This is a genomic window from Pantoea sp. SJZ147 (assembly GCF_007828605.1).
Taxonomy (GTDB): domain Bacteria; phylum Pseudomonadota; class Gammaproteobacteria; order Enterobacterales; family Enterobacteriaceae; genus Pantoea; species Pantoea allii.
The window spans coordinates 1-57,671 of sequence record NZ_VIVB01000010.1; the positions used below are offsets into that span (position 1 = coordinate 1).

The 57,671-nt window shown below is 53.0% G+C and carries 51 protein-coding genes; 39 read left to right on the top strand and 12 right to left on the bottom strand.

Annotated features, from left to right (window positions below):
- Positions 1–341 precede the first annotated feature (341 nt).
- The gene (mdtD, locus tag FBY13_RS14960) at positions 342–1,742 is read left to right on the top strand and encodes a multidrug transporter subunit MdtD (RefSeq protein ID WP_096012541.1); all 1,401 of its coding nucleotides are present in this window, start codon (positions 342–344) and stop codon (positions 1,740–1,742) included.
- On the opposite strand, the gene rbsR is transcribed toward mdtD, so the two are convergent.
- From rbsR to FBY13_RS14995, 7 genes are all read right to left on the bottom strand, one after another.
- Positions 1,739–2,722 carry a ribose operon transcriptional repressor RbsR gene (gene rbsR, locus FBY13_RS14965; RefSeq protein ID WP_063877753.1) on the bottom strand — a complete coding sequence of 328 codons (984 nt, stop codon included), beginning with the start codon at positions 2,720–2,722 and terminating at the stop codon, positions 1,739–1,741. The two genes, mdtD and rbsR, sit on opposite strands and share 4 nt — an antisense overlap.
- 13 nt (positions 2,723–2,735) lie before the next feature.
- On the bottom strand, positions 2,736–3,665 hold the full coding sequence (rbsK, locus tag FBY13_RS14970; RefSeq protein WP_145394531.1) for a ribokinase: 930 nt from the start codon (positions 3,663–3,665) through the stop codon (positions 2,736–2,738).
- A 61-nt stretch (positions 3,666–3,726) separates the two neighbouring features.
- The gene (gene rbsB / locus FBY13_RS14975; protein ID WP_063877755.1) at positions 3,727–4,602 is read right to left on the bottom strand and encodes a ribose ABC transporter substrate-binding protein RbsB; all 876 of its coding nucleotides are present in this window, start codon (positions 4,600–4,602) and stop codon (positions 3,727–3,729) included.
- A gap of 26 nt (positions 4,603–4,628) precedes the next feature.
- Positions 4,629–5,600: a ribose ABC transporter permease gene (rbsC, locus tag FBY13_RS14980; RefSeq protein WP_063877756.1), complete on the bottom strand. Its 972-nt coding sequence runs from the start codon at positions 5,598–5,600 to the stop codon at positions 4,629–4,631.
- Positions 5,597–7,105: a ribose ABC transporter ATP-binding protein RbsA gene (gene rbsA, locus FBY13_RS14985; RefSeq protein ID WP_063877757.1), complete on the bottom strand. Its 1,509-nt coding sequence runs from the start codon at positions 7,103–7,105 to the stop codon at positions 5,597–5,599. Before rbsA ends, rbsC begins: the two co-directional genes overlap by 4 nt.
- 7 nt (positions 7,106–7,112) lie before the next feature.
- The gene (gene rbsD / locus FBY13_RS14990) at positions 7,113–7,532 is read right to left on the bottom strand and encodes a D-ribose pyranase (protein WP_109717959.1); all 420 of its coding nucleotides are present in this window, start codon (positions 7,530–7,532) and stop codon (positions 7,113–7,115) included.
- Positions 7,533–7,714: 182 nt separating this feature from the next.
- Positions 7,715–8,116, bottom strand: a complete 402-nt coding sequence (locus FBY13_RS14995) for a YgiW/YdeI family stress tolerance OB fold protein (RefSeq protein ID WP_063877759.1) — start codon at positions 8,114–8,116, stop codon at positions 7,715–7,717.
- 160 nt (positions 8,117–8,276) lie between these two features.
- On the opposite strand from FBY13_RS14995, the gene qseB reads away from it, so the two are divergent.
- Positions 8,277–8,948, top strand: a complete 672-nt coding sequence (gene qseB / locus FBY13_RS15000; protein ID WP_063877760.1) for a quorum sensing response regulator transcription factor QseB — start codon at positions 8,277–8,279, stop codon at positions 8,946–8,948.
- Positions 8,936–10,276, top strand: a complete 1,341-nt coding sequence (gene qseC, locus FBY13_RS15005; RefSeq protein ID WP_145394532.1) for a quorum sensing histidine kinase QseC — start codon at positions 8,936–8,938, stop codon at positions 10,274–10,276. Before qseB ends, qseC begins: the two co-directional genes overlap by 13 nt.
- Positions 10,277–10,310: 34 nt before the next feature.
- Here qseC and kup read toward each other — a convergent pair whose 3' ends face one another.
- Entirely contained in the window at positions 10,311–12,179 is a 1,869-nt protein-coding gene (gene kup / locus FBY13_RS15010) for a low affinity potassium transporter Kup (protein ID WP_145394533.1), read from the bottom strand.
- Between the two features lie 268 nt (positions 12,180–12,447).
- Between kup and ravA the strand changes: the two genes are divergently transcribed.
- The 18 genes from ravA (at position 12,448) to glmS (ending at position 32,923) form a co-directional block, all read left to right on the top strand.
- On the top strand, positions 12,448–13,944 hold the full coding sequence (gene ravA / locus FBY13_RS15015; protein WP_063881064.1) for an ATPase RavA: 1,497 nt from the start codon (positions 12,448–12,450) through the stop codon (positions 13,942–13,944).
- Positions 13,941–15,401, top strand: a complete 1,461-nt coding sequence (viaA, locus tag FBY13_RS15020; protein WP_145394534.1) for an ATPase RavA stimulator ViaA — start codon at positions 13,941–13,943, stop codon at positions 15,399–15,401. Before ravA ends, viaA begins: the two co-directional genes overlap by 4 nt.
- A 74-nt stretch (positions 15,402–15,475) precedes the next feature.
- Positions 15,476–17,614: a 5-histidylcysteine sulfoxide synthase gene (ovoA, locus tag FBY13_RS15025; protein WP_186440823.1), complete on the top strand. Its 2,139-nt coding sequence runs from the start codon at positions 15,476–15,478 to the stop codon at positions 17,612–17,614.
- A gap of 104 nt (positions 17,615–17,718) precedes the next feature.
- The gene (gene asnC / locus FBY13_RS15030) at positions 17,719–18,180 is read left to right on the top strand and encodes a transcriptional regulator AsnC (protein ID WP_063877764.1); all 462 of its coding nucleotides are present in this window, start codon (positions 17,719–17,721) and stop codon (positions 18,178–18,180) included.
- A gap of 155 nt (positions 18,181–18,335) precedes the next feature.
- On the top strand, positions 18,336–18,776 hold the full coding sequence (gene mioC / locus FBY13_RS15035) for an FMN-binding protein MioC (RefSeq protein WP_063877765.1): 441 nt from the start codon (positions 18,336–18,338) through the stop codon (positions 18,774–18,776).
- A 432-nt stretch (positions 18,777–19,208) separates the two neighbouring features.
- Positions 19,209–21,098 carry a tRNA uridine-5-carboxymethylaminomethyl(34) synthesis enzyme MnmG gene (mnmG, locus tag FBY13_RS15040; RefSeq protein WP_063877766.1) on the top strand — a complete coding sequence of 630 codons (1,890 nt, stop codon included), beginning with the start codon at positions 19,209–19,211 and terminating at the stop codon, positions 21,096–21,098.
- 47 nt (positions 21,099–21,145) lie between these two features.
- Complete coding sequence (rsmG, locus tag FBY13_RS15045) at positions 21,146–21,781, top strand: 16S rRNA (guanine(527)-N(7))-methyltransferase RsmG (RefSeq protein WP_145394535.1); 636 nt, start codon at positions 21,146–21,148, stop codon at positions 21,779–21,781.
- A gap of 672 nt (positions 21,782–22,453) precedes the next feature.
- Positions 22,454–22,834, top strand: a complete 381-nt coding sequence (atpI, locus tag FBY13_RS15050) for a F0F1 ATP synthase subunit I (protein WP_063877768.1) — start codon at positions 22,454–22,456, stop codon at positions 22,832–22,834.
- Positions 22,835–22,842: 8 nt separating this feature from the next.
- The gene (atpB, locus tag FBY13_RS15055; protein ID WP_145394536.1) at positions 22,843–23,661 is read left to right on the top strand and encodes a F0F1 ATP synthase subunit A; all 819 of its coding nucleotides are present in this window, start codon (positions 22,843–22,845) and stop codon (positions 23,659–23,661) included.
- 48 nt (positions 23,662–23,709) lie between these two features.
- Positions 23,710–23,949, top strand: coding sequence for a F0F1 ATP synthase subunit C (atpE, locus tag FBY13_RS15060; protein WP_003849523.1), 240 nt, complete (start codon positions 23,710–23,712; stop codon positions 23,947–23,949).
- Positions 23,950–24,052: 103 nt separating this feature from the next.
- Complete coding sequence (gene atpF, locus FBY13_RS15065; protein WP_013023933.1) at positions 24,053–24,523, top strand: F0F1 ATP synthase subunit B; 471 nt, start codon at positions 24,053–24,055, stop codon at positions 24,521–24,523.
- Between the two features lie 14 nt (positions 24,524–24,537).
- Positions 24,538–25,071 carry a F0F1 ATP synthase subunit delta gene (gene atpH, locus FBY13_RS15070; protein ID WP_006121199.1) on the top strand — a complete coding sequence of 178 codons (534 nt, stop codon included), beginning with the start codon at positions 24,538–24,540 and terminating at the stop codon, positions 25,069–25,071.
- A 14-nt stretch (positions 25,072–25,085) separates the two neighbouring features.
- Positions 25,086–26,627, top strand: coding sequence for a F0F1 ATP synthase subunit alpha (atpA, locus tag FBY13_RS15075; protein ID WP_013023934.1), 1,542 nt, complete (start codon positions 25,086–25,088; stop codon positions 26,625–26,627).
- Positions 26,628–26,679: 52 nt separating this feature from the next.
- Complete coding sequence (gene atpG, locus FBY13_RS15080; protein ID WP_063877770.1) at positions 26,680–27,546, top strand: F0F1 ATP synthase subunit gamma; 867 nt, start codon at positions 26,680–26,682, stop codon at positions 27,544–27,546.
- Between the two features lie 30 nt (positions 27,547–27,576).
- Positions 27,577–28,974: a F0F1 ATP synthase subunit beta gene (atpD, locus tag FBY13_RS15085; RefSeq protein WP_063877771.1), complete on the top strand. Its 1,398-nt coding sequence runs from the start codon at positions 27,577–27,579 to the stop codon at positions 28,972–28,974.
- A gap of 24 nt (positions 28,975–28,998) precedes the next feature.
- Positions 28,999–29,418, top strand: coding sequence for a F0F1 ATP synthase subunit epsilon (locus FBY13_RS15090; RefSeq protein ID WP_013023936.1), 420 nt, complete (start codon positions 28,999–29,001; stop codon positions 29,416–29,418).
- A 162-nt stretch (positions 29,419–29,580) separates the two neighbouring features.
- Complete coding sequence (gene glmU, locus FBY13_RS15095; protein WP_145394537.1) at positions 29,581–30,951, top strand: bifunctional UDP-N-acetylglucosamine diphosphorylase/glucosamine-1-phosphate N-acetyltransferase GlmU; 1,371 nt, start codon at positions 29,581–29,583, stop codon at positions 30,949–30,951.
- Positions 30,952–31,093: 142 nt separating this feature from the next.
- Positions 31,094–32,923, top strand: a complete 1,830-nt coding sequence (gene glmS / locus FBY13_RS15100) for a glutamine--fructose-6-phosphate transaminase (isomerizing) (protein WP_145394538.1) — start codon at positions 31,094–31,096, stop codon at positions 32,921–32,923.
- Positions 32,924–32,966: 43 nt separating this feature from the next.
- Here the strand turns inward: glmS and FBY13_RS15105 are convergent, their stop codons facing one another.
- Positions 32,967–33,350: a hypothetical protein gene (locus tag FBY13_RS15105; RefSeq protein ID WP_096012546.1), complete on the bottom strand. Its 384-nt coding sequence runs from the start codon at positions 33,348–33,350 to the stop codon at positions 32,967–32,969.
- A 176-nt stretch (positions 33,351–33,526) separates the two neighbouring features.
- Here FBY13_RS15105 and pstS point away from each other — a divergent pair, with 176 nt between their 5' ends.
- The 6 genes from pstS (at position 33,527) to FBY13_RS15135 (ending at position 39,426) form a co-directional block, all read left to right on the top strand.
- Positions 33,527–34,570 carry a phosphate ABC transporter substrate-binding protein PstS gene (gene pstS, locus FBY13_RS15110; protein ID WP_096012547.1) on the top strand — a complete coding sequence of 348 codons (1,044 nt, stop codon included), beginning with the start codon at positions 33,527–33,529 and terminating at the stop codon, positions 34,568–34,570.
- 86 nt (positions 34,571–34,656) lie between these two features.
- The gene (gene pstC, locus FBY13_RS15115) at positions 34,657–35,619 is read left to right on the top strand and encodes a phosphate ABC transporter permease PstC (protein ID WP_063877776.1); all 963 of its coding nucleotides are present in this window, start codon (positions 34,657–34,659) and stop codon (positions 35,617–35,619) included.
- On the top strand, positions 35,616–36,506 hold the full coding sequence (gene pstA / locus FBY13_RS15120) for a phosphate ABC transporter permease PstA (RefSeq protein WP_096012548.1): 891 nt from the start codon (positions 35,616–35,618) through the stop codon (positions 36,504–36,506). The genes pstC and pstA overlap by 4 nt, the downstream gene beginning before the upstream one ends.
- A gap of 44 nt (positions 36,507–36,550) precedes the next feature.
- Positions 36,551–37,324: a phosphate ABC transporter ATP-binding protein PstB gene (gene pstB / locus FBY13_RS15125; RefSeq protein WP_013023943.1), complete on the top strand. Its 774-nt coding sequence runs from the start codon at positions 36,551–36,553 to the stop codon at positions 37,322–37,324.
- A gap of 17 nt (positions 37,325–37,341) precedes the next feature.
- Positions 37,342–38,076 carry a phosphate signaling complex protein PhoU gene (phoU, locus tag FBY13_RS15130; RefSeq protein ID WP_063877777.1) on the top strand — a complete coding sequence of 245 codons (735 nt, stop codon included), beginning with the start codon at positions 37,342–37,344 and terminating at the stop codon, positions 38,074–38,076.
- Between the two features lie 111 nt (positions 38,077–38,187).
- Positions 38,188–39,426, top strand: a complete 1,239-nt coding sequence (locus FBY13_RS15135) for an MFS transporter (RefSeq protein WP_063877778.1) — start codon at positions 38,188–38,190, stop codon at positions 39,424–39,426.
- A 290-nt stretch (positions 39,427–39,716) separates the two neighbouring features.
- On the opposite strand, the gene xylB is transcribed toward FBY13_RS15135, so the two are convergent.
- Together xylB and xylA are read right to left on the bottom strand one after the other, a co-directional pair.
- Complete coding sequence (gene xylB / locus FBY13_RS15140) at positions 39,717–41,162, bottom strand: xylulokinase (RefSeq protein WP_145394539.1); 1,446 nt, start codon at positions 41,160–41,162, stop codon at positions 39,717–39,719.
- A 17-nt stretch (positions 41,163–41,179) separates the two neighbouring features.
- Positions 41,180–42,502, bottom strand: a complete 1,323-nt coding sequence (xylA, locus tag FBY13_RS15145) for a xylose isomerase (RefSeq protein WP_145394540.1) — start codon at positions 42,500–42,502, stop codon at positions 41,180–41,182.
- Positions 42,503–42,856: 354 nt separating this feature from the next.
- Here xylA and xylF point away from each other — a divergent pair, with 354 nt between their 5' ends.
- The 12 genes from xylF to FBY13_RS15205 all read left to right on the top strand — a co-directional run bounded on the left by xylF (position 42,857) and on the right by FBY13_RS15205 (position 56,486).
- Positions 42,857–43,849, top strand: coding sequence for a D-xylose ABC transporter substrate-binding protein (xylF, locus tag FBY13_RS15150; RefSeq protein ID WP_109717948.1), 993 nt, complete (start codon positions 42,857–42,859; stop codon positions 43,847–43,849).
- A 26-nt stretch (positions 43,850–43,875) separates the two neighbouring features.
- The gene (locus FBY13_RS15155) at positions 43,876–45,396 is read left to right on the top strand and encodes a xylose ABC transporter ATP-binding protein (RefSeq protein WP_145394541.1); all 1,521 of its coding nucleotides are present in this window, start codon (positions 43,876–43,878) and stop codon (positions 45,394–45,396) included.
- Positions 45,389–46,570 carry a xylose ABC transporter permease XylH gene (gene xylH, locus FBY13_RS15160; RefSeq protein WP_145394542.1) on the top strand — a complete coding sequence of 394 codons (1,182 nt, stop codon included), beginning with the start codon at positions 45,389–45,391 and terminating at the stop codon, positions 46,568–46,570. The genes FBY13_RS15155 and xylH overlap by 8 nt, the downstream gene beginning before the upstream one ends.
- 93 nt (positions 46,571–46,663) lie before the next feature.
- A complete protein-coding gene (gene xylR, locus FBY13_RS15165) occupies positions 46,664–47,839 on the top strand; it encodes a D-xylose utilization transcriptional activator XylR (protein WP_096012553.1) in 1,176 nt (391 codons plus the stop codon).
- Between the two features lie 385 nt (positions 47,840–48,224).
- A complete protein-coding gene (locus FBY13_RS15170) occupies positions 48,225–48,662 on the top strand; it encodes a GNAT family N-acetyltransferase (protein WP_145394543.1) in 438 nt (145 codons plus the stop codon).
- Positions 48,663–48,981: 319 nt separating this feature from the next.
- Entirely contained in the window at positions 48,982–50,079 is a 1,098-nt protein-coding gene (locus tag FBY13_RS15175) for an aldose 1-epimerase family protein (protein ID WP_145394544.1), read from the top strand.
- A gap of 315 nt (positions 50,080–50,394) precedes the next feature.
- Entirely contained in the window at positions 50,395–51,405 is a 1,011-nt protein-coding gene (locus FBY13_RS15180; RefSeq protein WP_109717946.1) for an autoinducer 2 ABC transporter substrate-binding protein, read from the top strand.
- 84 nt (positions 51,406–51,489) lie between these two features.
- Positions 51,490–52,974, top strand: a complete 1,485-nt coding sequence (locus tag FBY13_RS15185) for a sugar ABC transporter ATP-binding protein (RefSeq protein ID WP_145394545.1) — start codon at positions 51,490–51,492, stop codon at positions 52,972–52,974.
- A complete protein-coding gene (locus tag FBY13_RS15190; protein WP_109717944.1) occupies positions 52,967–53,968 on the top strand; it encodes an ABC transporter permease in 1,002 nt (333 codons plus the stop codon). Before FBY13_RS15185 ends, FBY13_RS15190 begins: the two co-directional genes overlap by 8 nt.
- Complete coding sequence (locus FBY13_RS15195; RefSeq protein WP_145394546.1) at positions 53,965–55,008, top strand: ABC transporter permease; 1,044 nt, start codon at positions 53,965–53,967, stop codon at positions 55,006–55,008. The genes FBY13_RS15190 and FBY13_RS15195 overlap by 4 nt, the downstream gene beginning before the upstream one ends.
- Positions 55,009–55,076: 68 nt before the next feature.
- Positions 55,077–55,976 carry a MurR/RpiR family transcriptional regulator gene (locus tag FBY13_RS15200; RefSeq protein ID WP_063877790.1) on the top strand — a complete coding sequence of 300 codons (900 nt, stop codon included), beginning with the start codon at positions 55,077–55,079 and terminating at the stop codon, positions 55,974–55,976.
- Between the two features lie 48 nt (positions 55,977–56,024).
- A complete protein-coding gene (locus FBY13_RS15205) occupies positions 56,025–56,486 on the top strand; it encodes an OsmC family protein (protein WP_145394547.1) in 462 nt (153 codons plus the stop codon).
- A gap of 98 nt (positions 56,487–56,584) precedes the next feature.
- Here the strand turns inward: FBY13_RS15205 and FBY13_RS15210 are convergent, their stop codons facing one another.
- The gene (locus FBY13_RS15210; protein ID WP_145394548.1) at positions 56,585–57,520 is read right to left on the bottom strand and encodes an omptin family outer membrane protease; all 936 of its coding nucleotides are present in this window, start codon (positions 57,518–57,520) and stop codon (positions 56,585–56,587) included.
- Positions 57,521–57,671: the final 151 nt, after the last annotated feature.

The window sequence follows — 57,671 nt, forward strand, 5'->3', positions numbered from 1 at the left end:
GAGGTGGCGTATATTACGCTTTCCTCCTTCAGAGTCAACCTCTTTTTCAGAAGTTTTTCTCCGGCGGCTCAGTTTCCTGAACCTCCCGACACCGCATTCCGTAAGCCGTTGTGCCGTGTCAGTGGAGGCGCATTATAGGGCGTTCTCTCTGAGTGACAAGCATTAATTACAAAAAAATGACTGAGCGGTTTATTTTTAAACGAACGCGCTAAAAACCAACACTTCCTGCCTAAAGAACGCACGGAAATCACCACACAGTCATGAAAAGAGGCGTATTGTGCATTTCTGCCAATGCTATTCTTCTTCATTATCTTTGCTGAAAACATTACGAAGGACGCTCAATGATCACATCCGCGCGCAGTATGGCCGGTCTGCCATGGATTGCCGCTATGGCATTCTTTATGCAATCACTGGATGCCACCATATTGAATACCGCTCTGCCCGCGATCGCCACCAGCCTTGAGCGTTCCCCCCTTGCCATGCAGTCCGCCGTGATCAGCTATACCTTAACTGTTGCCATGCTCATCCCGGTTAGCGGTTGGCTTGCAGATCGTTACGGCACACGCAAAATCTTCATGATTGCCGTCTCTCTCTTTACGCTGGGGTCGTTAGCCTGCGCCTTATCGCCCTCTTTATCGGTTCTGGTCACTTCACGCATCATTCAGGGAGTCGGTGGCGCAATGATGATGCCGGTGGCCCGCCTGGCACTTCTGCGTGCTTATCCGCGCAGTGAACTCCTGCCCATCCTTAACTTTGTGACGATGCCAGGTTTAGTGGGGCCAATCCTTGGGCCTCTGCTGGGCGGTGTTATGGTGACGTATGCCACCTGGCACTGGATATTCCTGATTAACATCCCTATTGGCATACTTGGCATATTCTATGCGCGAAAATATATGCCTGACTTCACCACGCCAAAACGCCGCTTCGACTTTCTGGGCTTTCTACTGTTCGGAATTGGATTGGTGATGCTCTCTACAGGTATCGAGCTATTTGGTGAGCGCATTGTCTCGCCCTGGATTGCGGCAGCGGTACTGTGCGGCGGTATTGTGTTATTGCTTCTCTATATAGCACATGCCCGGCGCCATCCTTCTCCCCTGATCAATCTGCCCATGTTTAAGACCCGCACCTTCTCGGTAGGTATCATTGGCAATATCGCTTCACGACTGGGTACAGGCTGTGTTCCATTTTTAATGCCGCTGATGCTTCAGGTGGGATTCGGTTATTCAGCGATTCTGGCAGGATGCATGATGGCACCAACGGCCGTTGGCTCTATTCTCGCGAAACAGAGCGTGACGCAGCTGCTGCGCTGGTTTGGTTATCGCCGCTTGCTGGTGAGCATTACGGTAATCATCGGGTTTATGATCGCCAGCTTCTCCCTGCAGTCGCCTTCTGAAAGCATCGCGTTATTGTTGATACCGCTCTTTCTGCTGGGCATGGCGATGTCCACCCAGTTTACAGCGATGAACACGATTACTCTGGCCGATTTAGATGACGACAACGCCAGCGGTGGAAATAGCGTCTTAGCCGTAACGCAACAACTGGCTATCAGTTTTGGCGTCGCGGTCAGTGCTGCCGTACTGCGTTTTTATCAGGAATTTGATGGCACGACGGTAGAACAGTTCCATTCTACCTTCCTGACGATGGGCATTGTTACCGTGCTGTCGGCGCTGACATTTATGATGCTGCGCAACGGTGACGGACGTAACCTGATTAGCAATCGGGACAAAAAGAAGAAAGCTTAGACCGAGCCTCGCGGTACTAACTCCGGCGTCAGCACCAGCGTTTGCTGACTGACGTCGGGATTGCTCAGACGATGAATCAGCGTATCTATCGCCAGTTCACCCAGTTCGTCTTTGGGTTGATGGATGGTACTGAGCGGGGGTGACATATAGCGCGCCAGTTCAATGTCGTCATATCCCATCACCGCCATATCTCGTGGAATCTGCAATCCGGCCTGATGCAACGCGTGATAAACCCCGACCGCCATCGCGTCATTGCTGGTAAAAACCGCATGCGGGGGCCTGTCCAGCGCCAGCAATTCAAACATTGCGTTGTAGCCGCCTGAAAACTCAAAATCGCCACTCACAACATATTCGGGCGGGACATCCAGACCGTTTTTCTGCATCGCCTGGTAATACCCTTCCAGTCGCATACGCGCCGGCGTTTTATCAAGCGGCCCTGAAATACAGGCGATACGTGAATAGCCACTATCAATAAGATGCTGTGTTGCCAGTTCACCGCCCAGAAGCGCATTGTCCTGAATAATATCGCCCCGGCCTTCAAAAGGTGCCCAGTCCATCATCACCATTGGGATAGAAGGATAACGATTAAGGATTTCAGCCGAGGGTAGATGGCTTTCAGTGCACATGATAAGTAAACCATCCACGCGTTTTTGCAGCAGCGTTTCCAGACTGCGGTTCATGCGCGCTTCATCGCCTGCGGTATTACACAGAATCAGGCTGTATCCACGCTCATAGCAACTGTCTTCTACGCCGCGCACGACTTCAGCATAAAAAGGGTTACTACTGGCGGTCAGTAACATACCGATGGTATTGGTTTGGTTAAGCTTAAGGCTACGTGCTAATGCCGACGGCGCATAATTGAGATCGCGGATCGCCTGTTCGATTTTTTCACGCACGCCATCACTGACAAAACGGTTCTTATTGATAACGTGTGAAACCGTTGAAGTTGACACTCCCGCCAGTCTGGCAACATCTTTCATCGTAGCCAAGCGCTTAACCCTGCTGCTGTAAAAAGTCGTCGATCTCCGCACGCCAGGGTACAGAAGGCTGGGCGCCAGAACGGGTTACCGCAATTGCCGCTGCGGCGTGGGCAAAGCGAACGGCATCATGCATGGCCTTACCTTCAAGACGAGCTGTGATAAATGCCCCGTTAAACGTATCGCCAGCCGCAATGGTGTCGACCGCGTTAACGTCAAAACCCGCAATGCGCTGCCCTTTACCATTTTCACTCAACCAGACGCCGCGGCGGCCAAGGGTGATCAAGACGGTCGCAATACCTTTGTCATGCAATGCGGCGGCGGCACGTGCGGCATCGTCATCATTATTAACCGCGATGCCGGTGAGAATTTCTGCTTCAGTTTCATTCGGCGTAATGATGTCGATAAGCGCTAACAAACTATCGGACAGTTTTGTCGCCGGGGCGGGATTCAAAATTACATGGGTCTGATGCTGTCTGGCTAAAGTCGCCGCAGCTAAAACACTGTCCAGCGGCGACTCAAGCTGCATCAGCAAGGCATCGGCCTGCGCAATCACCTGCTGGTGACGTTCGACATACTGCGGCGTTAACGCCGCGTTAGCACCGGAATAGATGCCAATATTATTCTCACCTTCGCCGTTGACGAAAATCATCGCGACACCGGTAGATTCACCTTCGACCGCTTCTACTGGATGGGTATCAATATTGTCCTGCGCTAACTGCTGGCAGATGCGTTCACCAATGTCATCGGCACCGACACAGGCTATAAAGGCAATATCGGCACCCGCACGGCCCGCGGCGACAGCCTGATTTGCGCCTTTACCGCCAAACGCAATCTGATATTTCTGCCCGATCACCGTTTCGCCGGGGCGGGGAAAGTGAGCCAGATTAAGGATATGGTCAGCATTGATGCTACCGAGAACGGCCAGTTTTGCGTTTTTGCTCATTGGGAGAGTCCGAAATAAGTGCGCCACCGACGGGTGACGCAGTGCCCTGCTTTTCTTCGATTTATTTGGTAACCAGTTTCAGGTCGACCGGATTGATCGCCTGCACTTTTTCACCTTTCAGCACTTTATCAGCAGTCTGAACGCCGATCATGCCAATTTTCTCTGGCATCTGAGCCACGGTCGCGGCCAGTTTTCCGCCTTCAACCGCTTTCACACCATCTGGCGTGCCATCAAAACCCACAACCATTACATCGGTTTTGCCCGCCGTTTGCAGCGCACGCAGTGCACCCAGCGCCATTTCATCGTTCTGAGCAAACACAGCCTGCACATCCGGATGCGCCTGCAGCAGGTTCTGCATAACGTTCAAACCTTTAGTACGATCAAAGTCAGCCGGCTGACTGGCCAGAATCTGGAATTTATGTGCATCAGCGGCCTGTTTAAAACCTTCGCCACGTTCACGTGCAGCCGAGGTACCCGCGATGCCTTCTAATTCGATAATTTTCGCGTTATCACCCAGTTTACGTGCGATGTAGTCACCCGCCATTTTACCGCCAAAGCGGTTATCAGATGCCACGTGACTGACCACGGTGCCCTGTGCAGCGACACGGTCCAGGGTGATCACCGGGATCTTCGCCTGGTTAGCCATTTTGATTGCGTTGCCGACAGCATCAGAATCGGTAGGGTTAATCAGCAGCACTTTCGTCCCGCGCACGGTTAAGTCCTGAACGTTGGCCAGTTCTTTTGCCGGGTTGTTCTGTGAATCCAGCACGACCAGGTTGTAGCCCAGTTTATCGGCTTCTTTCTGTGCACCCTCTTTCAGTGAAACGAAAAACGGGTTGTTCAGCGTAGAGATAACTAAGGCAATGGTATCTTTAGCCATTGCGCTGGCGCTGAGCGTTGCACCAAGGATCACAGCTAATGCAGTTAACTTTTTCATCATTTTATCCTGTATAAAGGTCTGAGTTATTTGCTGCTTTTATTGTCCACCAGCACCGCCAGCAGAATGACTACCGCTTTAACGATCATCTGGTAGTACGAAGATACACCCATCAAATTTAAACCATTGTTCAAAAAGCCGAGGATTAATGCGCCAATTAAGGTGCCAACAATCCGGCCCTTTCCGCCCGCCAGGCTGGTACCACCCAGAACAACGGCGGCAATGGCATCCAGTTCATAACCTGTTCCGGCCGTCGGCTGGGCGGAAGAAAGACGGGCGACTTCGATAGAACCCGCCAGCGCCGCCAGCATGCCGGACAGTGAGTAAACAATCACTTTTACCCGGTTAACATTAATGCCGGAAAGACGTGTTGCGGCTTCATTACCACCCAGCGCATAGATATAGCGGCCCAACCGCGTGTGGTGCAGCATGTACCAGGCTGCCACGAACACCACCGCCATCAGCCATACCGGTGTAGGAATGCCCAACGGACGACCGATACCAAACCAGCCAAACAGGTCGGCATTGTCATTAAAGCCGGTATTCACAGGGCTGCCGTTGGTGTACACCATGGTGACACCGCGCAGTAACAACATCATCACCAGCGTGGCAATAAAAGCCTGCACCTTACCGCGCGCCACAATGGTGCCGGTGACCGCACCAATAGCGGCCCCCAACGCCAGCGAAGCCGCTACGGCAACAAAGGCATTTACCTCCATCCCCACCAGCGATGCCGCCACCGCGCCCGTAAGCGCCAGCAGCGATCCCACAGACAGATCGATACCGGATGTCAGAATAACCAGCGTCATGCCCACCGCCATGATGGCGTTGACCGATGTCTGCTGCAGGATGTTGAACAGGTTTGCCACCGTAAAGAAATTTGGGCTCTGGCTCGCGACCACGGCAATCAACACAATTAACGCAATCAGCGACTTTTGCTCAAGCAACCAGGCTTTGCTGAACCAGCGGCGGTTAGACGGAACGGTTTGGGTGGTCATACAACTAAATCCTCACTGTGTTGCTTACCGACGGCTGCCGCCATCAGGCTTTCCTGAGTAGCGTCTTCACGGGTAAATTCGCCGCTTAAACGGCCTTCATGCATCACGACAATGCGATCACTCATGCCCAGAACTTCTGGCATTTCTGACGACACTAAAATAATGCTCAGCCCTTCGGCCTTGAACTGGTTAATAAGCTGATAAATCTCTTTTTTTGCCCCCACGTCGACACCGCGCGTCGGTTCATCAAGAATCAACACGTTGGGGCGCGTCATGAGCCCGCGGGCAATCGCGACTTTTTGCTGATTACCGCCTGACAGCAGGCCAATCGGCTGCTCCATTGACGGCGTTTTAACGTTAAATAAGCGGATAAAGTCGCTGACGGCGAGTTGTTCTTCAGCGTGCCTGAGTCTGCCGCCCATGTGGCTGAAGTAGCGCAGTGCGGTCAGAGACATGTTCTCTTTTACTGACATGCCCAGCACCAGGCCATCGCGCTTACGGTCTTCCGAGATATACACGATGCCATTGGCAAGGCCATCCTGTGGTGAGCGAGTCACCACTTCACGTCCACTCAGCCAGATCTGCCCGGCGCTGCGGGGCGCAGCACCGTAAAGAATTTTCATCAGTTCGGTACGTCCGGCGCCCATCAGGCCAGACACGCCCAGAATTTCACCTTTACGCAGGGTAAACGAGACGTTATCGACGCCAGGCCCGCTAAGGTTTTCCACTTTAAGACGCACTTCACCCGGAGCATCGTCAACATGGGGATACTGATCTTCCAGTTTACGGCCCACCATCATCTCAATGAGGCTCTCTTCACTCAGATCGCTGACGGCACGTTCAGCAATAAACTGGCCATCACGAAACACCGTGACGTCATCGCAAATCTCGAAAATCTCTTTCATGCGATGGGAGATATAAACGATACCGCAGCCTTGCGCTTTCAGCTCATTGATGACCCGGAACAACGACAGGGTTTCGGTATCCGTGAGCGCGTCAGTCGGCTCATCCATAATGATGACTTTCGACTCAAAACTCAGGACCTTGGCAATCTCGACCATTTGTTGATCGCCGATGGATAAATCGCCCACCAGCTTATGGCTGTTAAAACGCAGATTCAGACGTTTCAACAGCGCGTCGGCCTCGGCATACATCCGCTTCCAGTTAATACAGCCAAAACCATTGACGAATTCACGCCCCAGGAAAATGTTTTCCGCGACAGTTAACTGAGGGATCAGGTTAAGTTCCTGATGGATAATACCAATGCCCGCTTCCTGCGATGCTTTAGGTCCGCTAAACGTGGTTTCTTCACCAAGCCATAACAGCGAACCGGCGTCACGGCTGTAAATACCGGTGAGCACCTTCATCATGGTGGATTTGCCGGCGCCGTTTTCACCTACCAACGCCATTACGCGTCCCGGCCAGACTGACAATGACGCACCATTCAGCGCTTTAACGCCGGGAAATGATTTTTCGATGCCTTTAAGCTGCAGTAAGGGTTGCATAATGGCCTCAGAAGGTCACACCTGCGCTCAGGATGACATTCGCAAACGGAGAACACTCTCCGCTGCGAATGACCGCCTGGCTACGTTGTGTTTGTTGTTTGAACTGTTCATGACTGATGTAGCGGGTAGTGATGGTGTTTCCCTGGTGCTGTTGCAATGCGTCGAGCACGGCGATCAGTTCGCTGTGGAGCTGCGGATTGTGCTGCTTAATCTCTTCCGCAATAAAGGCGCTTTCCACCTGCATCTCAAGCGTAACGGCTTCTACCACCTGCATAAATCCCGGCGTACCCGGCGTCAGCGCCAGATCGATACGTTGTGGTCCTGCCGGAATCGGCAAGCCCGCATCGGCGATCGTTAACGTGTCCGTGTGGCCCAGGCGGGCGATAACGTGAGAGAGTTCAGCGTTTAACAAGCGACCTTTTTTCATTTTTACACTCCATAGCGAAACGTTTCGCTTTCTGGAGTGTATAAAAAACAGGTTACAACTCAACCACAGGATCAAAAATTTGTGATCGTTATCGAAACGTTTCGCTGTTGCAGAAAAGAATTTGAGTTAGGCACATGGCCCAAGCGGAAAATGGACCGCCGGGGCGGTCCATTTGGGGGGCGTTATGGCAGCTTCTTGACCTGTTTAACGTCCAGCTCAATGCTGTTGAAATCTTTATCCAGTTCACCCGTCAGTTCGACGCGATCTTTTGGCGAAACGGTCAGGCCGTTCCAGCGCTTGTGGTCAATTTCTACCTTCATCGTGCCGGTCTCGTCACGGAACAGGTAATCTTCGTCGCCAATCTGCTTTTCAAGCTGGCCACGAACGGTAATCCAGCTGTCATCTTTCATTTCTTCAGCCTGTTTCACCGTCACAACGCTGCTTTGACCGGCTTTAAAACCGCCTTGCTGATGATGTGCTGCCGGTGCTGACGCATTCGGGTCAACGAATCCGCCCTGTTGAGCGGCAAATACCGGCGCAGAAGCCAGCATAGTCACGGCTAATAGTGCAGCATACTTTTTCATTTTGTCACCTCTTGTCCATGAAGCTGTTATGTCAGTGGCTGTAGTAAAACATAGAGTTCTTAACAGGATCTTAAGGCGAAAATAACCTCAGTTTTTAGCCAAACTCGCTGTACAACGGCCACCCAGCTTCGTATAAATCGCTTATTAAAAGGGAGAGAGAATGCGAATTTTACTCATTGAAGACGATCGTCTGATTGGAGATGGCATTAAAGCAGGGCTCAGTAAGCTGGGGTTCAGCGTCGACTGGTTTGTCTCAGGTGAGGCGGGTTTTCAGGCATTAACGGCGGCACCGTGGGATGCGGTCGTACTTGATTTGTCCCTTCCGGAGCGTGACGGGCTGGACATATTGCGCCAGTGGCGTCAGCAGGGGCACGATGTGCCGGTCCTTATCCTCACCGCCCGCGATGCCCTGGATCAACGCGTTGAAGGATTACAGATGGGGGCTGACGATTATCTGTGCAAACCCTTTGCCCTTACAGAAGTTGCCGCACGGTTACAGGCATTGATTCGCCGCCGCCACGGGCAACTTCAGCCCGAACTGCGCCACGGGGATGTGGTATTGATTCCCGGCAATCTCAGCGTAGAAAGAAACGGCGAAAACATTGCGTTAAAAAGCCGTGAGCTGGCGCTGCTTGAGCTGTTTATGCGTAATCCGGGTCGGGTACTGACGCGTAGCCAGCTTGAAGAAAAGTTGTATACCTGGGATACCGAAGTGTCGAGTAACGCGGTGGAAGTGCATATTCATCATCTGCGTAAGAAGCTCGGCAATCGCTTTATCCGCACTATCCACGGCGTGGGTTATACGCTGGGAGACAGCGAATGCGATCGATGAGTTTGTTCCTGCGTCTTGGCATTGGCCTGGTGCTGATCCTGGGCATTTGCTGGGGAACAGCGACGCTCAGCGCTTGGTATAAAACGCGTGACACCATTAATGAGCTGTTTGATACGCAACAAATGTTGCTCGCTAAACGCCTGCTGACCCTGGACTTTACCTCGCTCAACGGCACGTCGCTGCCAAAAACGAAAACGCTGTTACACCATAACCGTGGCGAACAGGACGATGACGCGCTGGCCTTCGCGGTATTCGACCGCGCGGGGAAACAGATCCTCAACGATGGCGATAATGGCAAAGATCTGCCCTTTAATGCGGATCATCAAGGTTTCCAGAATGGCCAGCTTAACGGGGATGACGATCTCTGGCGCTTTGTCTGGCTGACCACGCCCGATCAACGTTACCGTGTCGTCGTCGGCCAGGAGTGGGAATACCGTGACGATATGGCAAAAGATCTGGTCAATGCCGGCATGATGCCCTGGCTGATTTCCTTGCCTTTTATGCTGCTGATGTTGACGGGCCTGGTCTGGTACGAACTTCGTCCACTAAAAAAACTGAGCCAGCAGCTTGCCGCGCGCGCGCCTGATGATGACGCGCCCTTGCAGGCCCAGCGCGTTCCTAAAGAAGTCCGCCCGTTGATTGATGCACTTAACGGCCTGTTCAGCCGCATTCATACCATGATGCAGCGGGAACGCCGCTTCACATCCGATGCGGCTCACGAATTACGCAGTCCGCTGGCCGCGCTGCAGGTGCAAAGCGAAGTCATTCAGTTGGCCGCCGATGACGAGGCGATGCGCACCCACGCGCTGCAGCAGTTAGATGCCGGTATCGTCCGGGCCACCCGCCTGGTCGATCAGTTGCTTACGCTGTCGCGCATTGAAGCCGATGATGTCCGCAAGGCGTTCCAGCCCGTTATGCTGAAAAAGGTGGCACAGGACACGCTGGCTTCACAGTTACCGCTGGCAGATAAGGCTGACATTAAGTTACGCCTTAACGCTACCGCCGATCCGCTTATCTCGGGACATGCGCTGCTGCTGTCTCTGCTGATCAGAAATCTGCTGGATAATGCTATCCGCTATACACCATCAGGCAGCCGCGTTGACCTTACCCTTAGCCAGAATACGTTAAAGGTGGAAGATAACGGCAACGGTTTATCGGCAGATGAACTGCAACGCCTGGGGGAACGTTTCTGGCGTCCGCCGGGGCAGGAAAAAAGCGGCAGTGGGCTGGGGTTATCGATAGTGCGCAATATTGCACAGCTGCATGGCATGACACTGCACTTTGCTCCGCATCCCGGCGGCGGATTATGCGTCACGCTATGTTGGTAACACACTGCGCCTGACTGGCAGGCGCAGTCGTCGTCTAAATCTCGACCTGCGTACCCAGTTCTATTACCCGGTTTGGCGGGATTTCAAACTGATCGGGCGCACGTAGCGCATTGCGTTGTAGCGTCATAAACAACTTGCCGCGCAGACGCAAATACCAGGGCCGTTTACCGATAATCAGCGACTCATGGGACATAAAGAAAGACGTCTCCATCATCCGGCAGTTAAGTCCTTCCAGACCGCAACGGTGGAAAATCTCTTCCACGTTCGGTGTTTCGCGCCAGCCGTAACTCGCCACCACGCGCCAGAAGGTGGGCGACAGCTGTTCGATGGTGACGCGCCGGACGTTATGCACGTAAGGTGCATCTTCAGTACGCAGGGTTAACAGCACGACGCGTTCATGCAGCACCTTGTTGTGCTTCAGGTTGTGCAGCATGGCAAAAGGAATAACGTTCAGTGCACGCGACATGTAAACCGCGGTGCCCGGCACGCGCACAGGCGGCGATTTTTCCAGAGACGCAATCATCGCCTCCAGGGAGTTACCGTGTTCATGCATGCGGCGCAGCAAACGAAAACGTTCGCTCTTCCACGTGGTCATCACGATAAACATCATCAGCGCCAGCGTCAGCGGCAGCCAGCCACCAGAGAAAATCTTGATCAGGTTGGCCGAGAACAGCGACACATCAATACACAGCATGACAATTAAAATCAGCCCCACCAGATAACGATTCCAGTGCCAGTTCAGTATCGCGACGGTCGCGCAAAGAATAGAGGTCAGTACCATTGTCCCCGTCACCGCAATACCGTAAGCCGCGGCCAGGTTACTGGAGTGCTCAAAGCCGATGATGACAATCACAACAGAGAAATAAAGCAGCCAGTTGATTACCGGAATATAGATCTGCCCAGACTCATTTTCTGATGTATGAACGATGCGCATAGGGGGTAAATAGCCCAGGCGCACGGCCTGGCGGGTTAACGAGAAAACCCCGGAAATCACCGCCTGTGAGGCGATGACGGTGGCTAACGTTGCCAGAATTAACATGGGAATCAGCGCCCAGTCGGGTGCCAGCAGGAAAAACGGGTTTTTGATCGCTTCAGGATGCTTCAGTAACAACGCACCCTGACCGAAATAGTTGAGCACCAGCGAAGGCAGCACCACCACAAACCATGCCAGCCGGATAGGGAATTTACCAAAATGCCCCATATCCGCATACAGCGCTTCGACGCCCGTAATCGCCAGTACCACTGCTCCGAGTGCAAAAAAGGAAACCGTCTTATATTCCACAAAGAAGTGCAGCGCCCAGTAGGGGTTTAATGCATGTAATACCTCAGGATTATTGAGAATGCTGCGCGCACCCAGTACGGCCAGGACGATAAACCACAGCAGCATGACGGGCGCGAACAGTTTACCCACGATACCGGTGCCATGTTTTTGAATGACAAACAGCAGGGTCAGCACGGCAATGGCCATCGGCACAATATAGCTGTCGAGGCTTGGCGCAGCGATTTCCAGACCTTCAATCGCCGACAATACGGATACGGCAGGGGTGATCACCACCTCACCATAGAAAAAACTGCCGCCAATGAGCCCCATAATCACCAGGATCGCAGTGGCACGTCCGCCCGTATTTCGCCCCGCCAGCGACATCAGCGTCAGAATACCGCCTTCTCCGGCATTGTCGGCACGCATCACGTAGCTGATATATTTCAGCGACACCACCAGCACCAGCAGCCAGAAAATCAGCGAAAGAAAGCCAAAGACCGCATCCCGTTCCACGCCAAAGCCAAACTGCCCCGAAAGACATTCGCGTAAGGTGTAAAGCGGGCTGGTGCCGATATCTCCGTAGACGACACCAATGGCAGCCAGCGTTAATCCGCCTAGTGAGTGCTTATTATCCGAGCTCATAAAATTATCTTTTGTTGGAGTCTGAGAGGCGCACAAGCCATCAAAAAGCGCACAGTATGCACGTATTCACAAAAATTCCTACCTCCGTCGTGGTAACAGACGGCCATCCCCTGTTTTTTCTGTTGCCTGCAATCTTTAAAGCCGTGTTGTCGAACCTTCTGAAACAAAAAAGCTGACATCGATTAACGCTTTCGCGCATCATACCCTATAGAGTATTGCGTTCGCTAAAACGCGGCGGCTCGACGATTGTAAGGACATTGATGTGATTATGGCTCAACCCCATCTTTTGGCAGAAAGAATTTCTCGTCTCAGCAATGCGTTAGAAAAAGGTTTGTATGAGCGTCATCATGCCATTCGCCTTTGCCTTCTCGCCGCCCTCAGCGGCGAAAGCGTGTTTCTGCTGGGGCCGCCGGGCATAGCAAAAAGCCTGATTGCCCGCCGCCTGAAGTGCGCCTTCCAGCATGCCCGCGCCTTTGAGTATCTGATGACCCGCTTTTCCACGCCGGAAGAAGTGTTTGGTCCACTGTCGATTCAGGCGTTAAAAGATGAAGGCCGCTATCAGCGGCTGACCAAAGGCTATCTACCGGATGCAGAAATCGTATTTCTGGATGAGATCTGGAAAGCAGGCCCGGCAATCCTCAACACGCTGCTCACCGCCATCAACGAACGCCGTTTCCGCAACGGTGATAGCGAAGAAAAAATCCCCATGCGCTTGCTGGTCACGGCCTCGAATGAGCTACCGGAAGCCGACAGCGGGCTCGAAGCCCTCTATGACCGTATGTTAATTCGTCTGTGGCTGGATAACGTGCATGAAAAGCAGAACTTCCGCAGCATGCTGACTCATCATCAGGATGAAAATGACAATCCGGTCGCCGAATCGCTGCGCATCAGCGACGAAGAGTATGTGCAATGGCAACAAGGTATCAGTCAGGTCACGCTGCCCGATAACGTGTTCGAACTGATCTATCAGCTACGTCAGCAGTTGGAAAAGTTGCCAGATGCGCCTTACATCTCCGATCGTCGCTGGAAAAAAGCCATACATCTGCTGCAGGCCAGCGCCTTTTACAGCGGGCGAAACACCATTGCTCCGCTGGATCTGATCTTGTTGAAAGACTGTTTGTGGCACGACGTCACTTCGATGCAACTTCTGGATCGCGAAATCGATCAGTTGATGACGCAACATGCCTGGCAACAGCAGGCCATGCTACTCAGGCTTCAGCAACTCAAGGCGCGACGTCTGGCACTGCAACAGCAGCAAAGCGTGGCCGTCGCCATTACGCTTGAGAAACACAGCGGCATGTTCAGCCGTAAACCGCATTACGATATGCCCGAAAGCTTTACCGATGCGCAGTTGACCCTGATGCTGCAAAAGCCGCTTACACTGCATGATATGCAGGTCACGCATCTGGTTATTGAGCGTGAAGCGCTGAATCACTGGCTACAGAAAGGTGGTGACGTTCGCGGCAAATTAAACGGCATTGGCTTTGCACAAACGCTGGATATGCTGGTGGATGCTCAACATTGTCTGGCCGTGCGTGATGTCAGTCTGCAAACGTCCAGGCTGACTCTGCCAGGCGCAAGCAGCAGTGATGCGCTGCCTGAGGAAATCCGCGAAGCGCTGGATGAACTCGACAGCCAGCTACGTCAGCAGCGCCATCAGTTCAGCCAGCAACAACGTTGCCTGTTTATCAGTGATGACTGGCTGGCTCGCGTCGAAACCAGCCTGCAGGACGTAGCGGAACAACTTAAACAGGCGCGTAAATGATCTCTCTGGAGACGCTGAGTACCCTGCTGTCAATCGGTGAAACCGAACTGATTGAAGAGTTAATTCTGGCACTCCTCGCGTCCCCACAGCTGGCCCTGTTCTTTGAAAAATTCCCCGGCATGAAAAAGGCGCTGTTACGCGACGTTCCTCGCTGGAAGGCGGAGATTGATGCCGAACTCAAAGCCACGCCCGTACCGGAAGCGCTGGCGGAAGAGTTTCAGTTATTCCAGCGTATTCAGTTACTCAGCGATCGTGAATTCAGCCAGCAGCTCGATGAAACCCTTTCTCACCTTGAACGTCTGACGTCCCCTTTTCTGGAAGAAGCACAACGCCTGCTGCTTCATAACGATCCCGGCAATCTTAGCAGCGCTCAGCATACGCTGTTCCTGCAACGCTGGCGGCTCAGCCTTACGCTGCAAACGCTCACGCTTAATGAGCAGCTTCTTGAGCAGCAGCGCGAACGTCTGATGGCCGAGTTACAGCGACGTATGGCATTGAGCGGTCAACTGGCGCCGGTTCTGGCAGACGATGACGAAGCCGCAGCCGGACGCTTATGGGATATGGGCAAAGCCCCGCTTCAGCACGGCGACTACCAGCTGATGTTGCAGTACGGTGAGTTTCTGGCGCAGCAGCCTGAATTAATGAAGCTGGCCCAGCAGTTAGGCCGCAGCCGTGAAGCAAAATCGGTTCCCTCGCAGGACGCACCGATGGAAGCCTTTCATCACCTGGTGCGCGAACCTGATGCCGTACCGGAAGAAGTCAGCGGCATTCATCAGAGTGATGATGTGCTGCGTTTGCTGCCGCCCGAGCTGGCGGCGTTAAGCGTCAGCGAGCTTGAACTTGAGTTCTACCGCAGGCTGGTAGAGAAGCGACTGCTTACTTACAAACTTCAGGGTGATGCCTGGCATGAAAAAATCACCCAACGTCCCGTCAGCCACCAGCAGCACGAAGAACAGCCACGAGGTCCGTTTATCGTGTGTGTTGACACCTCCGGTTCGATGGGCGGTTTTAATGAACGCTGCGCAAAAGCCTTTTGCCTGGCACTTCTCAAGGTCGCACTGGCCGATCGCCGCCGCTGTTACATCATGTTATTCGCCCATGACGTAATTGGTTACGAATTAACAGGTGATGACGGACTGGAGCAGGCCATCCGTTTTCTCAGCCAACGTTTTCGTGGCGGAACCGACCTTGCGGCCTGTCTTTCAGCCGTGGTCAAGCGGATGGAGGGCGCGTTATGGCACGATGCCGATGCCGTGATAGTGTCGGATTTTATTGCGCAGCGCCTGCCAGAAGAGGTGGTACGCAGCGTTAAACACCGTCAGCAGCAACAGCAGCAGCGCTTCCATGCCGTCGCCATGTCTACGCATGGAAAACCCGGCATTATGCGCATCTTCGATCACATCTGGCGTTTCGATACCGGCTTAAAGAGCCGCCTGTTACGTCACTGGCGCCGTTAAGCGAGGCAGCAGAAATTCCATTTTGCTTTATAGTAAATATCTGCAATTACTTATTCAGCAATCAGGAGTGTCCTGTGAATACCGTTCAACCCCATCGCGATTTACCTGCGCCGACCCGTACGCTGATGCTCTCTGGCCAAAATGTCGAACAAAAACGTGCAGAGCTGCTGGCTTACTTCAATCAGACCTGGGCGCTGTACGAAGACCTGTTTACCTGTCTTAACGATCAGCGCGCCTGGTTTACCAAAGCGATTCCCCTGCGCCATCCGCTGATTTTCTATTTCGGTCACACCGCCACCTTCTACATTAATAAGTTAATGGCGGGCCGTTACATCGATGACCGCATTGATGACCACATTGAAGCCATGCTGGCCATCGGCGTGGACGAAATGAGCTGGGATGACCTCAACGACAACCATTATGACTGGCCTACAGTGGAAGCCGTGCGCGACTATCGCGGCAGCGTAAAAGCATTAGTGACGCAATTTATTCAGGAGATGCCGCTTGAACTGCCCATTCGTTGGGACAGCCCGGCCTGGGTGATCCTTATGGGCATTGAGCATGAGCGAATCCACCTCGAAACCTCTAGCGTACTGATTCGTCAGTTGCCGGTTGAATGGGTGAAACCCCAGCCGCAGTGGCCTGCGTGTGCTGAAGCGCGCCATGACCGACAGTCAGTACCCGCGAATACGCTGGTTCCCCAGCCCGGCGGTCACATCACCCTTGGCAAGACAGATGAGACCTATGGTTGGGACAATGAATACGGTACTCAGCAAATTGAGCTAAAACCGTTTAAAGCCAGCAAAATGCTGGTCAGTAATGCAGAATTTTATGAGTTTGTGCAGGCTGGTGGCTATCGGGAAACCCGCTGGTGGGATGAAGAAGGTTTGGGCTGGCGTCAGTTTGCGCAGGCAGAGATGCCCACCTTCTGGGTGGGCGACGCTATGATGCCCGATCAGCTAAAACTCCGCCTGATGTGTGAAGAAATTTCCATGCCCTGGGACTGGCCAGCGGAAGTCAATCAGCTGGAAGCCGCTGCTTTCTGTCGCTGGAAAGCAGAAGAAACCGGTAAATCAGTGCAGCTACCCTGTGAGGCTGAATGGTACCAACTCCGTGGGCAGGTAGAAGGCGATCAGCCAGACTGGCAGCAGGCTCCGGGCAATATTAACCTGGCTTACTGGGCTTCTTCCTGCCCGGTCGATCGTTTCCCTCAGGGTGAGTTTTACGACATCGTAGGTAATGTCTGGCAATGGACAACGACGCCGATCAATGGTTTTGAGGGGTTTAAAGTCCATCCGCTGTATGACGATTTCTCTACGCCCACCTTTGATGGTAAGCACTCACTTATAAAAGGTGGAAGCTGGATTTCAACCGGCAATGAGGCGATCAAATCGTCACGTTATGCTTTCCGTCGCCACTTTTTCCAGCATGCCGGTTTCCGCTATGTGGTCTCCTCGCATCAGGAAACCATGGCGCTGAATCCCTATGAAACAGACAGCATGGTTTCGCAGTATCTCGATTTCCAGTACGGTCCGCGCTATTTCGGTGTCGATAACTACGCTGAGGCACTGGTCAAACTGGCACTGCCGCACAGTCAGAATCGAGGTGAAGCACTGGACATCGGTTGTGCAACCGGCCGCGCCAGTTTCGAGCTTGCCCGCCACTTTGAACATGTCACCGGGATGGATTATTCGGCGCGCTTTATCGATGTGGCGCTACAGCTTACGACCGGCGAAGATTTCCGATACGTGGTGCCAGAAGAAGGCGAGCTGGTGGAATATCGGCAGGTACGGCTCAAGGACTTTGATGTCAGTAACGAACAGGCGAAGCGTATTCAGTTTGTACAGGGCGATGCCTGTAATATGAAGCCTCAACCCGCGCGTTACGATCTGGTGCTGGCTTCGAACCTGATCGATCGTCTGCGTCAGCCGGCGCGCTTCCTTCAGGACGTAACACCGATGCTGCGTCCGGGTGGTGTCTTAGTGCTGTCATCGCCTTATACCTGGCTGGAAGAGTTTACACCGAAGGAAAACTGGCTGGGCGGCGTGCGTGAGAATGGCGAAGCCCTGACCACTCAGCAGGCGTTACAACGCCTGCTGGCCGCGGACTTCGAGCAAATCGGTTCTCCACAGGATGTGCCGTTTGTCATCCGTGAAACGGCCCGTAAGTTCCAGCACACGCTTGCTCAGGTGACGCTGTGGCGTAAGCGTTAAGATAACCGGCAGCGGCTGATGCCGCTGCCGGTGAGTTGCCAGTTTGATTATTTTGCTGCACATTCTCCTCAGTTCATTGAAGAAAAACGATAACGAGGATGACCATGCCCGAACATCTGCAACTGGATAATCTCGACCGGGGTATCCTGAATGCATTACTGGAAAATGCGCGCACCGCTTACGCCGAACTGGCAAAACAGTTCAATGTCAGCCCGGGAACCATTCACGTCCGTGTCGAAAAGATGAAGCAGGCAGGCATTATCCTGGGCACGCGGGTTGAGATCGATCCCCGCCAGCTGGGCTTTGATGTCTGCTGTTTTATCGGCATTATTCTTAAAAGCGCCCGTGATTACCCGTCGGCACTGAGCAAGCTGGAAGCCCTGGATGAAGTTGTTGAAGCCTGGTACACCACCGGGCACTACAGTATTTTCATCAAGGTAATGTGCCGATCTATTGATGCCCTGCAGCAGGTATTAATTAACAAGATCCAAACTATCGACGAAATTCAGTCAACGGAAACCCTGATTTCCCTGCAAAACCCCATCATGCGAACCATCAAGCCCTGATCTTTCCACCAGCTTGTGCACAATCTTATCCTTAGACGATCGGCCGCCTGACAACGGCTGCATCGACATCATCTAAACTAATAACCCTGTTTTCCACAGGTGGATCACCGCTTGATCACAGCGTACAATGCTTTCCTTGATCTCAGGAGAGCACGATGGCCGACATTACGTTAATCAGTGGCAGCACCTTAGGCAGCGCCGAATATGTTGCTGAACATCTCGAAGAAAAACTGCAGGAAGCGGGCTTCTCAACGCAGATGCTGCACGGCCCTGAGCTGCATGACGTGCCGCAACAGGGCATCTGGCTGGTGGTGAGTTCTACCCACGGTGCCGGAGAGTTGCCGGATAATCTGCAACCTTTTTATGAGGCCATTGATGAGAGCCGTCCCGATTTGTCAGCCGTGCGTTTTGGCGCAGTTGGCATCGGCAACCATGAATACGATCTGTTTTGTGGTGCAATACGCAATCTTGATGCCCTGTTAATTGCCTGTGGTGCACAGCGCATCGGTGAAAGGCTCGAAATTGATATTCTGGAACATGAGATCCCTGAAGATCCGGCTGAAGAGTGGGTGATGACCTGGAAAGACGCGATCTAAGCTGGTTGGGGATCGGGAAATAGCTACGATCCCCAGCAGAAGATACTGTTTTTCACACGATCCTGCCGTTTGTTTTGTGGATAACTACCCTGTTTAGTTGCGTATAACCGGTAGTTATCCAAAGAACAACCGGAGTTCACTTTGTGAGCTGTGGATAACAAGCCATTTTGATCCCAGCTTATACGGATCAGGATCACCGATCATTAACAGGTATCGATCCTCTCTATACGCTTGTTTACGCTGTGCTTTTCGCAGATATCCACAGGGAACCGCGATCCTAATAAGAGATCTAACAGAAAGATCATATAAAGAATTAAGATCTTTTCTTTTAATACCTGACGATCCCGCTGCTTTCACCTCAGCCATAATTTCAGTAGAATCCACGGCCCAGAGAGAACGATCTCTGACTATTCATCAACGAGGTACCACTTCATGTTTTATCAAGATCCTTTTGACGTCATCGTAATTGGTGGTGGTCATGCGGGCACGGAAGCTGCCATGGCAGCAGCCCGAATGGGTCAGCAAACCCTGTTACTGACCCATAACATCGATACGCTGGGACAAATGTCTTGTAATCCTGCAATCGGTGGAATTGGCAAAGGACATTTGGTAAAGGAAGTGGATGCCTTAGGCGGTTTGATGGCTGGAGCAATCGACCAGGCAGGTATTCAGTTTAGGATACTAAACGCGAGCAAAGGCCCTGCTGTACGGGCCACTCGTGCTCAGGCAGACCGCGTGCTCTATCGCCAGGCCGTGCGTAAAGCGCTGGAGAATCAGCCAAACCTGATGATCTTCCAGCAGGCCGTGGACGATCTCATCGTCGAAAACGATCGTGTCGTCGGTGCGGTAACCCAAATGGGCCTGAAATTCCGTGCCAAAACAGTCGTGTTAACCGTGGGAACCTTCCTCGACGGTAAAATTCATATCGGGCTGGATAACTACAGCGGTGGTCGTGCAGGTGATCCGCCGTCGATTCCTCTGGCAAAACGCCTGCGCGCTTTGCCACTGCGCGTTGACCGCCTGAAAACCGGTACACCGCCGCGCATTGATGCACGTAGCATCGATTTTAGCGTACTCGCCCCGCAGCATGGCGATAACCCGATGCCGGTATTCTCTTTCATGGGCAATGCCGGACAGCACCCCCAGCAGGTGCCGTGCTGGATGACCTACACCAATGAAAAAACACATGATGTGATCCGTAATAACCTCGATCGTAGCCCAATGTACGCCGGGATCATCGAAGGGATCGGTCCACGCTATTGTCCGTCGATCGAAGACAAAGTGATGCGCTTTGCCGATCGTAATTCACATCAGATCTTCCTTGAGCCTGAAGGGCTGACCAGCAATGAGATCTACCCTAACGGTATCTCTACCAGCCTGCCATTCGACGTACAGATGCAGATCGTTCGTTCTATGCAGGGTCTGGAAAATGCGACGATCGTGCGTCCGGGCTATGCCATTGAGTATGACTTCTTTGATCCACGCGATTTGAAACTCACGCTGGAAAGCAAATTTATCGACGGTCTGTTTTTTGCCGGTCAGATCAACGGCACCACAGGCTATGAAGAAGCCGCAGCACAAGGTTTGCTGGCTGGCCTTAATGCGGCACGCCAGTCTGCTGACAAAGAAGGTTGGGCGCCGCGTCGCGATCAGGCTTACCTGGGGGTTCTGGTCGACGACCTGTGCACGCTGGGTACCAAAGAGCCTTACCGCATGTTTACCTCGCGTGCGGAATATCGCCTGATGCTGCGCGAAGACAATGCTGATTTACGTTTGACGGAAACCGGCCGTGAACTTGGCCTGGTGGATGATGCGCGCTGGGCTCGTTTTAATCAGAAGCTGGAAGCCATTGAGCAGGAACGCCAGCGGTTGCGTGATATCTGGGTGCACCCCAAGTCAGAACATGTCGATGCGGTTAACGCCATTACCAGCTCGCCACTGACGAAAGAAGCCAGTGCGGAGGATCTGCTACGTCGTCCTGAAATGACCTACCTGAAGCTGATGGCGCTTGATGCGTTCGGTCCGGCTTTAGCGGATGATCAGGCTGCCGATCAGGTTGAAATCCAGGTTAAATACGAAGGCTACATTGCACGTCAGCAGGAAGAGATCGATCGTCAGCTGCGTAACGAAAATACGCTGTTGCCCGCGACGCTTGATTATCGCCAGGTCAGTGGCCTTTCAAATGAAGTTATCGCCAAGCTGAACGATCACAAACCGGTTTCTATCGGCCAGGCATCACGTATCTCAGGCATCACGCCTGCTGCCATCTCGATTTTACTTATTTACCTGAAAAAACAAGGTCTGCTGCGCAAAAGCGCCTGATCTGAACCGGGGCGGGTTATCTCGCCCCCGCTGACTGGACTGATGCTGTGATCAACAAACTCACTTCGCTGCTGCAAGCGGCTAACATTTCCCTCTCCGATCAACAAAAACAGCAACTGGTCGCTTATGTCGGGCTGCTGGATAAATGGAATAAAGCCTATAACCTGACCTCGGTGCGCGATCCTCAGCAGATGCTGATTCGCCATATCCTCGACAGTATCGTGGTGGCGCCTCATCTTGAGGGGGCACGCTTTATTGATGTCGGCACCGGTCCTGGTTTACCGGGCATTCCACTGGCCATCGTCATGCCGGATGCGCATTTCACCCTGCTGGACAGCCTGGGTAAGCGGGTACGATTTTTACGGCAGGTCCAACATGAGCTGGGGCTGACCAATATCGAACCGGTACAGAGCAGGGTAGAAGCGTTTCCTTCTGAGCCGCCCTTTGACGGCGTGATCAGCCGCGCCTTTGCTTCACTGGAGGATATGGTGAACTGGTGTCACCATTTGCCGGCGAAGAACGGCCGTTTTTATGCCCTGAAAGGGGTCCGGCCCGATGATGAAATTACCAGCCTGCCCGCAGGCTATTCGCTGGACAGGGTTATCTCGCTCCAGGTTCCACAGCTGGACGGTGAGCGTCATCTGGTTATTATTACACCGCCTGGAAGCGTTCAGGCACCGTGAAAGCCTGGCGTTTCATCGTGCCTGTGTTACCAAAGATGCGATAGTTTGAGGGGCGAGCCCGGCGATGTTGAGTGTCACATTGTTAAATTTCGCCCCGGAAATTATCTGAAAAACTTTTTCACATTTAACTTTTATTTCACAAAGTTTTATCAAAATAATCACTACTCCGCTGGGTATTAAACGCGTGCATCGCGATTAATCCTATTTAAGGGCAATAAAATTTTTGCATGAGTAATAGGCATTTTACGATTCTGAAGGTGACTTCGATGTCAATAGACCATTTTCATCGACAACAAAAATTATCAAGGACGTTTTTCTTTTTAACGTGATGATTATCAATGTTTTTATCCTTCATACCTTAGTTGGATAATGGCTCCTTAATAAAAGTTACCGTGGTGTGAATGCTTATTATGTGATCTAAAGCACGCTTTAAAATTGAGCCGCTGCAGAACTTTTCACAGCTTTATCCATAAACGGCTGCTCCGTATCTTTGGAAAAATAGTCATTCGGAAAGAAATTTAGATAATTGTTCACCTTTTCGTTACTTAACGATTGAAATCACAGGGACGGCCCGTATAATTTGCACGGCTTTTGCTACTTGACTCAAATGCACAAAGGCAGTCTTATACGACACGCGACATACCCCTAAAGGGGCAGGAGAGTATCAGCGCCATGTCAGTGTCTCTTTACAGTGTAAAATACGCCCGAACGGTGCTGATGATTCAGCTAGTGACCATTGTCATCGTCGGTGCACTCTTTGCCTTGAAAGATGTCACCTGGGGCAGCTCTGCTCTTGCTGGCGGGATGGCAGCCTGGCTGCCAAACGTGTTGTTCTTGTTTATAGCCTGGCGCCTGCAAGGGCAAACTCCGGCTTCGGGGCGCGTCGCGTGGAGCTTCGCTTTGGGTGAAATAGCCAAAGTGTTCGCGACCATTATTTTGCTCATTGTGGCGTTGGGCGTATTCGATGCGGTCTTTTGGCCGGTCGGGATCACCTGGTTATCGGTGCTGGTCGTTCAGATGTTGGCACCGGCGGTAATTAACAACAAAGGGTAAGAGGCATCATGGCTGCAGGAGAAATCTCTACTCCGCAAGAGTACATTGGTCACCACCTGACTCATCTTCAGTTGGACCTGCGTACCTTCGAGTTAGTGAATGCTCACGACGCTCCCGCGACGTTCTGGGTATTAAATATCGATTCCATGTTTTTCTCTCTGGTGCTGGGAGTTATCTTCCTGGTGTTGTTCCGTAGCGTGGCGAAAAGCGCCACCAGCGGTGTGCCAGGGAAAATGCAGGCGGCTATCGAACTGGTTGTCGGTTTCGTTGATAGCAACGTGCGCGACATGTATCACGGTAAGAGCAAACTTATCGCCCCGCTGGCTCTGACAATTTTTGTCTGGGTCTTTCTGATGAACTTCATGGATCTGCTGCCAATCGATTTGCTGCCCTATATTGGTGAGCACTGGTTGGAGTTACCGGCGCTGCGCGTGGTACCTTCTGCAGACGTGAACATCACGTTATCAATGGCGTTGGGCGTCTTTATTTTGATTCTGTTCTACAGCATCAAAATGAAAGGCATTGGCGGCTTCACGAAAGAGCTGACGCTGCAGCCTTTTAATCACCCGATCTTTATCCCCGTTAACCTTATTCTGGAAGGTGTTAGCCTGCTGTCCAAACCGGTTTCTCTCGGTCTGCGACTGTTCGGCAACATGTATGCGGGTGAACTGATCTTTATCCTTATTGCCGGTCTGTTGCCGTGGTGGTCACAGTGGATTCTGAATGTGCCTTGGGCCATTTTCCACATCCTGATTATTTCGCTACAGGCTTTCATCTTCATGGTCCTCACGATTGTCTATCTGTCGATGGCATCTGAAGAACATTGATTTTTTTCTCAACAATACGCGTTTAACTGAAACAAACTGGAGACTGTCATGGAAAACCTGAATATGGATCTGCTGTACATGGCTGCCGCTGTGATGATGGGCCTGGCGGCAATCGGTGCTGCGATCGGTATCGGCATCCTCGGAGGAAAATTCCTGGAAGGCGCTGCTCGTCAGCCTGACCTGATTCCTCTGCTGCGTACGCAGTTCTTTGTTGTAATGGGTCTGGTGGATGCAATCCCAATGATCGCTGTTGGTCTGGGCCTCTACGTGATGTTCGCTGTCGCCTAAAGCCCCCGTGTTCACTCCGCACCTGGTGTGAGAGTGAACGGATTCTGCCGTTTATCGTTGATAGCGGCAGAAAAGTTAAATACTTAATTAGAGGCATTGTGCTGTGAACATTAATGCAACAATCCTCGGCCAGGCCATCGCGTTCATCCTGTTTGTCGCGTTCTGCATGAAGTACGTATGGCCACCGATTATGGCTGCCATCGAAAAGCGCCAGAAAGAAATTGCTGAAGGCCTTGCTTCTGCTGAACGCGCGAAGAAAGATTTGGATCTCGCGCAGGCTAATGCGACCGACCAGCTGAAAAAAGCGAAAGAGGAAGCTCAGGTCATTATCGAGCAGGCGAACAAGCGTCGCACGCAGATTCTGGACGAAGCCAAGACTGAAGCTGATAACGAACGCACTCGCATTGTTGCACAAGCGCAGGCCGAAATTGACGCCGAACGCAAACGTGCACGTGAAGAACTGCGTAAGCAAGTCGCGTTGCTGGCTATGGCTGGTGCCGAGAAGATCATCGAACGTTCCGTGGATGAAGCTGCTAACAGCGACATCGTTGATAAACTGGTCGCTGAACTGTAAGGAGGGAGGGGCTGATGTCTGATCTGATTACTGTAGCTCGCCCCTACGCCAAAGCAGCTTTTGACTTTGCTGTTGAGCATCAAAGTATTGAACGCTGGCAAAAGATGCTGGCGTTTGCCGCAGAAGTGGCTGCCAATGAACAGATGGCCGACCTGCTTTCTGGTGCTTTAGCACCTGAAGCACTGGCTGCCTCGTTTAATGCAGTCTGTGGTGATCAACTGGATGAACCCGCACAGAACCTGATTAAGGTGATGGCGGAAAACGGACGTTTGACAGCGCTTCCGGCTGTTCTGGCGCAATTCATTCAACTGCGAGACGCTTATGAAGCGACTGCCGAAGTGGATGTTATTTCTGCCAGCACGCTGAGTGACGACCAGCTGACTAAAATCAGCGCCGCGATGGAAAAACGTCTGTCACGCAAAGTTAAGCTGAATTGCAAAATTGATAAGTCTGTGATGGCAGGCGTGATCATCCGTTCGGGTGATCTGGTTATTGATGGCAGCGTACGCGGCCGTCTTGACCGTCTGGCTGACGTCTTGCAGTCTTAAGGGGACTGGAGCATATGCAACTGAATTCCACCGAAATCAGCGAACTGATCAAGCAGCGCATTGCTCAGTTCAATGTCGTGAGTGAAGCTCACAACGAAGGTACTATTGTTTCTGTAAGTGACGGTATCATCCGCGTACACGGCCTGGCCGATGTTATGCAGGGTGAGATGATTTCCCTGCCGGGAAACCGTTACGCTATCGCCCTGAACCTCGAGCGTGACTCTGTAGGTGCGGTGGTGATGGGTCCGTATGCTGACCTGGCCGAAGGCATGAAGGTCAAGTGTACTGGCCGTATTCTTGAAGTACCGGTTGGCCGTGGCCTGCTGGGCCGCGTGGTGAACACCCTGGGTGCACCTATCGACGGTAAAGGCGCAATCGACAACGACGGCTTCTCGCCAGTTGAAGTCATTGCACCTGGTGTTATCGACCGTCAGTCTGTCGACCAGCCTGTTCAGACCGGTTACAAATCTGTCGATGCGATGATTCCAATCGGCCGTGGCCAGCGTGAGCTGATCATCGGTGACCGTCAGACCGGTAAAACCGCAATGGCAATCGACGCCATCATCAACCAGCGCGATTCAGGCATCAAATGTGTCTACGTTGCGATTGGTCAGAAAGCGTCAACCATTTCCAACGTGGTTCGTAAACTGGAAGAGCACGGTGCGCTGGCTAACACCATCGTCGTCGTTGCGTCTGCGTCTGAGTCTGCTGCACTGCAGTATCTGGCTCCGTATGCAGGTTGCGCCATGGGCGAATACTTCCGTGACCGCGGTGAAGATGCGCTGATCGTATACGATGACCTGTCTAAACAGGCTGTTGCTTACCGTCAGATTTCTCTGCTGCTGCGCCGTCCACCAGGCCGTGAAGCTTTCCCAGGCGACGTGTTCTATCTCCACTCTCGTCTGCTGGAGCGTGCATCACGCGTGAGCGCTGACTACGTTGAGCGCTTCACTAATGGTGAAGTGAAAGGCCAGACCGGTTCTCTGACCGCGCTGCCAATCATCGAAACTCAGGCGGGTGACGTTTCTGCGTTCGTTCCGACCAACGTAATCTCGATTACTGATGGTCAGATCTTCCTGGAATCTAACCTGTTCAACTCCGGTATCCGTCCGGCTGTTAACCCGGGTATCTCTGTATCCCGTGTTGGTGGTGCTGCACAGACCAAGATCATCAAGAAACTGTCCGGTGGTATTCGTACCGCGCTGGCACAGTATCGTGAACTGGCAGCATTCTCCCAGTTCGCTTCTGATCTGGACGATGCAACCCGTAAACAGCTGAGCCACGGTCAGAAAGTGACCGAGCTGCTGAAGCAGAAACAGTATGCGCCGATGTCTGTCGCGCAGCAGGGTCTGGTTCTTTTCGCAGCGGAACGCGGCTATCTGAACGACGTTGAGCTGGCAAAAATTGGTAGCTTCGAAGCTGCTCTGCTGGCGTTCGCAGATCGCGATCACGCCGAGCTGATGGCTGAAATCAACCAGTCTGGTAACTTCAATAACGACATCGAAGAGAAGCTGAAAGGCCTCCTCGAGACGTTTAAAGCAACCCAGTCCTGGTAATGTCTGGCGGCTTGTCTGAAAAGGCAGGCCGCAAGGCTTTGAGGAGAAGCTAATGGCCGGCGCAAAAGAAATACGTACCAAGATCGGAAGCGTAAAAAATACGCAGAAGATCACCAAAGCGATGGAAATGGTCGCCGCCTCCAAAATGCGTAAAACGCAGGAACGCATGGCGGCCAGCCGTCCTTATGCAGATACCATGCGCAAAGTGATTGGTCACCTTGCGTTAGGTAATCTGGAATACAAGCACCCTTACCTGGATGAGCGCGACGTTAAGCGCGTCGGCTACCTGGTCGTTTCGACTGACCGCGGGCTTTGTGGTGGTTTGAACATTAACCTGTTCAAAAAATTGCTGGCAGAGATGAAGGCCTGGTCCGACAAAGGCGTCCAGAGCGATCTGGCGATTGTGGGATCGAAAGGCGTGTCATTCTTCGGCGCTGTTGGTGGCAACGTTGTGGCACAGGTCACTGGCATGGGCGATAAGCCTGCGCTCTCTGATCTTATCGGCCCGGTAAAAGTGATGTTGCAGGCCTATGATGAAGGCCGCATCGACAAGCTGTACATTGTCAGCAATAAGTTCAACAACACCATGTCTCAGACTCCGACCATTACCCAACTGCTGCCGTTACCGCCAGCGGAAGGTGAAGAAGAGATGAAGGCGAAGACCTGGGATTACCTGTACGAGCCCGATCCGAAAGCGCTGCTGGATACTCTGCTGCGTCGCTATGTCGAATCGCAGGTTTATCAGGGTGTGGTGGAAAACCTGGCCAGTGAGCAGGCCGCACGTATGGTGGCAATGAAAGCTGCAACCGATAACGGCGGAAATCTGATCAAAGAGCTGCAGTTGGTTTACAACAAAGCTCGTCAGGCCAGCATCACCCAGGAACTTACCGAGATCGTCTCGGGAGCCTCCGCGGTTTAACCAGGTTTGGAATTAGGTAGAGGATTCAAGATGGCAGCTGGAAAGATTGTCCAGATTATCGGCGCCGTAGTTGACGTCGAATTCCCTCAGGATGCAGTACCGCAAGTGTACAGCGCTCTTGAGGTTATGAATGGTGATGCTCGTCTGGTGCTGGAAGTTCAGCAGCAGCTGGGTGGTGGCGTGGTTCGTACCATCGCCATGGGTACTTCTGACGGCCTGAAGCGCGGTCTGAACGTCACCGACCTGAAAAAACCGATCCAGGTACCGGTTGGTAAAGCAACCCTCGGCCGTATCATGAACGTGCTGGGCGAGCCTATCGACATGAAAGGCGACCTGAAAGAAGAAGACGGCAGCGTCGTAGAGGTTTCCTCTATTCACCGCCCTGCGCCTTCTTATGAAGATCAGTCTAACTCGCAGGAACTGCTGGAAACCGGCATCAAGGTTATCGACCTGATGTGTCCGTTCGCTAAGGGCGGTAAAGTCGGTCTGTTCGGTGGTGCGGGTGTAGGTAAAACCGTAAACATGATGGAGCTTATCCGTAACATCGCGGCTGAGCACTCAGGTTATTCGGTCTTTGCTGGCGTGGGTGAACGTACTCGTGAGGGTAACGACTTCTACCACGAAATGACTGACTCCAACGTTATCGATAAAGTCGCGCTGGTGTATGGCCAGATGAACGAGCCGCCGGGTAACCGTCTGCGCGTGGCGCTGACCGGTCTGACCATGGCGGAGAAATTCCGTGATGAAGGCCGTGACGTTCTACTGTTCATCGACAACATCTACCGTTATACCCTGGCCGGTACGGAAGTATCAGCACTGCTGGGTCGTATGCCATCTGCGGTAGGTTATCAGCCAACGCTGGCAGAAGAGATGGGTGTGTTGCAGGAGCGTATTACCTCCACCAAGACAGGTTCAATCACCTCCGTACAGGCCGTTTACGTGCCAGCGGATGACTTGACTGACCCGTCACCAGCAACCACCTTTGCTCACTTAGACTCAACAGTCACCCTGAGCCGTCAGATCGCCTCTCTGGGTATCTACCCGGCAGTTGATCCGCTGGACTCCACCAGCCGTCAGCTGGACCCATTAGTTGTGGGTCAGGAGCACTATGACGTTGCACGTGGCGTACAGTCACTGCTGCAGCGTTATCAGGAACTGAAAGACATCATCGCCATCCTGGGTATGGACGAACTGTCTGAAGAAGACAAACTGCTGGTGGCACGTGCGCGTAAGATCCAGCGCTTCCTGTCTCAGCCGTTCTTCGTAGCAGAAGTGTTCACCGGTTCTCCAGGTAAATACGTGACGCTGAAAGACACCATCCGTGGCTTTAAAGGCATCATGGAAGGTGAATTTGACCACCTGCCAGAGCAGGCCTTCTACATGGTTGGCGCCATCGAAGAAGCGGTCGAAAAAGCGAAGAAACTGTAATAACGGTTTCCCAGGAGGAAAATTATGGCTATGACTTATCACCTGGATGTTGTCAGCGCAGAGAGCCAACTGTTCTCTGGTCTGGTGCAGAAAATTCAGGTGTCAGGTAGCGAAGGTGAACTGGGAATTTTTCCTGGTCACGCCCCGCTGCTGACTGCCATTAAGCCTGGAATGATCCGTATCGTGAAACAGCACGGCGAAGAGGAGTTTATTTACCTCTCTGGCGGCGTGCTGGAAGTGCAGCCTGGCAGCACCACTGTTCTGGCCGATACCGCGATCCGCGGTACCGATCTGGATGAAGCGCGTGCGCTGGAAGCAAAACGTAAAGCAGAAGAGCATATGAACAGCAGCCACGGCGACGTGGACTACGCTCAGGCCTCTGCGGAGCTGGCGAAAGCCATTGCGAAACTGCGCGTGATCGAGCTGACCAAAAAAGCGATGTAATCCGGCTTTATGCGTCACGAAATGCCAGCCCTTTGGGTTGGCATTTTTTTTTGCCTGCCGTAGGGGTAACAAGATTCAGGCTAATTTCGGGACAAGAAAAATGTAGTAATCTCAGTGCTAAATCGTTTAACTTTCTTCAGTCTACAATCAGTCAGGATGGATATGTCTAACAGTGCGATGAGCGTGGTAATTCTTGCCGCTGGCAAGGGCACCCGTATGTATTCCGATCTGCCAAAAGTGTTGCATACGCTGGCAGGTAAACCGATGGTTCAGCACGTGATTGATGCCGCAAAAGGGCTGGGTGCACAGCAGGTGCACCTGGTATACGGACACGGCGGCGATCAACTGAAAGCAACGTTAACTGACAGCGCAGTCAACTGGGTGCTGCAGGCAGAACAACTGGGTACGGGTCATGCTATGCAGCAGGCGGCCCCGCACTTTGCTGATGACGAAGACATCATGATGCTCTATGGTGACGTTCCGCTGATTTCTGAAGCCACCTTACAGCGTTTGCGCGAGGCTAAACCCGCGGGCGGTATCGGATTATTAACGGTTGTACTGGATGACCCGACAGGTTACGGCCGCATCGTGCGTGAAAATGGCACCATCGTCGGTATTGTTGAGCAAAAAGATGCTAACCCTTCTCAACTGGCTATCAATGAAATTAATACCGGTATTCTGATCGCCAACGGCGGTGATCTTAAGCGCTGGCTGTCCAGGCTAAATAACAATAATGCCCAAGGCGAGTATTACATTACCGACATCATCGCATTAGCGCACGGTGAAGGTCGGGTAATTAATGCCGTCCATCCGGCCCGCAATAGCGAAACTGACGGCGTCAACAATCGCCTGCAACTGGCTACGCTTGAGCGTACTTATCAACACGAGCAGGCTGAAAAACTGCTGTTGGCTGGCGTTATGCTTCGCGATCCTGCACGTTTCGACCTGCGAGGAACGCTGCAGCATGGTCGGGATATTGAAATTGATACCAACGTCATTATTGAAGGCCAGGTGACGCTGGGCAACCGGGTTAAAATTGGCGCGGGCTGTATTATCAAAAACAGCGTTATCGGGGATGACTGTGATATCAGCCCTTATTCGGTGATCGAGGATGCAAATCTGGCCACTGACTGTACCGTAGGACCATTCGCGCGTCTGCGCCCGGGTAGTGAACTGGCTCAGGCTGCGCACGTGGGCAATTTTGTTGAGATGAAGAAAGCGCGTCTCGGCAAAGGGTCCAAAGCGGGTCACCTCTCTTACCTTGGCGATGCTGAGATTGGTGCCAATGTGAACATTGGCGCCGGGACAATCACCTGTAATTACGATGGTGCCAACAAATTTAAAACGATCATTGGCGATAACGTCTTTGTGGGATCGGACACGCAACTCGTTGCGCCGGTCACCGTGGCGGCAGGCGCAACGATTGCGGCAGGTACCACGGTGATGAAAGATATTTCCGGCGCTGATCTGGTCTATAACCGTAAAGAGCAGAATCACAAAGCCGACTGGCAGCGTCCGCAGAAGAAAAAATAATTTTTACGGCCCGTATTAACGGGCCGCTGTAGTACCAAAACTATAATCCCCACTCTCTACAAGGCTCGGGGAACCGGCAAAGCCGGACTATCAGGTCATATGACAACGCAATGGCTTAACGCCATGAAGTCAGGAAATAACTATGTGTGGAATTGTTGGTGCAGTAGCACAACGTGATATCGCAGAAATTTTATTAGAAGGTTTACGCCGCCTGGAATACCGCGGTTATGACTCAGCCGGTCTGGCCGTCGTCGATCAGCAGGGGCACATAACGCGCCTACGTCGCCTGGGTAAGGTGCAGATGCTGGCTGCTGCCGCAGAAGAACAGCCCCTGGTGGGTGGAACCGGTATTGCCCACACGCGCTGGGCAACGCATGGCGAGCCCTCAGAAGCCAACGCGCACCCGCACGTTTCTGAGCACATCGTTATCGTACATAACGGCATCATCGAAAACCATGAGCCTCTTCGCGAAGCGCTGATGGCTCAGGGTTATCACTTTGCCTCAGAAACCGATACTGAAGTCGTGGCGCATCTGGTCCATCTGGAACAGAAACAAGGTGGCTCGTTGCGTGAAGTCGTGCAGCGCGTGATCCCTCAACTGCGCGGTGCTTATGGCATGGTGATCATGGACAGCCGCGATCCGTCGCTGCTGGTAGCGGCCCGTTCCGGTAGTCCGTTGGTCATTGGGCGCGGTGTGGGCGAAAACTTTATCGCGTCTGACCAACTGGCACTGCTACCGGTCACCCGTCGCTTCATCTATCTGGAAGAGGGCGATATCGCTGAAGTGAGTCGCCGTGATGTCACCATTATTGATGATGCCGGTAACCAGGTCCGTCGCGAAGAGATCGAATCCAGCGTGCAGTACGATGCCGGTGACAAAGGCCTGTATCGTCACTACATGCAGAAAGAGATTTACGAGCAGCCTAACGCGATTAAAAACACCTTAACCGGTCGTTTTAACCACGGCGAAGTGGATCTCAGCGAGCTCGGCCCGCATGCAGAAACGCTGCTCAGTAAAGTTGAGCATATCCAGATCATTGCCTGCGGTACGTCTTATAACTCAGGCATGGTTTCACGCTACTGGTTTGAAGCACTGGCTAATCTCCCTTGTGATGTCGAAATCGCGTCTGAATTCCGCTATCGCAAATCGGCGGTGCGTAAAAACAGCCTGCTGATTACGCTGTCTCAGTCGGGTGAAACTGCGGATACGCTGGCTGCGTTGCGCCTGTCAAAAGAGCTGGGTTATCTGGGATCGCTGGCTATCTGTAACGTCGCCGGTTCGTCCCTGGTACGAGAATCTGACCTGGCGCTGATGACCAAAGCGGGCACGGAAATTGGTGTCGCGTCGACCAAAGCCTTTACCACCCAGCTTACCGTGCTGCTGATGCTGGTGGCAAAACTGGGTCGCCTGAACGGTATGCCAGCGGAAAAAGAGCATGAGATTGTTCATGGTCTGCAGGCACTGCCAAGCCGCATTGAACAAATGCTGGCGCAGGATAAGCTGATTGAAGATCTGGCAGAAGATTTCTCTGATAAACATCATGCGCTGTTCCTGGGCCGTGGCGATCAATATCCGATTGCGATGGAAGGCGCGCTGAAGTTAAAAGAGATCTCTTATATTCATGCCGAGGCTTATGCTGCTGGTGAGCTCAAACACGGGCCGCTGGCGCTGATTGATGCCGATATGCCGGTTATCGTCGTGGCACCGAATAACGAGCTGTTAGAGAAGCTGAAATCGAATATCGAAGAAGTGCGCGCGCGCGGCGGTCTGCTGTACGTGTTTGCTGATGAAGATGCTGGTTTTAGCGACAGCGATGGAATGAAGATCATTCCCCTGCCGCACGTGGAAGAAGCGATTGCGCCTATCTTCTATACCGTGCCGCTGCAGCTGCTCTCCTATCACGTGGCCCTGATTAAAGGGACCGATGTGGATCAGCCGCGTAATCTGGCGAAATCGGTGACGGTCGAGTAATGCGTATTACGCGTGAATCCCTGGCGGGATTCACGCGTTTCTTTTATTTAATTTTGCTGCTGACTTGCTCAAGTGCGCGCTGCTGATCGCTGATTTTGCGGTTAGCCTCATCGAGTGAACGTTGCAGGTTAGTGATCACATCTTCATTTTTGCTTAGCTTTTGTGAGAGCGTATTGAGGGTATCAGTCTGGTTTTCTTGCGTTTTTATTAACGCTTGTACTTGCTTCTTCGTTTCACTCACATCCTCAGCATTGACAGACGCTTGTCTGACCGCGCCACTACTGTCAATTGTGGCCAGAGTGCCTCTGTTATCTGTCATTGCAAAAGATTCATTCGAATGAATCTGCGGTACGTCGTACGCATGGGCGCTGGCCAGCGTACAGAGGAGGACAACATTGCATACCAGAAGCTTCTTCATAAATGTCATTGAACATGTCCTTTTCAATAGTGGGCTTGTAAAAATGAGCAATAATTGTGTCTGTCATATAACTGTAATATTAACTACATTTTTCTGTCACTAAACTGTCCTATTTTCCCTCCTGCAGCAATCACTGACTCTTACTAAAAAGGCATTGAGCCTGAATTTTCTCCCCTGGAGGGAACATGACACTGATGCGTAGCACCGTAGCCCGAATCCTTGCCGCCTCTTTTGCCGTTAGCGCGGTTTCTGCCTTTGCAGCCACCGATCTGACGGGTGCGGGCGGGACTTTCCCGGCGCCGGTTTATGCCAAGTGGGCAGCAGAATATCAGCAAGCCACCGGTAGCAAAATCAACTATCAGGGCATTGGTTCATCTGGCGGTGTAAAACAAATTATCGCCAAAACCGTTGATTTCGGTGCGTCTGATGCGCCTATGAAAGACGAAGATTTGCAGAAAAATGGCCTGTTTCAGTTCCCAACCGTGATCGGTGGTGTGGTGCTGGCGGTTAACCTGCCGGGCATTAAATCAGGTCAACTGACGCTGGACGGTAAAACCGTTGGCGACATCTATCTGGGTAACATCAAAAAGTGGAACGATCCTGCGATTGTTAAACTGAACCCAGGCGTGAAACTGCCAGACACTAACATCAACGTGGTACGCCGCGCGGATGGTTCCGGTACCTCTTTCGTGTTCACCAGCTATCTGGCAAAAGTGAACGAAGAGTGGAACAGCAAAATTGGTAAGGGCAACACTGTTAACTGGCCAACCGGTCTGGGCGGTAAAGGTAACGACGGCGTCGCCGCCTTCGTACAGCGTCTGCCAGGCTCAATCGGCTACGTTGAATATGCTTATGCCAAACAAAATAATCTGACCTACACCAAGCTGGTGGATGCGGATGGTAAAGCGGTTGCGCCAAGCGAAACCAGCTTCTCTAACGCGGCGAAAGGCGCGGACTGGAGCAAATCTTTTGCTCAGGACCTGACTTTCCAGAAAGGCAACGACGCATGGCCAATCACCTCAACCACGTTTATCCTGATTTACAAAGACCAGGCTAACGCGGCGAAAGGTGCCGAAGTGCTGAAATTCTTCGACTGGGCTTACAAAGACGGCGGCAAAACGGCAAACGCGCTGGATTATGCCACCCTGCCTGACAGCGTAGTTCAGCAGATCCGCGCTGCATGGAAAGCCAATATCAAAGACAGTTCAGGTAAAGCGCTTTATAAGTAAGTGAATGACCCTGGCCAGACCTACGTCTGGTCAGCCTTCAGGGGCGGCGTCTGCCGCCCTGATAACTTCTGAGGACTGAGACTTCTATGGCTGCAACGAAGTCGGCATTCAAAGCCCCAGGCAAGCAAGGCGACAGAATTTTCGGTGCACTGGTAAAACTCGCTGCGCTGATCGTTCTGTTACTGATGGGCGGCATCATCGTCTCCCTGATCTTCTCTTCCTGGCCAAGCATACAGAAATTTGGTTTCGCGTTTTTGTGGACCAAAACCTGGGACGCCCCTAACGAACAATTTGGTGCGCTGGTACCGATTTACGGTACGCTCGTCACCTCAATTATTGCCCTGATTATTGCGGTACCGGTCAGTTTCGGTATTGCGCTTTTCCTTACTGAACTCGCACCAGGCTGGTTACGTCGTCCACTGGGTACCGCCATTGAGCTGTTAGCGGCGATCCCCAGCATTGTTTACGGCATGTGGGGCTTATTTGTTTTTGCGCCACTGTTCGCACAGTACTTCCAGACGCCGGTTGGCGATGTGATGTCGGGCATTCCTGTCATTGGCGAGCTGTTTTCTGGCCCCGCATTTGGTATCGGTATCCTGGCCGCAGGCGTTATTCTGGCCATCATGATCATCCCGTATATCGCCTCGGTAATGCGTGATGTGTTTGAACAGACGCCGGTGATGATGAAAGAGTCGGCTTACGGCATTGGCTGCACGACCTGGGAAGTGATTTGGCGCATTGTTCTGCCCTTCACCAAAAATGGGGTGATCGGCGGTGTCATGCTCGGTCTGGGACGTGCACTGGGTGAAACCATGGCCGTGACCTTTATTATCGGTAACACCTACCAGTTAGACAGCGCCTCGCTGTTTATGCCTGGCAACAGTATCACCTCAGCGCTGGCGAACGAATTCGCTGAAGCAGAATCAGGCGTACACGTTGCGGCTCTGATGGAGCTGGGCCTGATTCTGTTTGTTATCACCTTTATCGTGCTGGCGATTTCAAAGTTAATGATTATGCGGCTGGCCAAAAGTGAAGGAACGCGATCATGACAACGATGGAAGTGCAGGCTCGCGCAGAACTGGAAGCGTCACGTCGTAAGATGCAGTCATGGCGCAGTACCAAGAATAAAATTGCGCTGACGATGTCGTTACTGACCATGGCTTTTGGCCTGTTCTGGTTAGTGTGGATTCTGTTTACTACGGTAAGCCGTGGCATCGATGGTTTGTCATGGTCGCTGTTTACGGAGTCCACTCCGCCGCCAAACACCGCGGGTGGTGGCTTAGCCAACGCCCTGGCAGGAAGTGGTTTACTGATTTTCTGGTCTACCTTCTTCGGTACGCCGCTGGGCATTATGGCCGGCGTTTATCTGGCGGAATACGGACGCAAATCAGCACTGGCAGAAGTGATTCGTTTTATTAATGACATTCTGCTGTCAGCACCGTCAATTGTGGTTGGCCTGTTTGTCTACACCATCGTCGTGGCGCAAATGCACCACTTCTCCGGCTGGGCGGGCGTGATTGCGCTGGCGCTGCTGCAGGTTCCGATAGTGATTCGAACCACGGAAAACATGTTGCGACTGGTACCAGACAGCATGCGCGAAGCCGCCTATGCGTTGGGTACGCCGAAATGGAAGATGATCTCGGCTATTACGCTTAAAGCGTCGGTTTCCGGCATCATCACCGGTGTGCTGTTAGCGATTGCCCGTATCGCCGGTGAAACCGCGCCGCTGCTGTTTACTGCGCTGTCGAATCAGTTCTGGAGCACCGACATGATGCAGCCCGTGGCTAACCTCCCGGTCACCATATTTAAATTCGCCATGAGCCCGTTTGCCGAGTGGCAAAATCTGGCCTGGGCTGGCGTACTGATTATTACCCTGTGCGTGCTGCTGCTGAATATCGTAGCAAGAGTTGTTTTCGCCAAGGGCAAACACGGTTAACTACCGACACTGCCCTGCGCGGTGTTGATTAAGAGAGAAAAACAATGAGTACTGCGACTGCATCAGCCGGAAAAATCGAGGTTCGTAATCTGAATTTCTATTACGGCAAGTTTCACGCTCTGAAAAATATCAACCTGGATATTGCTAAAAACCAGGTCACGGCGTTTATTGGGCCATCAGGCTGTGGTAAGTCCACCCTGCTGCGCACTTTCAACAAAATGTATTCGCTCTATCCGGATCAGCGAGCAGAGGGTGATATTCTGCTGGATGGCGACAATATTCTGGCGTCGCATCAGGATATCGCACTGTTGCGCGCCCGGGTTGGCATGGTATTCCAGAAGCCGACGCCTTTCCCGATGTCGATTTATGACAATATCGCTTTCGGCGTGCGCCTGTTCGAGAAGCTGTCTCGTGCCGACATGGATGAGCGCGTGCAGTGGGCGCTGACCAAAGCGGCCCTGTGGAACGAAACCAAAGACAAGCTGCACCAGAGTGGCTACAGCCTGTCTGGTGGACAGCAGCAGCGTCTGTGCATTGCCCGCGGCATTGCTATCCGCCCGGAAGTGCTGCTGCTGGATGAGCCATGCTCTGCACTGGACCCCATTTCTACCGGACGTATCGAAGAATTAATTACCGAACTGAAGCAGGATTACACGGTGGTGATCGTGACCCATAACATGCAGCAGGCTGCACGTTGTTCCGATCACACGGCGTTTATGTATCTGGGCGAACTGATTGAGTTCAGCGACACTGACACGCTGTTCACCAAGCCGGCACAGAAACAAACAGAAGACTACATCACAGGTCGCTACGGCTGATTCGACAGGAGATCGCCATGGACAGTTTAAATCTGAATAAACACATCTCCGGTCAGTTCAATGCTGAGCTGGAGCACATACGCACTCAGGTGATGATCATGGGCGGGCTGGTCGAACAGCAACTGACCGATGCGATCACCGCGATGCATAATCTGGACGGTGATCTGGCCCAGCGCGTCATTGATGGCGACCAGAAGGTCAACATGATGGAAGTGGAGATTGATGAGGCCTGCGTCCGCATCATCGCCAAACGTCAGCCTACCGCTATCGACCTGCGCCTGGTGATGGCAATTATCAAAACCATTTCCGAGCTGGAACGCATTGGCGATGTGGCCGAGAAAATCAGCCGTACCGCGCTGGAGAAGTTTGGTCAGCAACATCTGCCGCTGCTGGTTAGCCTGGAATCCCTGGGCCGCCATACCGTACAGATGCTGCATGACGTGCTGGACGCGTTTGCGCGTATGGATCTTAACGAAGCCGTTCAGATCTACCGCGAAGACAAAAAAGTGGATAAAGAGTACGAAGGTATCGTGCGTCAGTTGATGACTTACATGATGGAAGATCCGCGTACCATCCCCAGTGTATTAACGGCACTGTTCTGCGCCCGCGCCATCGAGCGTATCGGTGACCGCTGCCAGAACATCTGCGAAATCATTTTCTACTTCGTTAAAGGACAGGATTTCCGTCACGTCGGCGGTGACAGGCTTGATGAGCTGTTATCCGGCGACGACGGCAGCAATAAGCCGTCTTGATCCTGGGCAACCGTGTGCGATTCCGGCACACGGTTGCGGCTATTCTGCATAGACCCCATCATCGTAGCTCTTTATACTTGCGCCAGTTTTTTAACCAACGGGTGCTGACTCATGTCCTCTTCTTCCCCTTCTAAACAGAGCATTACGCCTGCTAAAGCGATGCTGGCCGCCATCAGTGGTTATGCCATGGATGGATTCGACCTGCTTATTCTGGGGTTTATGCTGCCCGCGATTAGCCTGTCTCTGGCACTTGATCCCTCCCAGGCCGGTTCACTGGTGACCTGGACGCTGATTGGTGCCGTAATTGGCGGCATCGTGTTTGGTCATCTCAGCGATCGCTATGGTCGCATTCGTGTGTTAACCCTCACCATTTTGATGTTTTCCCTTTTTACCGGTCTGTGTGCGGTGGCTCAGGGGTACTGGGATCTGCTGGCCTATCGCACGCTGGCGGGAATGGGGCTTGGCGGTGAGTTTGGCATCGGCATGGCGCTGATCGCGGAAGCCTGGCCGGCAGAGAAACGCAACCGCGCCTCGGCGTGGGTCGGGATCGGCTGGCAACTGGGTGTTCTGCTGGCGGCATTTATCACGCCACCGCTGCTGAGTGTTATTGGCTGGCGCGGGATGTTCCTGGTGGGACTGCTGCCCGCGCTGGTGTCGTTTGTCATTCGCCGCAGTATGGGCGAGCCTGAGAGCTTTACCCGTCAGATCCAACATGTTCCCTCACTGTCCTTTCCCGCCCGACTGAAACTGCTGTTTAAAGACCGCGCCACCAGTAAAGCCAGCCTGGGGATCTTTATTCTCTGCTCCGTCCAGAACTTCGGTTATTACGGCCTGATGATCTGGATGCCGAGCTACCTCTCCTCAAATTTTGGTTTTAGTCTGACGAAATCCGGCATCTGGACGGCGGTCACTGTCGTAGGGATGACCTTCGGGATTTGGTTGTTTGGCGTGCTGGCAGATCGCTTTGCGCGCTGGAAAATTTTCCTGCTATATCAGTTCGGTGCAGTTGTGATGGTGGTGGTTTATGCGCAACTGCGCGATCCCACCGTCATGCTGTTTACGGGCGCGCTGATGGGGCTGTTTGTTAACGGCATGATCGGCGGTTACGGAGCATTAATCTCGGATACCTTTCCACCGCAGGTGCGCGCTACCGCGCAAAATGTGTTGTTTAACCTGGGACGTGGCGTCGGTGGGTTTGGCCCGCTGGTTATTGGCCTGCTGGCAGGCAAGTTCTCTTTTGTGGCGGCCATTACCTTACTGGCGCTTATCTACCTGCTGGATATTGTGGCAACGCTGTTCCTGCTGCCGAAGAAGCAGAGCCAGGACGATGCGCTGGGGGCAATTGGCTAAGTAACCTGACTGACGTAAACCGGCCTCACAAAGAAGCCGGTTTACGTGGTGATCCATGTCCATACCAGATGCACCTCTCACCATTTCAACTTTCAGGCTACTTTTTCGCATGAATCGCGCGATTTGCATCGTTGGTCGCGCAGGGTCAGGTTCTGCTGCAACAACCTTTATGAACCCTGAGGAAATGATGAGGGCAAGATAGCCCGACAGTGCCACTGTGGCAGATTGTTGTGAGCATGATGGGAGACATCGCTCAAATAAAAGGGCAACGTCGTTGCCCTTGGGTTGGATTACTGCTGCATCAACGGCAGCAGCTGCTGATACAGCCGGCTGAACGTCTCACGTCTCGGCTGATAGTGCGCATGACGCGCCGGGTCCGGCTGGTGGCGCTGCACCTGCTTCAGGGCAGGCACGGTCAGATTCTCATCCAGCGCCATTTGCGCCAGACGTGCAGCGCCCAGTGCGGGTCCGACATCGCCGCCTTCGCAGTAATCCAGCGTCTGTCCGCTGATATCGGCCAGCATCTGTCGCCAGTAACCGCTTCGGGCACCGCCGCCAATCAGCATGATGCTGCTGGGCGTGACGCCGCAGTCGTGTACCACATCCATCCCTTCGGCCAGTGCAAACCCCACGCCTTCCAGCACCGCCCGCGCCAGTTCGGGCCGTCCATGCTGGTGGGTAAAGCCAAAGAAGCTGCCGCAGGCGTGCGGATTATTATGCGGGGTGCGTTCTCCCGACAGATAAGGCAAAAACCACAGCGACGGCGCATCCTGTTTTGCCCGCTCTGCCTCCGCCAGCAGATGCGGAACATCGTCACAGCCGGTCAGCGCAGCCGCCCAGTCAAGGCAGGACGCGGCACTGAGCATCACGGACATCAGATGCCAGCGCTGCGGCAGAGCGTGGCAAAAGCTGTGAACAGCACGTTGCGGATTACTGAGATAGCCGTCGCTGACGACAAAATAAACCCCGGATGTCCCCAGCGACAGCATGCCTTGCCCCGGCGCTGTCATGCCGACGCCAACTGCACCTGCCGCATTATCGCCACCGCCCGCCACCAGGGGCACCTGCGGCAGTGTCCAGCGCTGTGCAATAGCCGCCGACAAGGTACCGGTAATCTGATTACCTTCAAACAGCGCAGGCATCTGGCGTCGTTCCAGCCCGCAGGCCGCCAGCATCACATCGCTCCAGTCACGCTTTTCTACGTCCAGCCACATTGTGCCCGCCGCATCCGACATATCGCTGGCAAATTCGCCGCTCAGCCGCCAGCGTAGGTAATCTTTGGGCAACAGCACTTTTGCGACCTGAGCAAAGACGTCAGGTTCATGCTCTTTTACCCACAGCAGCTTTGGCGCAGTGAAACCCGGCATCATCAGGTTGCCGGTGATCTGACGCGATTCAGGCACGCGCTGCTCCAGCGTATGGCACTGATCGCCGCTGCGCCCGTCATTCCAGAGAATGGCCGGGCGCAGCACCTGATGTTGTGCACCAAGCAGCGTAGCACCGTGCATTTGCCCGGTCAGGCCAATCGCTTTTACGCTACTCAGGTCATGCTTGTGGGCCAGGGCCTGTACGGCGCGGTCCGTGGCCAGCCACCAGCTTTCGGGATCTTGTTCGCTCCACAACGGATGCGGGCGGGAAACCGTCAAGGGGGAGGTTTCCACTGCCACAACCTGCCCGTGTTCATCCAGCAGCACCACCTTGACGCCGGATGTGCCGATATCGATCCCGATTACCATGTCGCGCTCCTTACGGATTAAAAGTCATAAAGATAGTGATTCACCAGGTTTTCCAGCTGTTCCTGGCGTCCACTGTTGTGCTGCGGATTAAACTGCTGCTGATGTGCATGAGCCGCCAGCGCATCCAGTGAGAATTCACCTTTCAAAATCTGCTGACCAAATTCGCCGTTCCAGCCGCTGTAGCGCTGTGCTACGCGTTTATCCAGCTCACCGTCAGCCAGCATGCGTGCCGCCACTTTCAGCGCCAGCGCCATGGTATCCATCGCGCCGATATGGCCATAGAACAGGTCATATTTATCGGTGCTCTGACGGCGTACTTTGGCATCAAAGTTTAGGCCGCCGGTAGTGAAACCGCCTGCTTTGATGATTTCGTACATCACCAATGCGTTTTCTTCCACGCTGACCGGGAACTGGTCTGTATCCCAGCCGCACTGTGGATCGCCACGGTTAGCATCCACCGAACCAAACACGCCAAGGGCAATTGCCGTCGCAATTTCATGATGGAAAGAGTGGCCAGCCAGCGTCGCATGGTTCGCTTCGACGTTCACCTTAATCTCTTTTTCCAGACCAAACTGCTTCAGGAAGCCATAAACCGTGGCCACATCATAATCATACTGGTGTTTGGTGGGTTCCTGCGGCTTAGGTTCGATCAGCAGCGTGCCCTGGAATCCGATTTTGTGCTTGTGCTCAACCACCATCTGCATAAAGCGGCCGATCTGCTCGCGCTCCTGGCGCAGGTCAGTATTTAACAGGGTTTCGTATCCTTCGCGACCGCCCCACAGCACATAGTTTTCGCCGCCCAGCGTCTGGGTCGCTTTCATGGCACTGCATACCTGGCTGGCTGCCCAGGAAAAGACTTCCGGATCGGGACTGGTCGCAGCACCTGCACCGTAGCGCGGATGCGTAAAGCAGTTCGCCGTGCCCCACAGCAGTTTAATTCCGGTTTCCTGCTGTTTTTCCTGCAGTTTATCGGTCATGACGGCCAGGTTTTCGCGATAGCTTTTCAGCGAATCCCCTTCTGGTGACACGTCTACATCGTGGAAGCAGTAATAGGGCACATTCAGTTTGTGAAAAAACTCAAACGCCACGTCCGCTTTCAGTTTTGCCAGATCCAGCGCTTCGCCCGCTTTTTGCCACGGACGATCAAACGCGCCCGCGCCAAACATATCCGCACCGTTCCAGCAGAACGTATGCCAGTAACAGGCGGCGAAGCGCAGATGCTCGGCCATGGTTTTACCCATGATCACTTCATCCGGATTGTAATGGCGGAACGCCAGGGGATTGGTGGTTTTTGTTCCTTCGTAGCGAACGCGATCAAGCTGGTCAAAATAAGCGTGCATGGTTGGCTCCTTAGCATCGGCCCCGAATGGGTTACCCGGAAGCGTTATTGTGCGTACCCGCTCTCAGCGCGCTCAATTACGATATTTCACACAGCCAGTAAGATAATTATTTATTGTGCACTTGCTCGCAAAAAAATATGAAGGCTTTATGACGCCTGACAGGTCTTATGTCGCGATCGGCGAGTCTGAAAATGTAAAATTTTCGATCGCGCTCAAAAATACAGAAATAAACCAAAAAACGTAATAGCGGGATAAAAATCAGTAATTGCTGGCAGCTGAAAATAAGGTGAACAATTCATCCGCCTGGTTCATAGCCTTACAACGACAATAACCGTTCCCTATAGGATGACCATGATGAAAATGAAACCTGCATTACTCGCTGCCTTTGCGGCGCTGGCCCTGTTCAGTCAGGCCAGTCTGGCAAAAGAAGTCAAAATCGGTATGGCAATCGATGATTTACGCCTGGAGCGCTGGCAAAAAGACCGTGACATCTTTGTTAAACAGGCTGAGGCGCAAGGCGCAAAAGTATTTGTGCAGTCAGCCAATGGCAACGAAGAAACCCAGATGTCGCAAATAGAAAATATGATCAACCGCGGCGTTGATGTGCTGGTTATCATTCCCTACAACGGTCAGGTATTAAGTAACGTGGTGGCAGAAGCCAAACGTGAAGGGATTAAAGTGCTGGCCTATGACCGTATGATAAATAACGCCGATATCGACTTTTATATTTCCTTTGATAATGAAAAAGTGGGTGAAATGCAGGCGGAAAGTCTGGTGAAAAAGGTGCCAAAAGGAAATTACTTCCTGATGGGCGGATCACCTGTAGACAATAACGCGCGCCTGTTCCGCGAAGGGCAGATGAAGGTGTTAAAACCCTATATCGATAACGGCAGCATTAAAATCGTCGGCGACCAGTGGGTTGACGCCTGGCTACCGGAAAACGCGCTGAAGATCATGGAAAACGCCCTGACTGCCAATAAAAACAATATCGATGCGGTTGTCGCTTCTAACGATGCCACCGCGGGCGGCGCGATTCAGGCGCTGAGTGCTCAGGGGCTGGCCGGTAAAGTCGCTATTTCCGGGCAGGACGCGGATCTGGCCGCCATCAAGCGCATTATGAACGGCACCCAGACCATGACCGTGTACAAACCCATCAAAGAACTGGCTACCGAAGCCGCGAAGATTGCCATCGAGCTGGGCAATGGTCAGACGCCAGCCAGCAACGCCAAACTCAACAACGGCCTGAAAGATGTGCCAGCGCGCCTGCTGACACCGATTGAGGTGAACAAAGACAACATTGACAGCACCGTGGTGAAAGACGGTTTCCACAAGAAAAGCGAACTCTAATCGCGCTACGCGAAGGAGAGTAAACGATGTTGCTGGAAATGAAGAACATCACCAAGCGCTTTGGCGCGGTGAAGGCGCTGGATAACGTCAGCCTGCAGCTGGATGCGGGTGAAGTGCTATCGTTGTGCGGTGAAAACGGATCGGGCAAATCAACGTTGATGAAAATCCTGTGCGGACTCTATCCGCACGGGGATTTCGACGGGCAGATCCACTTTGCCGGGGACGCTATTCAGGCGCAGACCATTCGCGATACCGAGCGCAAAGGTATTGTGATTATCCACCAGGAGCTGGCGCTGGTGCGGCAACTTACGGTGATGGAGAACATCTTTCTCGGCGCAGAGCTGGGGCGCTTCGGCATGGTGGATGATGAAACCATGACGCTGCGCTGCCAGCAGCTGCTGGAGCGCGTCAAACTCAACGTCTCCCCGGATACGCGCGTGGGCGAACTGGGCCTTGGGCAACAACAGCTGGTGGAGATTGCCCGTGCCCTTAACAAGCAGGTGCGCCTGCTTATCCTGGATGAGCCCACCTCTTCGCTGACCGAGCAGGAGACGACAGTGCTGCTCAGCATCATCCAGAACCTGCGCGAACATGGCATTGCCTGCGTGTATATCTCGCACAAGCTCAACGAAGTGAAGGCTATCTCGGACACGATCTGTGTCATTCGCGATGGTCAGCACATTGCCACCCGACCCGCAGCGGGCCTGAGTGAGGATGACATCATCACCATGATGGTCGGACGCGAACTCACGGCGCTTTATCCCCATTCGCCCCACGAGATTGGCGACACGGTGTTGCAGGTCGATAACCTGACGGCCTGGCATCCGGTTAACCGTCACGTGAAGCGGGTAAACAACGTCTCTTTTACCCTGCGAAAGGGGGAAATCCTCGGCATTGCCGGATTAGTGGGCGCGGGTCGAACGGAAACCGTGCAGTGCCTGTTTGGCGTCTGGCCCGGCCGCTGGCAAGGGGAGATAGCGATTCACGGCAAAAAAGTCACGATTCGCGACTGCCAGCACGCCATCGCGCACGGCATTGCCATGGTGCCGGAAGATCGTAAAAAAGACGGCATCGTGCCGCTGATGGGCGTAGGCAAAAACATCACGCTGGCCGCGCTGGACCAGTTCAGTCATCGGCTTTCCACCATTGATGAGGCCGAAGAACTGCACGCCATCAATGCCGCCATTGCACGACTGCGGGTGAAAACCTCTTCGCCTGAGCTGCCGATTGGTCGCCTCAGCGGCGGTAATCAGCAAAAAGCGATTCTGGCGAAGTGCCTGCTGCTCAACCCAAAAATCCTGATTCTGGACGAGCCGACGCGCGGCATTGATGTTGGGGCGCGCCAGGAGATCTATGTGCTGATCAACACCCTGGTACAGCAGGGCATCTCGGTGATTGTGATTTCGTCTGAGCTGCCTGAAGTGCTGGGCCTGAGCGATCGCATTCTGGTTATGCATGAAGGGCAAATCAAAGCCGATCTGATTAACGACAATCTGACTCAGGAGCAGGTGATGGAAGCCGCCCTACGGAGTGAACATTATGCTTAACAGCGAGAGTAAACCTGCCGTAGCGGCACCGGCTAACAAGCACGTATCCAGCAAGCTCGGCCTGCGTAACCTGCAGGTGTTGGTGATGCTGGGGGCGATTGTCTTGATTGCCCTGTTCTTTACCTGGACGACCGACGGTGCCTGGCTCAGCCCGCGCAACGTCTCTAACCTGCTGCGCCAGACGGCGATCACCGGCATTCTGGCGGTGGGCATGGTGTTTGTGATTATCTCCGCCGAGATCGATCTGTCCGTCGGCTCCATGATGGGGCTGTTGGGCGGTGCGGCGGCAATCTTTGACGTCTGGCTGGGCTGGCCGCTGCCGCTGACTATCGTGGTCACGCTGGTGCTGGGGCTGTTGCTCGGCACTTGGAATGGCTGGTGGGTGGCTTACCGCAAGGTGCCGTCATTTATTGTGACCCTGGCCGGCATGCTGGCGTTTCGCGGCATTCTGGTGGGCATCACCAATGGTACCACCGTGGCCCCAACGAGTCCGGCGATGTCGCAGATCGGTCAAAGTTATCTGCCCGGCGGTATCGGTTTTGGCTTTGGTGTTGCGGGCCTGGCGCTGTTTATTTTGTGGCAGTGGCGCCTACGACTGCGCCGTCAGCAACTGGGTCTGGCTCAACCTGCCACCTCCGGCACCGTAGCACGACAGGCCATTACCGCCGTTCTGGTACTGGGCGCGATCTGGCTGCTGAACGACTATCGCGGCGTACCGACACCGGTACTGTTGCTGGCATTGCTGCTGCTGGTGGGGATGTTTATGGCCACTCGCACTGCCTTTGGACGCCGCATCTATGCCATTGGCGGCAACATTGATGCCGCGCGGCTCTCCGGTATTAACGTGGCGCGCACCAAGCTGGCGGTGTTTGCCATCAACGGCCTGATGGTGGCGATTGCCGGGCTGATCCTCAGCTCGCGGCTCGGCGCGGGTTCCCCTTCCGCCGGGAACATTGCCGAGCTGGATGCCATTGCGGCCTGCGTGATTGGCGGCACCAGCCTGGCGGGTGGCGTGGGGTCGGTAGCGGGCGCCGTGATGGGCGCGTTTATCATGGCCTCACTGGACAACGGTATGAGCATGATGGATGTACCGACCTTCTGGCAGTACATCGTCAAAGGGGCCATTTTACTGTTAGCGGTGTGGATGGATACCGCCACGCGTCGCCGCCTGTAATCGTGTGAACGATCACACTGTGGCGCAAACCATTTCTGTGGCGCATCCAGCTGTGTTATGCAATGCGCTGGGAGTTAAAGGGACTGTGCCACTATGCATGAAAAACGATACCGCATTACCCTGCTGTTTAACGCCAACAAGGTTTACGATCGTCAGGTAGTAGAAGGTGTTGGCGAGTATTTGCAAGCTTCGCAGACCAACTGGGATATTTTCATTGAGGAGGACTTCCGTTGCCGCATTGATAATATTCAGGAATGGCTGGGTGACGGGGTTATTGCGGATTATGACGATAGTTCGATTCAGCGCTCTCTGGCCGACGTGGCTGTGCCGATTGTCGGCGTGGGCGGTTCGTATCACAGGGAAGAAGACTATCCACCAGTACACTATATTGCCACCGATAACACTGCGCTGGTGGAAAGCGCCTTTCTGCATCTGAAAGAGCGCGGCATCAACCGTTTCGCCTTTTACGGTTTACCGGCCTCCAGCGGTAAACGCTGGGCGCAGGAGCGTGAACTGGCGTTCCGCAAAATGGTGATGCGCGAGCGTTACATGGGCGTGGTCTATCAGGGCATGGAGACTGCCTCTGAGAACTGGCAGCACGCACAAAACCGTCTGGCCGACTGGCTGCAAACGCTTCCTCCCCATACCGGCATTATCGCCGTTACCGACGCCCGTGCGCGCCATCTGCTGCAGGCCTGCGAATACCTGAAGATTCCGGTGCCGGAGAAGCTGTGCGTCATCGGGATCGATAACGAAGAGCTGACGCGTTACCTGTCCCGCGTGGCGCTGTCCTCAGTCGTTCAGGGATCGCGGCAGATGGGTTACCAGGCCGCTAAACTGCTGCATCGCCTGCTCGATCAACAATCTCTGCCGTTACAGCGCATCTTAGTGCCGCCGGTAAAAGTCATTGCCCGCCGTTCCACCGATTTCCGTTCGTTGCACGATCCCGCTGTCATTCAGGCGATGCACTTTATCCGCTTCAACGCCTGCAAGGGCATCAAGGTTGAGCAGGTGCTGGATGCCATTGGCATGTCGCGCTCAAACCTGGAGAAGCGTTTCCGGGATGAAACTGGCGATACGATTCACGCCATGATCCACCGCGAGAAGCTGGAGAAGGCCAGGGAACTGCTGGCGGGTTCGTCGCTGAGTATCAATGAGATCTCCCAGATGTGCGGCTATCCGTCGTTGCAGTATTTCTATTCGGTGTTTAAGAAGAGCTATGCCACGACGCCGAAGGAGTACCGCCAGGAGAATGGCGAGGTGGTGTAGATGCTTAACGCTTGCCTGGATCGCTGCATGAGGCAATAAGGTTAACCGCATCATTCGACCTTTTCACGAGCAACACTCGCGTATTCTGCTGAAGCTGGATGGCGAGAAACGGACAAAGGCACAGTAAAAAAACGCTCACCAAGGGTGCCAGCAGACTCCCTTTCAAAAGGACAGGGAAACCGCCACCGCGAAAATATCGTCTTAGTTTTTTTGTCACACCGTCTCACATCTGCGCATCGGCTTGACGATGCTCTTAGTGAACATGCCCTGTTGATAGCACCCGTCGTTATCATTACTGATAGTGCACCAATGTGCTGCAAGAGTCGGATAAAGCTCACCCGTATTGTCATCGCTTAGTTATTGTTTTAACCAAAAGGAATTTCCAATGCTCAAGGTCCGCAAAGCCATACCAGAGGATTACTCTGCCTGGCTAACCCTCTGGAAAGGTTATCTGCATTTTTACGGACAGAACCTGGACGATGCCGTCACGTTATCTACCTGGCAGAGAATACAGTCGCCCGAATCAGCGTTAATGTGTTGGCTGGCCGAATTTGATGGCAAGGTGACGGGCTTCGTGGCCTGCGTGATACATGAAGGCACATGGTTTACACAGCCCGTATGCTATCTGGAAGATCTCTTCGTTGAAGAAAATGCGCGTGGCGTGGGAGCGGGAAAAGCGCTCATCACGAGGGTCTGCGATGAAGCCCGTGAGGCGGGCTGGGCAAAGGTGTACTGGGTGACAAATGAAAATAACCCCGCGCGTAAACTCTACGACAAGCTAGCCCAGGTTGATGATGTTGTTCGCTACAACATCAGGTTCTGAAAACCGACCTCTCAGCACCCTCCCAATCGTACAAGATACTGCCCTTATTAAAATAATCAGGGCAGAGATTAATAACCTCTCTCCCTTTTTATTGGAATCTGCCAATAATAAAAATAATCTGTGATAAATATCTCAATATTATAGTATTAAGATTCATTGCGACCCTTATTCATTTTTCCTCTGTTTTCAACGGCGCAGGAAGGCTTCTCCAACGGCTGGCATCCCGAAAATCGAAAAAGCCCATTGAAATAAAATGGGGCCGATCACAATATGAGTGGGTTTACTAAACAATAACAATAAGTAAATTCCGAGGCCGATTATGCAACGCACTCCGTCACCTACAGTCTTCCAGCTTCACAAGTCTTTTTTCCGTACTCAACCCCTGGAGATCGTCAATGCTGCGGGATGCAGCGCGGAACTTTTTATCTATGAATCAGGCATTGAGGCCGTGCGGCTGAAAAACGCCCGTGGCTATCTGGTGGTGCTCCCTTACTATGGTCAGATGATCTGGCAGGCCATGTTTGATGGCGTCGACCTGACAATGCAAAGCCGTTTTACCGAGCCGCGTCCTGCCAGCGACATTGTTGGAACCTATGGCTGCTTTATGTATCACTCCGGGCTGCTGCGCAACGGTAACCCAACAGCGGAAGACAACCATGCCCTGCACGGTGAAATGCCCATCGCACCGATGCAGCGGGCGCGCATTGAAACTGGCGAGGATGCGCAAGGGCCCTGGCTGGCGCTGGTGAGCGAGCGCGAGTACCTGATGGGATTTGGCGACCATTATCTGGCCCAGCCTCGGGTGGTTATCCGTCCGGACAGCGCCACCTTTGAGGTATGCATGGCGGTAGAGAACTTATCGCTCAACGCCATGGACCTGATGTACATGTGCCATGCCAACTTTGCCTATGTTGAAGGTGCACGCATCATTCAGCCCGCTGCTTTTACCGCGGCCGACACGGTTATCCGTTCGTCAGTGCCCGCCATCGTGAAAGCGAATGATGCCTATCTGGCAAGGCTTAAGCAGCTTAAGCAAGATCCCGCCAGCACAGAAGTCATCACTGCCGAGTTGCAGCCCGATCCCGAACTGGTTTTCTACATTAAAAATCTGCGTAAAGCGCAGGATGGCCATGTGCACGTCATGCTACGTCGGCCAGACGGCGATGCTTTTACGGTGAACTACAACCCCGACAATTTCCCCTTTCTGACACGCTGGATTCTGGCAAACCCTATGCAGAAGGTGTGCGCTTTTGCGATGCCGGCGACCTGCGGCGTTGAAGGCTATCAGGCCGAAAAACGGGCCGGGCATGTACGGTCACTGGCTGGCGGGGAAAAGGCCTTTTTCAGCATGACGCTCGGCTATCTTAATGCGCAGGAAAGCCAGCACGAAGAGGCACTGATCCGTGCGTCGGTGTGATCGGCACACCGTAATTGTTAATGGAATGTGTGAGCTTTATCAAAGAAGAGATCTTTATTGGTATCAGGTAATTTACTTTACTTTTCTTTGCAGTAAATTCTGTGCTGCACCCGGACAATTTATGCGGTTTGTTTTGGGAAACGGGAAAAAAAGATTAACCGGCTGAACGGTTTATTTTCTCATTTTTATTAATACGAATACCCAGTGTTCAGAAATGATTATTTATCTGCTGTTTTATTGCTGGCAGCGGCATCTTTATATCAATTTCTGGCAAGAGAAAATCTCATCATATTAATGATAACCAGGGGTAGTAAAATGAATCGCCGCAATCTAATTAAAATGTTAAGCATCTCTACGCTGTTATCGGTCTCTGTGAGTTTAGCGTTTCCCATGTCCGCACTGGCCTCCGAAACCAAAACCATGGTGACGGTGGTCAAAGAAGCCGGTGTGCCCTGGTTCAACATCCTTAATCAGGGACTCAAAGAGGGCGGAGAAAAAAATAATCTTAAAACCTCTATGGTGGGGCCCACGCGTGCCGATCCTGCGCAGCAGGTGAAACTGATTGAAGATCTGATCGCCAAGAAAGTCGATGTGATTGGTCTGGTACCGCTCGATACCAAAGTGACGGCGCAGGTGGTGAAGCGCGCGCGTGACGCGGGCATCATGGTGATCACGCAGGAAGGCCCTAACCAGGAAGGCAAAACCTGGGATGTGGAGCTGATGAGCGCGAAAGCCTACGGTGAAGCACAGATGAAAGCCCTGGCGCGTGAAATGGGTGAAAAAGGCGAATACGTCGTGCTGGTCGGCACTTTAACCACCACCGGTCATAATCAGTGGGCCGATGCCGCGATCGCGTATCAAAAAGAGCACTACCCGAATATGAAACTGGCCGCCGACCGCTTTCCTGGCGCGGACTTTATCGATGAATCCGAACGCGTTACTCAGGATATCCTGAAAGCGCATCCGAACGTGACAGGGATTATGTCGATGGGCTCGAACGGGCCGATCGGGGCGGGCAACGTGCTGAAGAAACGCCATCTGGAGAAAAAAATCGCCCTGGTGGGCACCACCATTCCCTCACAGGCGCGCGCATACATTATGTCTGGCGTGATTCGTGAAGGTTTCCTGTGGAGTCCAAAAGAAGCCGGACTGGCGATGACCGATGTCGCACGCCTGGCGCTGGATAACGCGGAATTTAAAACCGGCATGACCATCCCTGGGCTGGGTGAAGCCACCGTGGATAACGAAAACAAAGTGATCATGGTGGATCGCATCCTCCAAATCACCAAAGCCAACGTCAACGATCTCGTCAAGCTCGGCCTGTAAGTCACACCATCAATGTTGCTGCTGGCCGGGTTCAACTGAATCCGGTCAGCCTCCCCGTATTCTGATTAGATAAGGGATAGTGCTATGCCTGCATTTTTACAACTCGATGGCATATCGAAAATATTCGGCGGCGTCCACGCGCTTTCGGATGTCAGCCTCACGCTGGAAGAAGGCGAGGTACATTGTCTGTGCGGACAGAATGGATGCGGTAAGTCGACGTTGATCAAGGTGATGTCTGGCGTGCACCAGCCCGAGCCGGGCGGCCGTATTATTATTAGCGGTAATGAAGTCTCGCCGCTGACGCCCGTGGAAAGTACTCGCCTGGGCGTGCAGGTGATCTATCAGGACCTGTCGCTGTTCCCCAATTTAACCGTGGCGGAGAACATTGCCGTCGGCCAGCATACCGGCCGCTTTAAACGGGTTAACTGGAAAAAGATTTATGAGATAGCGGCCGAAGCGGTTGCGCGCATTGGCGTTTCGCTCGACCTGAATGACAAAGTGGCGGATATCTCTATTGCTCAGCGTCAGCTGGTGGCAATTTGCCGGGCGATGGCGGCGAATGCCCGGCTGGTGATTATGGATGAACCTACATCCTCCCTGACGCGCCATGAAGTGGACGCCTTACTGAAGCTCACCCTGCAGCTTAAACAACGCGGTATCACGATTGTTTTTGTCAGCCATCGTCTGGATGAAGTGCTGGAAATTGCTGACCGCGTTACCGTGATGCGCGATGGCGTGAAGCTGGGCACCTACGATGCCCGCGAGATGTCAGACCGTAAACTGGCCACGCTGATGACGGGGAAAGAGTTCCATTATGAATCCGTTGCCAAAGACAGACCGCAAACCGAAACGGTGCTCGAAGTCAGCAACCTGTCCCGTAGAGGCGAGTACCGGGATATTTCGTTTGATATTCGGCGGGGCGAAATTCTCGGCCTCACTGGCCTGTTGGGATCGGGGCGAACCGAATTAGCGCTGAGCCTGTTTGGCCTGACGCGTCCGCATCAGGGCGAAATAAAACTTCACGGCCAGGCCGTGCAGATGCGATCTAACCGCGATGCCATTGAGTACGGCATTGCCTATTTGTCAGAAGACCGTCTGGGACTGGGCTTAGTTCTGGAGCAGTCAATCAGCGCCAACATCACGCTCTCCGTGGTGGAGAAGCTGGTGAATAAAGCCGGACTGATTCGTGACGATCTCTATGAGCAAACGGTCAACGAGGCAATTGCCTCACTGTCTATTAAAGCCGGTAATCCCGACAACAAAGTTAAAACCCTGTCAGGCGGTAACCAGCAACGAGTGGTGCTGGCAAAATGGCTGGCGACCCAACCCAAACTCCTGATTCTCGACAGCCCCACTGTGGGCGTTGATATCCATGCCAAAGACGGTATTTACGCCATTGTGCGCAAACTCGCCGCCAGCGGTATTGCCATCATCATGATTTCCGATGAGATTCCCGAAATTTATTACCACAGTGATCGGGTGTTAGTGATGCGCGGCGGCAGGCTTAATGGGGAATATTTCCCTGGCCGCTGTAGCGAAGAAGAATTAAAGGAGGCAGTAAATGCGTGATTTCCTCCAGCGCTTTATTCATACCCACGAATGCCGCCTGCTGGCGGTGATGACACTGATGATTGTGTTCCTGACCGTCTTCACCACGGAGTTCGCAACGTTACAAAATCTCTTAGACGTTTCAGGTGCAACGGCCTTTATTGGCATTATGGCCGCAGGCCTGTTGGTGGTGATTATTACTGGCGGCATCGATCTCTCTTTCGCCGCTACCGCCTCTATCACCCAGTACGTTGCCCTGACCTTAGCGAACAATATGGGCCTGGGCTGGGTGGGCATTTTTGCCGTTGCCATCGGCCTGGGCATCGTGCTGGGTTTTATCAATGGTGTGCTGGTCAACGTACTTCGAACCTCCGCGCTGATTATCACCATTGCGACCCTGAACGTTTTCTTCGGCATCCTGCTGACGGTAACCAGCGGCCAGGACATCTTCATGCTGCCTGACTGGTTTAACGCCGGCTTTGAACTGGTGTTCTATACCGATGCACAAGGTGCCACCTATGCGCTGAACTTCCAGATTATCGCCCTGGTCCTGGCATTTGTTTTGACGTGGCTACTGCTCAACAGAAGCAATACCGGCCGACAAATTTATGCCACTGGTGGCAATCCGGATGCCGCGCAACGCGTCGGCTTCAACGTATTCAAACTGAATATGCTGGTTTATGGCTACATGGGAGCGCTGGCTGGTCTGGCGTCGCTGGTTCAGGCACAGCTTGCCCAGTCGGTATCCCCGACGGCGCTGGTTGGCAGGGAACTGGATGTGGTGGCTGCGGTGGTTATCGGCGGGGCCAGCCTCACTGGCGGTAAGGGGACGGTGTTGGGCACCGTACTGGGCGTAGTACTGATTGCCGTGATGCAGAATGGCCTGATCCTGCTGGGTGTTTCATCTTACTGGTCGTTATTCAGTACCGGCCTGGTGATCATCGCCGCCATGATCATGATGGCCAGAGAAACCCGCAAACAGAACAAGCTCGTCGATGAAGGGGCAATATCATGAAGCAGACTGGCAATGTGTTAGCGCAGGTGGAAAAACGGTTGGGAACGACCAACGTCCGGCTGCTGTTTATCCTGATAGTCATGGTGATCGGTCTTGGGCTACTTGAGGGCGACAAGCTGTTTGCGGCGGCGGGATTGCGATCGATGGGCTTCCAGTTGCCGGAGCTGGGGTTTCTTGCGCTCGCCATGATGATTCCTATGCTTTCCGGCGGTATCGATCTTTCCATCATCGCCACCGCCAACCTGTGCGCCTTAACGGTCGCCTACACGTTGACCACCTTCATGCCTGAAATGCAGGGCGCATCCGGGGATCTGCTACAAATTGGCGCACTGTTGCTGGGCCTGGTGTTGTCGGCCCTGGTGGGGTTACTAAATGGCGTGCTGGTGGCTTATCTGCGCGTGCCGCCAATGCTGGCAACGCTGGGTACGATGACGGCGGTGAAAGGCATTGCAATCGGATTCAGCCATGGGGATGTTATTTCCGGTTTTCCGGCACCGATTGTGTTTATCGGCAACGGCACCCTGTTCGGCATTCCTTTCGCCCTTATCATCTTTGCCCTGGCGATTATTCCGTTAAGCATTTTCGTCAACAAAACCCCGCTGGGTAAGTCGATAGCCATGATCGGCTCCAATGAGCGAGCGGCCCATTATTCCGGCATTAACACGCGTAAAAGTCTGGTGTGGGTATATCTGATTTCTGGTTTATTTGCCGGTATCGCGGGCATCATCATGATGGCACGCTTCGACTCGGCCAACGCGGCGTACGGTGAAAGCTACCTGTTGGTCGCTATCCTGGCTGCGGTACTGGGCGGTGTCGATCCGTTGGGGGGATTTGGCCGGGTCAGCGGCGTGATTCTGTCACTACTGATTCTGCAGTTGGTCTCTACCGCCTCGATTTTGCTGGATCTCAGTCAGTTCATCACGCTGGCGCTGTGGGGCGCAATTTTGATTGTGGCATCGGGCGGCGTCGTGCTCAAAGAATGGCTCTCTGAGCGGCGGAAACTGCGTAAAAAAGTGCCCGCGATGACACGAAAGGCGTAAATTCTGTAAACCCTGTTACTGCATCACCACGTCGCACCTGAGGCGGCGTGGCTATCGGGCCTCATGACATGATAGATTTAAAAAATAATCATTCAATAAGGTATGTCATGAGTAATCGAGCTGATGATGTCAGTGCTATAGGTCCCCGGTTACGACTAATGATCGCCTCATTAACCTCTCTGGAAGCCCGGTTGGTTCATGCCGTGTTATCAAGCGATTTTGATGAGAATGTCTCAATCAAAGCCATTGCCAGCCGTTGTGAGATGTCTGAGGCGATGGTGGTGAAAACAGCAAAGAAGTTGGGTTTTTCCGGTTTCAAAGAGTTACGCATAAAAGCCGCCCTGTATAACCGCCTGCCCATCACCGAAATGCATCAGGAGCTTTCTCCCAGCGATACGACACGTGAGATCGTCAGTAAGGTGTTTCGCACCTCCGTTCAGGCGATTGAGGAAACGCTGGCCATTCTGGACATGGCGGCTTTTGAAAAAGCGGCGGATTTGCTGGCCAGGGCACGTCAGCGTGATTTTTACGGCTTCGGCGGTTCGGCGCAAATCGCGCGGGATGCGGTGCATAAGTTTCTGCGTATCGGTACCCGTTCGGCCGCTTATGACGATCCCCATATGATGCTGATGTCGGCTGCGTTACTGAACGAGCAGGATGTGGTTGTCGCTATTTCCCATTCCGGCCGGACGAAGGACATCATCGAAGCGGTAAAAGCCGCGCAGCTTCAGGGCGTACCGGTGATTGCCATCACCAATTCCATTGGCTCGCCGCTGGCTAACCTTGCCGACACCGTGATCTGCTCCACCGCTCAGGGCTCGCCGCTGACCGGTGAAAACGCGGCTGCGCGCATTGCACAGTTAAATATTCTGGATGCCCTTTTTGTTGTGGTCGCACAGCGCGACTATGCACAGGCCGAACGCCAGCTGGGCCGCACCATGCTGGCCGTCGCCCATAAACGAAAATAGCCAGAGCAACCACTTTCACTATCCTCAACGATTCCAAAGGAACATCGAATGGCAAAACGGGAGCATCACTACCAGGTCAACGTGCGCTGGAGCGGTAATCGCGGGGATGGCACGCAGTCCTATACCGCTTATGATCGAAACGGCGAGCTGTCGGTGGAAGGTAAAGCCACGGTTGCGCTCAGTGCCGATCCCGCTTTTCGTGGTGATGCCACGCGCTGGAATCCAGAGGAGCTCTTATTGGCGTCAGCGTCGGCCTGCCATAAGCTATGGTATCTGCATCTTTGCGCCGATGCGGGCATCATTGTGGAAGCCTATGAAGACACGGCAGAAGGCACCATGGTTGAAGGCGAAAGGGGCCATTTCACTCAGATCACCCTGAAACCCGTGGTGACATTGCGTAATAAGGACGACGCAGCCCGAGCCGAAGCGCTGCATCATCATGCCCATGAAGCCTGCTTTATTGCGAACTCGCTGAATTTTCCGGTGCGTTTTGAGCCGATGTTTATTTAACGGTGAAATTTCGCCTGTCGGCAGTTAGTGATAACGCGGGATCTAACCAGCATAAGAACAGGCGAAACAGCGTTTCGCCTGTGAATGTCAGTACATAATCAAAATCGGTACTGCAATCCTGCTGTCACGGTATAGTTATGGTTGGCAATACCTGCCGCATCGCCGTCAATCGTTCCTGACTGGCCGCTGACGTTATCAAAAATCTGTGTACCACCTTTGCCTTCTTCGTATTTACTGTAGGTAAATTCAGCAAAAACTTTAGCATTAGGGGTAACGTAATAACCTGCGTCAACTGAAGCACCGTAGTAACGCGAACTTGATGTTTTTTCACGGAACGTCAACTGGCGAACATAGTGTTCGTCGTTATCATGGGCATTAACCCAGTCGCTGAATTTAAGCAGAGTACCGAATTCAAAGTTATTTATTCTGTAGCGCCCGGTCAGTCCTACGTACGGCATTGAAAAGCGCTGACTGTAACCTATGCCTGTTTGATCACGTGGAAAATCACCTACCAGAGTGCCATTATTGTAATCAAATGAGCCGCCAATAGCAGTCCAGCTGAAGCGGGTCTCCTGATAGCCAGCCACCGCACCTATCCGATAGCTGTCTCCCTGTATAAACCAGCCTTTCAGATTAAGATCGTACTCATTAGCATGATTCATACGCGTATAGGGATGTGAAGAATGGTCGGTCCAGTTACCCTGATTACTGTTTTGCCAGTCATAATCGTCCAGATGACCAGAACCGCTGGCAAGAGAAGTCCATCCACGTGCATTGAGTGTCAGGAATGAGTAGGCATCCCACGAAATGTCGCCTTTCAAAATGGCCACATTTTTGATCTTCCAGTCCAGCTGACTAATTTTACGACCCGTGTCAGGGTCGTAAACAAGTTCCCCGGATTTCCCACCTAGCATACCTGTTGAGGCAGATATACTAAGACTATCCGCGGAGAGATTAGGTGAAAGTGATATCTCTTTAGCCTGAACGCCAGCTGAAAACCCTGCCATCATCATTACAAAAAAGCATTTTTTCATTTTTACCACCCTGTTTTTTTATTAGAAAAAATCCTAAAAGCAGTTTCAGAATAAAATAGAGATGTCTGCTTAAACAAGTAAAAAATTGTGGTTGATGGCAGGGTTTAATAACTTTCAAACAACGTAAATCAAAAAAATATTCAACCCTACA

Excerpts from the sequence above, each read along its gene's own strand:
- mdtD (WP_096012541.1), top strand. The coding sequence starts at position 342 with ATGATCACATCCGCGCGCAGTATGGCCGGTCTGCCATGGATTGCCGCT.
- rbsR (WP_063877753.1), bottom strand. The coding sequence starts at position 2,722 with ATGAAAGATGTTGCCAGACTGGCGGGAGTGTCAACTTCAACGGTTTCA.
- rbsK (WP_145394531.1), bottom strand. The coding sequence starts at position 3,665 with ATGAGCAAAAACGCAAAACTGGCCGTTCTCGGTAGCATCAATGCTGAC.
- rbsB (WP_063877755.1), bottom strand. The coding sequence starts at position 4,602 with ATGAAAAAGTTAACTGCATTAGCTGTGATCCTTGGTGCAACGCTCAGC.
- rbsC (WP_063877756.1), bottom strand. The coding sequence starts at position 5,600 with ATGACCACCCAAACCGTTCCGTCTAACCGCCGCTGGTTCAGCAAAGCC.
- rbsA (WP_063877757.1), bottom strand. The coding sequence starts at position 7,105 with ATGCAACCCTTACTGCAGCTTAAAGGCATCGAAAAATCATTTCCCGGC.
- rbsD (WP_109717959.1), bottom strand. The coding sequence starts at position 7,532 with ATGAAAAAAGGTCGCTTGTTAAACGCTGAACTCTCTCACGTTATCGCC.
- FBY13_RS14995 (WP_063877759.1), bottom strand. The coding sequence starts at position 8,116 with ATGAAAAAGTATGCTGCACTATTAGCCGTGACTATGCTGGCTTCTGCG.
- qseB (WP_063877760.1), top strand. The coding sequence starts at position 8,277 with ATGCGAATTTTACTCATTGAAGACGATCGTCTGATTGGAGATGGCATT.
- qseC (WP_145394532.1), top strand. The coding sequence starts at position 8,936 with ATGCGATCGATGAGTTTGTTCCTGCGTCTTGGCATTGGCCTGGTGCTG.
- kup (WP_145394533.1), bottom strand. The coding sequence starts at position 12,179 with ATGAGCTCGGATAATAAGCACTCACTAGGCGGATTAACGCTGGCTGCC.
- ravA (WP_063881064.1), top strand. The coding sequence starts at position 12,448 with ATGGCTCAACCCCATCTTTTGGCAGAAAGAATTTCTCGTCTCAGCAAT.
- viaA (WP_145394534.1), top strand. The coding sequence starts at position 13,941 with ATGATCTCTCTGGAGACGCTGAGTACCCTGCTGTCAATCGGTGAAACC.
- asnC (WP_063877764.1), top strand. The coding sequence starts at position 17,719 with ATGCCCGAACATCTGCAACTGGATAATCTCGACCGGGGTATCCTGAAT.
- mioC (WP_063877765.1), top strand. The coding sequence starts at position 18,336 with ATGGCCGACATTACGTTAATCAGTGGCAGCACCTTAGGCAGCGCCGAA.
- mnmG (WP_063877766.1), top strand. The coding sequence starts at position 19,209 with ATGTTTTATCAAGATCCTTTTGACGTCATCGTAATTGGTGGTGGTCAT.
- atpI (WP_063877768.1), top strand. The coding sequence starts at position 22,454 with ATGTCAGTGTCTCTTTACAGTGTAAAATACGCCCGAACGGTGCTGATG.
- atpB (WP_145394536.1), top strand. The coding sequence starts at position 22,843 with ATGGCTGCAGGAGAAATCTCTACTCCGCAAGAGTACATTGGTCACCAC.
- atpE (WP_003849523.1), top strand. The coding sequence starts at position 23,710 with ATGGAAAACCTGAATATGGATCTGCTGTACATGGCTGCCGCTGTGATG.
- atpH (WP_006121199.1), top strand. The coding sequence starts at position 24,538 with ATGTCTGATCTGATTACTGTAGCTCGCCCCTACGCCAAAGCAGCTTTT.
- atpA (WP_013023934.1), top strand. The coding sequence starts at position 25,086 with ATGCAACTGAATTCCACCGAAATCAGCGAACTGATCAAGCAGCGCATT.
- atpG (WP_063877770.1), top strand. The coding sequence starts at position 26,680 with ATGGCCGGCGCAAAAGAAATACGTACCAAGATCGGAAGCGTAAAAAAT.
- atpD (WP_063877771.1), top strand. The coding sequence starts at position 27,577 with ATGGCAGCTGGAAAGATTGTCCAGATTATCGGCGCCGTAGTTGACGTC.
- FBY13_RS15090 (WP_013023936.1), top strand. The coding sequence starts at position 28,999 with ATGGCTATGACTTATCACCTGGATGTTGTCAGCGCAGAGAGCCAACTG.
- glmU (WP_145394537.1), top strand. The coding sequence starts at position 29,581 with ATGTCTAACAGTGCGATGAGCGTGGTAATTCTTGCCGCTGGCAAGGGC.
- glmS (WP_145394538.1), top strand. The coding sequence starts at position 31,094 with ATGTGTGGAATTGTTGGTGCAGTAGCACAACGTGATATCGCAGAAATT.
- FBY13_RS15105 (WP_096012546.1), bottom strand. The coding sequence starts at position 33,350 with ATGACATTTATGAAGAAGCTTCTGGTATGCAATGTTGTCCTCCTCTGT.
- pstS (WP_096012547.1), top strand. The coding sequence starts at position 33,527 with ATGACACTGATGCGTAGCACCGTAGCCCGAATCCTTGCCGCCTCTTTT.
- pstC (WP_063877776.1), top strand. The coding sequence starts at position 34,657 with ATGGCTGCAACGAAGTCGGCATTCAAAGCCCCAGGCAAGCAAGGCGAC.
- pstA (WP_096012548.1), top strand. The coding sequence starts at position 35,616 with ATGACAACGATGGAAGTGCAGGCTCGCGCAGAACTGGAAGCGTCACGT.
- pstB (WP_013023943.1), top strand. The coding sequence starts at position 36,551 with ATGAGTACTGCGACTGCATCAGCCGGAAAAATCGAGGTTCGTAATCTG.
- phoU (WP_063877777.1), top strand. The coding sequence starts at position 37,342 with ATGGACAGTTTAAATCTGAATAAACACATCTCCGGTCAGTTCAATGCT.
- FBY13_RS15135 (WP_063877778.1), top strand. The coding sequence starts at position 38,188 with ATGTCCTCTTCTTCCCCTTCTAAACAGAGCATTACGCCTGCTAAAGCG.
- xylB (WP_145394539.1), bottom strand. The coding sequence starts at position 41,162 with ATGGTAATCGGGATCGATATCGGCACATCCGGCGTCAAGGTGGTGCTG.
- xylA (WP_145394540.1), bottom strand. The coding sequence starts at position 42,502 with ATGCACGCTTATTTTGACCAGCTTGATCGCGTTCGCTACGAAGGAACA.
- xylF (WP_109717948.1), top strand. The coding sequence starts at position 42,857 with ATGAAAATGAAACCTGCATTACTCGCTGCCTTTGCGGCGCTGGCCCTG.
- FBY13_RS15155 (WP_145394541.1), top strand. The coding sequence starts at position 43,876 with ATGTTGCTGGAAATGAAGAACATCACCAAGCGCTTTGGCGCGGTGAAG.
- xylH (WP_145394542.1), top strand. The coding sequence starts at position 45,389 with ATGCTTAACAGCGAGAGTAAACCTGCCGTAGCGGCACCGGCTAACAAG.
- xylR (WP_096012553.1), top strand. The coding sequence starts at position 46,664 with ATGCATGAAAAACGATACCGCATTACCCTGCTGTTTAACGCCAACAAG.
- FBY13_RS15170 (WP_145394543.1), top strand. The coding sequence starts at position 48,225 with ATGCTCAAGGTCCGCAAAGCCATACCAGAGGATTACTCTGCCTGGCTA.
- FBY13_RS15175 (WP_145394544.1), top strand. The coding sequence starts at position 48,982 with ATGCAACGCACTCCGTCACCTACAGTCTTCCAGCTTCACAAGTCTTTT.
- FBY13_RS15180 (WP_109717946.1), top strand. The coding sequence starts at position 50,395 with ATGAATCGCCGCAATCTAATTAAAATGTTAAGCATCTCTACGCTGTTA.
- FBY13_RS15185 (WP_145394545.1), top strand. The coding sequence starts at position 51,490 with ATGCCTGCATTTTTACAACTCGATGGCATATCGAAAATATTCGGCGGC.
- FBY13_RS15190 (WP_109717944.1), top strand. The coding sequence starts at position 52,967 with ATGCGTGATTTCCTCCAGCGCTTTATTCATACCCACGAATGCCGCCTG.
- FBY13_RS15195 (WP_145394546.1), top strand. The coding sequence starts at position 53,965 with ATGAAGCAGACTGGCAATGTGTTAGCGCAGGTGGAAAAACGGTTGGGA.
- FBY13_RS15200 (WP_063877790.1), top strand. The coding sequence starts at position 55,077 with ATGATAGATTTAAAAAATAATCATTCAATAAGGTATGTCATGAGTAAT.
- FBY13_RS15205 (WP_145394547.1), top strand. The coding sequence starts at position 56,025 with ATGGCAAAACGGGAGCATCACTACCAGGTCAACGTGCGCTGGAGCGGT.
- FBY13_RS15210 (WP_145394548.1), bottom strand. The coding sequence starts at position 57,520 with ATGAAAAAATGCTTTTTTGTAATGATGATGGCAGGGTTTTCAGCTGGC.